This window comes from Actinocorallia populi (assembly GCF_002995495.1).
GTDB classification, from domain to species: Bacteria; Actinomycetota; Actinomycetes; order Streptosporangiales; family Streptosporangiaceae; genus Actinocorallia; species Actinocorallia populi.
Genome location: NZ_PVZV01000004.1, coordinates 611,778 through 668,834, shown reverse-complemented (window position 1 = coordinate 668,834; position 57,057 = coordinate 611,778). Strand labels below are relative to the sequence as shown.

Sequence of the window (57,057 nt, the reverse complement as noted above, 5' to 3'; positions counted from 1 at the left end):
CGGGGCACGATCTGGGCGTCGATGCCCAAAGTGGCAGCATGGTCGAGGAAGTAGGGGCGGTAGCCGCCGTCGACCCAGGCCTTGCGGACGGCGGGGTGGCCGGTGGCGAGCTGGTCGAGCAGGCGGGTGCCGGCGGCCGAGTCCTGCACGCTGGCGGCGGTGACCAGGACGGTCAGGAGCAGGCCGAGGGTGTCGGTAGCGATGTGGCGTTTGCGGCCGATGATCTTCTTGGCCGCGTCCACGCCCTGGCTGGTCAGGGGCACGTTGGCGGAGGTCTTGACGCTCTGGGCGTCGATCGCGCACGCCGAGGCCTCGGGGCTGCGGCCTTCGGCCTTTCTGGCCAGGCGGCGCAGCAGGCCGTTCAGCTCGGTGAAGATGCCTTCGTCGCGCCAGGCGGCGAAGTACCAGTAGACGCTCTGCCAGGGCGGGTAGTCGTGCGGCAGGTAGCGCCAGGCGATGCCGGTGCGGTCCACGTAGATGATCGCGTTCATGATGGCGCGCAGGTCGTGCTCGGGCCTGCGCCCGAAACCCAGAGCGGCTTCCTGGCGGCGGGTGCGCCAGGCGGTGAGGACAGGTTCGATCAGCTGCCAGCGGGCATCGGACAGATCACTCGGATAGGGGGAAGACGCCATGGCCCCGGCCTACCTCCGCCCGGTCGCTCCGCCCACGGCCCTGAAGGCCACGGCAGCGAACTACAGCGTCACCGCCACCCGCAAAGCACCATCGAGCAGGGCGTTTTGGAATCAGACAGGAGGAAAGCCGCCAAACACCGCCACGCCCGCCCCGAGCGCCACTCCAGGCGCCAACTTCCTCGAATATCCCGCCCTTTGCGTCCCCAGTCACCCACAGAAAAAGGCATAAAACACCCTATTCAGGACCCAAACGCTCACTAAGGGCGTGACCGAGAAGTCGCCGTGTCCGCGCTTGACGCTGAACGGACGGGGCTCTGTTGCGTGGGAGTCCCCGTCCGTCCAGGCAGACGATTTGACGTCACACCGATCTACGGACACAACACAGACTGCGAAGAGGCGGGTCAGAGCTGTGGGAGTCGTCTTGATCCATCCGAAGATCGCCGTTACGGAGTCGAATTCCCCGCGTCAGGACCGAAGGGCACCTCGTCATCACGATCATTGTCGGCCCAATTCGACGGGGGCGGTCCGAAGATGGCGCGTGCGGATTTGATCGTCAGTCGTCCGACGTTCTCGGGCTCGCATCCGCTGCAACTCGGACGTGCCCGTCGGAGGGGTGTTCAAGGGGTGTCTTCGTCTCCGGCTACGGGAGCCGGGTCGGGGATAGACCACCCGTATCGGCAGCGGCCTCACTTGCTTCGTCACCGGTCGCCATTCGACTCCAGCTTCTGCCGGTGACGTCGTGTGGCTATCTCCCGGAGCTGTTCGGCCACGGTGTGACGTCTGGTCCCTCGGGTTTTGACGGCATGGCAGTTCGGGCATAGCGCGATCATCTGCTCAGGGTGGTCCCGTCCTCCCTCAGCGAGGCCTTCGATGTGGTCGACCTCCAGAACGGGTATGCCCCGGTCGGTGACGTCGGGTGCGGGCGTGCCGCAGAACTCGCAGTTACCAGCGCTGCGCTCCAGGACCACCCGGCGTGCGGGGTCGAGTCTGACCGGCTCGTTTCTGAGCTTCGGTCTGCGTAGACCGCGCTGCTCTCTGGACTCCGCGAGTCGACACAGCCGCGCATAGGAGTCGTCGTCAACGGCAGGCCTCGGCCCGGTCTCATCATCGATTCCGGCGGCCGAGAGCAATGCCTCATACTCCTCCGGAGACAGCTCGAACTTCTCCTGCAACGCGTCGAGGACTTCGAGGCGGGCGGTGACGGACGTCCGGACGAGGTCGTGGCATGCGGTCGGCAGGCCTCCGGTGGGGTGCCGAGATGCGAACCAGTCTTCAGGGTGTCCGTGTGCGGTCGGCACCACGCCGTCGAATCCTTGAAGATCCCATAGTCCGGCTTGGTAGAGCGCCGCGATGGGGTGGGCGGGGTTCGGCCGTTTGCTCTCGCCGTCGCGTTTGAACTCCTTCAGCAGCGGGTGGAGTTCTTCTCGGCTCTCCGTCCAGGGTGCCAGCCGAGGCCGTCCATGGACGGCGCGGCCGATCGCCCACACCAGCACGACGGCTTGCTTGAGCATCGGGCGGCCCTTGACCAAGTTCGGTCTCAGGCTGTGGATCGGTGTGAAAGGCCCCAAGGGCGCGACGCCGGCGCTCCGATCGACCACGGTGAAATTCAGGGCTCGCAGCACGCCGACTATGTGGCTTCTCCGCCGGAGAACTCAGAAGCCCGGAGCGGAGCGGCACCGGGCAGATGGCCGTGCGCCGCACCGGCGATGGCCTTCGAGTCATACTCGCGCCCCTCATGGAGGATGAAGAACTTTCGGGCCCGGCGGAATCTGTACTTGGCGAGGAACGCTTCCCGTCCGAGCTCGTCGAACTCGCGGAGAGCCGCGTGCACTGCGGCGGCGGTCAAATCCATAGAGACACTTTGGCATTAAGAGCTGATAAATTACCCAATGTCTGCCTTTTTTCAGTAAGACACCGGAGCCTGGGAAACCGCCAGGCCGAGGGTGAAGCCGTGGTGAAGCCAGTGGCGGGGAAGCTCTTGCCGGACGCCGGGAGGTAGCTGGCAAGGGCCTTGTCGTAGCCAGTGACGATGCCTTGCCCGCCTTCAGCTTGTTGATCAGGCGCTCGACGATGTCCGCTCCTTGTACAGGTCGGTGTCGTGACCACGAGGCCGACCGCCTTGGTGGCCCTTCTTTTGGTCGGCGGCCTGCTCCATCTGGCACAAGTTCCGTTCGGTCGAGAGCGGTCGGTAGCGTTCCGTAGCGAGGCCAGCCTTCCGCTACCGAACATCAGCCGATAGGTCCGAAGCTCCAGCAACCCGACTCCGCCCAGCACGGGGCACATCATCTTTTAACGGAACCAGGGCGGTTCAGACGCGGACGGAGCGCGGAAAGGGCCAAACGCCCACTTGAAATAAGAATCCTCATAACAGTGTGTAGGAGAACCGCAGCGTGCCACCGACGTTGAGGTAACTGTCCCTTCCCTCCTTACTGAACGGATTAGGCAACATCAGGACCTTGAGCTGTTCCGGATCTAGAACGTCGGTGACCACCAGAAGCCGCCACCGGTCGCTTCCTGCAGACCGCTGCGCGGCCCGCACTTCGCTTTCACCAAGTTCGAACCGGCCGCCCGATCCCTGCGTCGCCTTCACCTCGAACATGATCGAACGTGCACCCCCAATCACCTCGAAGTCATACCCGAGGGAGTCGTCTCCCGGCATGCCGGGGAAGACCTTGCGGCGATTGACCGACACCCAGCACGACTCATCGACGCCCTTGTAGTGGCGCTGAAGCCATTGGAAGGCGAACCACTCGCCGATGAAGCCGATCGCGTCCCGCTGGGCGGAGGACATTCGGCGCCGCCCGGTGAATCCGCTCAGAGCGTCCGCCGTCTGGCTCTGGCGGCCGCGTTTTTGCGGCGCGGTCGGCGTGGACCAGCGGAGCGCCCCGCCGAGCAGGTCGGGACGGTCTTCGAGAACCGACTCCAGTGCGTCGACCACCTCGCTGAAATCACCGTCCCCGACGTCGAACGCGCGTCCGCCGAGTACAACGGTGCGCTGCGCGCGCACCTGCTCTTGCCGAAGACGTTCGGCCTCCCGCCGGCCCGGGTTGAGATCGCTCTCGGTCAGGCCGTGGTCGGCCGGATCCGCACTCGTGGCGACGCCGCCAGGCCAGAGCCCAATCACCTGCAACCAGGCGAGAATCTCCTGCTCGGAAAGAACCCTGAAATCCAACGCCCCCACGGCGTCCAACCGGTCCAAAGAGACCGACACTGCATCCGGCCCCGTGAACGCGTCGGGAACCGGATGGCCAAGCGCGCTCAGCAGCGGTCCCAACCGGGGAGCCAATTGGGTGAACCCGCGCGTGTTGGCAACCCTCGTGTCCTCCCACGCAGGAAGCCGTTCGCCGGAGGCGGGAAGAGCCGAGCCGAACCGCTCGGAGAACGCAGCCTCCACCCGCTCCCCCAGCACGGCACCGTCAAGGCTGTCGATCTCGAACTCCCAGGAGCCGGGCACGGTGATCCAGTCGAGCGAGCAGAGCTCACGCCAGCCGTCGATCGGCTCCCCGGCATCGAACCGGGCGATGTTCGCCCACCTCAACCGATCGATGATCGAGATCCGGTGCAGCGCGAGGTATCGCTGGAGCGCCTCGGTGTGAGCGGCAGCACGGCTGGTCGGCCGGTAGTCCGGAGCGAGAGAGGACAGCGTCTTGTTGAACCCGGCGAAATCGAGATCGACGGCGGCGCGCAAATCATCGACGTCCCTGGCTGAGCGGGCGGCGGCGATCAGCTGGTCCGGCGGGGCAGGCAGCGGTCGGGCCGACTCCAGCCTGTCACGCAACTCCTGAACGCTCTCCGGTACGGGATCGAGAACGTCCGAAGCGGCGTCCACGCCGAGGACGTGGACGATCACCGGCCGCAGACGCCGGACGACGGATCCCACAGATCCGTCGAGCCGGTTGCGAGTCTCCTCGACCTGAGCGACCGTCCGGTCGAAGTGCTCGGCGATCTCCTCATCGGTGAGAGCCCGCGGGTCCGCGTGGAGGGCGCCGAGCCTGCTCGCAGCGAGCTTGAGATGCACTCCTGCGTGATCCTGGTCAACCGCATGACAGATCGCCTCGGCCAAGATCTCCACCGAGGGCCACCCGAGACCCTCCACGCAGTCCGCCTCGGCGAGCACCACCGTGCGGCCGTCGACCGACAGCGGCAGCACTCCCTTCTGCCGGTCCGGCAGTGGGACCGGCTCACCGTCCAGCGTGATCTCCAACCGGGAATAAGGGTGCAGGAAGACACCGCGCACTTGGGCGGCGAAGCCGAGCAGCACGGACTCCGAGGGCCGCGGTCCACGCCGAGGATGATCGACGAGCAGACTGAGGGCAAGGGGCAGCCACGGCAGCCGCTCAGCGAGCGGGACACTCCTGTGCGGGTCCATGACCGCGCCGTCCACTCTGACTTCCACGGCGGCCTCGTCGACCGGCCGGACCCCCTGGCCGCAGAGCCACTCGAGCATTGCTGTAACGCGCTGCGCGTCACCGGGAACGACGAGGAGAGGCTGTCCTGACTCTTTGATCAACCGCGCCGCGACGCTGTCCCTGTCGCCACTCACATACAGCGTCCGGCTGCCCGCGCCGAAGTCCGCGAGCCCCACCGCTGACAGCGCCCCCGACGTCTCGACGACGATGGAGGCACTGCGCAACCGAGAGAGCATGTCGCCGACGAGCACGCTCGGCGTGGAGGAGAACTTCTCCGCCAGATCCCTCCAAGCACGCTCATTGGCTCGTCTCAGCACCAGCAGGTCGGCGTCGGCCACTGTGCCCAATGCGACGAGATCCCCCAGAAAGGCGAGGAGCCGGTCGGCGTCGGCCGGTGCGCCCCAGACGGGAAGGCCTTCATTCCGTAGGCGTGTGAGGGCCTCCCCGCGGAGCAGCGGGCGGAGCTGCGGCAGCAGGATCGGGGCGAATCCCGGTTCTTCCTCGACCGTAGAAGGGCAGTGCCAGGCGTCGGTCGGCCGAACGAAGGACTGCGACCGGTCGGGAGCCCGCACAGGAAGCCAGGGCTGTCCCCGGACGAACGCCGCCAGAGGAGTGAGCACCCCGACCTGGTCGGGATCCCTGGGCCTATCCTTTTTCCACACCGACTTCAGATGACTGTCCTGCCACTGCACCAGACCTGACAAAACCAGACGGGCATAGGCGAGTCGAGCTGGATCGGTCAGATCACAGGCGACATCCTGCCCGGGAAGTCGAGACGCCCCGCCTGCAACATATGGAGTGTTCGGGTTGGCGGCACGCGACCTCGCCAGCCCTATAAATGGTCTCCACTGCTCGGCGACAGCCGGCGGCACCTTGGCCATGGAGACGATCCGATCGGTCGTGAGCTTCCAACCGTCGGCTCGGGTCACCGCATTCGGAGTGACACAAGGGAGGAGGCCATCCTGGACTCCTGCGGCGGTGAGGAAGTCCCGCCATTCCGCCTGGGTGTCGCCGCGGCCCAGGAACTCTTGTGGCGGCGCCAGAAGAAGCCCCTCCATCCAACGCAACCCAGATGAGGCATCCCGCCCTTCAGCGATCACCATCGCCAGGTCATCGCCGAGCGTGTCCTGCCAGCCCGGTCCAAAGACAGCCGTGGACGCCTCGACCAGACGGCCCGACGCCGACGGTACCCACAGCCCCACATCCCGTACGGACAGGCTGCCCGAACTGCGGCGTGAACGGTGAAGACGAAAGACGAACTTCAGCGCCTGCCACCTCAGCTCCCGTGACGTGCTGTCCTTCAGAGCGGCTTTGACATGGTCGAGCAGCCCTGCGGCGTCGAAACGGCGGACGAGGCCGTTGTTTTCGAGGAAGATCCGCGCCTGGCTCAGCGAGCGTCCATCGGCGCTCCGCCACACCAGACCCGGATGCAACAGGAACATCCTCTTCCTCAGCTGTTGCGGCAGGTTCAGACCGTCCTCGACGTTGTCCTCTCCCCGGATCGGCGCGAAGAACCCGTCCCGGCCAGCGGCCTTCCCGCGGGCGCCAGCCTCGTTACACGGGCGCAGGCTCCCGTCGTCGGCCAGCAGCAGGCGGCGACCCTGCAGAACCGTCCCGTCCTTGCCGAACAACCCGGCGATATCGGTGTAGACCTCGTTCCAGGACCCCACATCCTCTCTTTGTCCGGGACGGGGGAGGTCGGAGACGATCTTCTCGACGTGGCTGGCCAGCACCTCCAGCCCAGGCTCGACCGGGTGTCTGAGCCAGGAGCACAACTTCGTGAGCCTCGCGAGCCTGGCCGGGCCGATCGCCGGATCGATGACGTTCAAGCCCGCCCGCCGTGCAGCCTCGGCGGTCAGGACCGTGGTGTGCTTCGGTGGCCAGTGCACGGCCTGCCGGATGGACTCCCACCCTCCCCGACCGCCGTCCAGGACCGGCAGGACAGGAAGATCCACGAATTGCTCATCGAATACCCGACTGGCGGCGGACACGAACAGGCCAGCGGTCTCATCGCCGGGATCCCAACCGATCATGTCGACGGCGGCGTGCCGGAATTCCGGCCGAGGATCGTCGCGGAGGTACGCGGCGGCGATCAGGGAAGTCTCCGCGAGAGCGTCGAAAAGCACGGCGTTGAGTGGGTGCTCGCGATCCAACGCGGTGCGGTCGACCTTGGTGAAGAACGGCGCATTGAGATGTCCGAACAGCGGAGCCCGGGCTCCTTCTCCCAACGGCAGGAAGGTGTAGATCCTCCCCTGCTCCTCCGCGGGTCGACCGAGCGGGATCGCGACCTCGACCTGCGCGGGCTCCGACCAGTTCTGCCAGGACTCGTCAAGCCTTCCCTCAGCCGTCGCCTCGGCCACCGTCCCGCGAAGCCGCTCCTCTGCCAGAAGACCCCGGGCCACCAGGTACTCACCGGCTGATCCGAGACCGACGCGGACCGCCGACACGAGCGGCACCACCGTTCCTGGGGCCGGCTCCCCGGCAAAGACAGGCGCCTCATCCCGTGTCAGCTCGGTCCGGGCCGTACTTCCGTCGACCTCTCTGGTCTCCAGGACCAGCCGTTCCAGCCTCGGCAGAAACAGCATGATTGGAGCCGTGGCACCTGTCAGCTCGTCCCGCCGCCGAACCGCCTCGCCCGTCGCACGCTCGTTGCGCAGCGGCAGCCTGATCACGGTCACATGCCCGGCGGCACCCAGCTCGGCGCAGCGAGGGGGCACCTCATCGAGCGGGTAGGGCACTTGGAAAGGCGGCAGCTCATCCGCGGCTGTGCGGGCCAGCTCATCCCGGCCGTCCAGCAGGTCACGCAAATCGTCCGGAGTAGCGAACCGGAAGCGGAAGCCGTCGAGGGAACCGCCGCACGAGCCGTCCGGCCGGGCACTGTAGATCTCAGGAGCGTCGGTGATCGACAGAACACTGCGGAACCCCACCCCCTTGTTGCCGATGCCCTCGCCCACCGTCTTCGCACTTTGCGCGATTTTGCAGACGGACTCGACCTGCTCCCAGGAGAACGGCCTCCCCCCGTTGGCCACATACAGCGTCCCGAACGGCCCCTCCCCCAGGTCGAGGAACACATGGATGCTGCCGCCACCAGACTCCCTCGGATGGGCGTCATGACCGTTCTGGAGCAGCTCGATGAGGAACCGGCCCTCATAGTCACGAGCGTTGGAGAAGGTCAGCGCCCGAAGCTGCCTTCCAGGCCCCCACGTCGGCGAAGCCGACCACTCGTCGAGCACAGCCTTCGCGTAATCTCGGATGCGCCTTTCCTCATCAGACAGCCCCGCGAGCACAGACTCCGCCATCCACCCCTCCTAGCACCCAACCGATCCAATTCTCACCCATCTTTGAAGGCCCGTTGGCCTGTTTCCCCCAATGAGGTTTTCCCAGCGAGTTTTAGCTGATCATGCGGTGTTCGAAATGAGCGAGGGCGAGCGCGGATGCGACGAGGTCACCGATCCTGCCAGGGCTGAGGCTGGCGTGTTTTAGAGCTCTCCAGCGCTCGACAAGAAGAGCGAAACCGCGTTCTCCCAGACAGCGCAAGGAGCGCTGTAGCGCGTTGTGGGTTCAGTTCGTCTAGGACAGGACGTTGCCGTCGCTCGGCTGAGGAAGCAGGACGACGACACCATGGCCTGCGCCCTGATAGCCCGGACCGGCCAGGGTCGGCAAGGTGGCGGCGAACGGGTAGAGCGCCGGCAGAACGTGGCGGCGGACGGCTTCAATGTCGGCCACTCCGCCGGGCTCGACCACAGACGTCCAGATGAGCAGCCCGTCCGGGCGTGTCGGTCCTGGAGCGTTGCCGCCGAAGCCGCCGGTCTTTCCCAAGTACCGCTCATCGATGCTCCGGCCTTTTACGAAAACGGTCTCCATACGGCACCGGTCGGCCTCGAAGACCTTACTGATCTGCCCTGCTGATTCCGGACAGCTCTTCTTACGGTTAATTCACGCTGCGAGCTGCAGACTCAGGTACTCGGCGTGGACCTGGTCGGGGCTCTTGTAGCCGAGCCTGCCCTCAACCGGTCGTAAGTAGCCCCGAGGCAACGCCAAGTGATGACGGCAGTGAAGGGGTGCGTAAAGCAGTCCGTAGAGCGATCGATAGCATTCCTGCAGCGAGACCGGCCTTTAGCCACCAACCGATGGACCCGAGGTCCTATCGTGCTGACTAATTGGATCCAAATCCGCTGGCATCAAACGTAACTCTTTAGCACTTCGCCTACACAATCGAGACAGCAGGACAATTTTCGATTTCCACCATCACCTATCGACTCAGCTCCGCCGGGTGCAAGATGATGCCTTTGTGGCTACAAATGTAAGGACCGAGCGCGGTCCTTACATTTGTCTTCGGGGGGCGGGTGCGGACCGGGCGCGGTCCACACGGCGAACTGGAGGTGGGGTGTCGGACAGCGGGCAGGGCGAAGACAGGTGGCCACGTCAACGGGGGTATCGGCGGCGCGGGGAGGATGCGCGGCGGCGGTGTTTGTGCCTGCGGCTCAGCGAGAACGAGCACGAGGCGATCAGGGCAGCAGCGGAGCGGAATGGCATGACCCGTACGTTCTTTGCCGCTGAGGCGGTTCTCTTGGCGGCGCGTGAGGAAATGCCGCTGGCGAGGTCTGCTGATCGGGCATTGCTGCGCGAGGTCATGGAGAGCAATCGGCAGATCCGACGGGTGGGCTTGAACCTCAACCAGATCACCATGCGGTTTCACACGTCCGGGGAGTGCCCACCGGAGCTGGGACGGTGCCTGGAGCGGGTGGCGGAGGGCCTGGCCCAACTGGAGGCATTGGCGGTGCGGTTGGACGAGGTGATCGACCACCGATGATCGGGAAGATCACCCGTGGGTCGAACGTCGGGAACCTGATCGTCTACCTGTACGGGCCTGGCCGCAGCAGCGTGCACGAAGACCCGCATGTGGTGGCCGGCTTCCGGACGCCTACGGAGTTGGAGCCGAGCATCAGCGAGGGGAAACGAGATCTTCGACCGCTGATCAGCTTGTTGCGTCAGCCCATCACGGCCCTCCAGGAGTCGGGCTATGAGCAGCCCGTCTGGCAGTGCTCGTTGCGGGCCGCGCCGGAAGACCCGTATCTGAGTGACGAGCAGTGGGCCGAGATCGCCGAGGAGACCCTCCATAAGATCGGTCTCATCCGGGCCGAGGATGAAGCCGGATGCCGGTGGATCGCGATCCGGCACGCGGATGAACACATCCACCTCGTCGTCACGCTCGCCCGGGAAGACGGGCGCATACCGCGGCTGTGGAACGACAAGCTCAAGGTCAGGAGCGCCTGCCTCGCCGCTGAAGAGCGGTACGGATTGAGGCGGACGGCACCCGCCGATCGCACCGCCACACCGCGGCCCACCCGAGCCGAGCTGGAGAAAGCCGTACGCCAGGGACGCGAAGAGACTCCCCGGCAGACGTTGCGGAAGGCGGTGGCGACCGCTGCGGCCGGGGCTGGCGGCATGGAGGAGTTCTTCGGCAAGCTCGACGAGGCAGGGCTGCTGGGCGCCAAGCGGTACAGCAAGCTGGATGCATCCGAGGTGACCGGATACAAGGTCGGACTGCCCGGTGACCTCACCGGGGACGGGCAGCAGGTCTGGTTCTCCGGCGGCAAGCTCGCCCCGGAACTCAGTCTCCCGAAGCTGCTCCGGCGGTGGGCCGATCCGGCGCTCTCCGCCGACCTCTTCTCCCGTCCGCGAGCCGGACGGAACGCAGCCGAACGGGAGATGCTCTACCGGGCTTCCGCGCAGGCGGTCACCCGGGCGTCCCAGCAGTTCCGGTGGAGCAGCAGCCCGCGGGTGCGCGCCGACATCGCGGCGGCCGCCACCGGCGTGCTGTACACAGCCGCGCAGGCGACGGGGAGTGCGCGCCTGGTCGACGTCGCGGATATCTACGCCAGAGCAGGGCGGGAACCCTGCGGACGGGTGGCGCCGTTGGGCGGCTACTCGCGAGGGCTGAGGGCGGCAAGTCGGCTGCTCGCTCACGCGATGGGGCCCGAAAGCCGAAAAACCTACGAGATGACGGTCGCGCTGATCGAGCTGATCTCATGCCTGGCCGACCTCGCCGAGGCGGTGGCCGAACACCGCGCACGCCAGGGAAGGAGTGCCCAGGCCGAAGCCGCACACCTGGCCTCGGAGGAGCTGAAGGACATGACCAGACCTCGTGCGCATACGTTGGCACGATCGGGGCCGCTCTTGCCTGAAGCACTCGCCGCCGTGTCCTTCCCGGCACCGCCGACGAGCGGGGTCGTCTGGAACAGCACTCCTCCGGCGCCGCCAGGGCCGTCCACGGGCCGTGGGCGAGGCCGTGGAAGATGACGTCACCGCCCCAGTGGCTATGAAGGTGAGAACGGAGCCAGATGTAGGCCACCTCCAAAGCCGCCGGACGTCGTGGATGCTGTCGTGGATCTCCCGATGGTGAAGGGCGTGTGGCCGGTCAGTCCGACGGGGACTGGGTGATGGCGGCTGGGAGCCCAGACGGTGAGATCAGGGGGCAGAACCGGGTCTCGGAGTTGTCGGCGGCTCCTCAGCGGGACGCGCGCAGGGAAGCGTCCAGGGCGCTCATGAGTTGCCCAACGCGATTCTTGGCGGTCGGCGCGAGGGGATAACGGCGGAGAACAGCGATCAGGGTCGGTGTGGCGCATCGCCGGGCCTGCTCGATCAGCAGGTCTCCGGCCGCAGGGTCACCGCCTGCGTTCAGCTCGGCGATGCGCGCGGCACTCGCGGCGGCGCGCAGAATGTGGCCTACCTGGGTGGCTCGCGATATCGGATGCAGGTACGCCGCGGACGCGGCATCGCCAGCGGAGCGTGCGGCAAGACGTGCGGTTTCGGTGCCCGCTTCCTTCGCGGCTCGGTGCGCGTCCAGCGAGGTGACGCGCTGCAGCCTGGTCCTCTTCGCTCCGTTGACGAACTCCCATGCGGCATCAACGGCCGCACGCGGACGAGAATCACCGGGAACGGCCTCCTCGAACACCGGGAGGACTTCCTGCGCGCTCTCCACCACGTAGCGCGCCACGACCCGCAACTCGTCCATGGTCAACTCGAAATCATCGGACACAGCCGCCATGGGCCCGATCCTTCCACGGTCCCACCCGGCCGGAGCGCTCCGGATCAGGATGAGACGTAGCCGTAGGTCTCCAGGACGACGCCCTCGGGCAACGACGGCCGTTCGACGACGATCTCGAAGGGGGAATCCTCGTCATCGATCTCGGAGACCTGACGGCCGTCGCGCAGCAGGGCCAGAACGGGGAGCCCGTCGGCGACGACCTCGTCGTCGGAGACGAGACGGGCGCGGGTGCCAGCGCGCACCGGCCCGGTGAAGAGAGGACCCGACACCGCGACAGCGCCATGCCCGGCGGGGCGCACCTGATCGATGCCGAGCTCACCGAGTCGCTGCTCCCGGTATCGGGGTTCGGGCACCCGGTAGGCGACGATCAAATCGCCCGCCTCCAGCTCGTCGAACGCGACGTAGAGCAGGCCAGGCCCCTGGAGCGAGGGAACTTCGGCGCCTGACGCCTCGTGAAGGAGAACGATCCGCAGTACGTCCGCGACGATCTGCCCACCGCGTACCACCCGCACGCGGTCGCCCGACGAAAGCACGCCGCCCGCCGACTGCACGACGCCGCCGCGCCCGTCGATCCGCTCGAAGAGGTACGGGCGTTCCACCCAGGCCCGGCCCAGCTCCACCTCGGTGCGGTAGTCGTGTGTGATCGGCGTCGTCGCGGGCTCACCCGGTCGGAACTCGCGCAGGTCGCGCTCGTAGCACTCGACGACGTCCCGTGGCCGCAGTCCCGAGAAGCCGAGTCCGAAGTGGAAGGATTCTCCCTTAACCGCCCGCGACAGGGCCTTGCTGCCCGGACCTTCCGGCACGATGTAGCCGACGCGCAGATCGTCCGCGACGATCACACCATCGCGCAGCACCCGCGCCAGATCACCGAACCGCGGCTCTCCACCGAAGACGTAGCCCAGGCACCCGCCCCGGCCATCGACCTCGTTGACACCGAATCTCCCATGCCGGACTTCCCGCAACGGCAGAGCTTCAAGATCCATACGAGGGAAGATAAGGCATGGTGACCACCGTAAACAGCCCGTATGGCGTCCTTCGGTCACGCCTTCACGGCCTCTGGGCCAGATCCCGTTCTCGTCGACAAAGCCACCCCGGCAACATCGCTACGAGTAATCATTCGTCGCTTTGGGTAAAGTGCGTGTCAGTGCTCGATCAACGAGCACACCGTGCAGTGCATCGCGGAGACGTCGAAGAGAAAGGGAGCGCCTATGGCTGAGTCGAGGAAACGGGAACCCGACAAGCGAGCACCGAGAGGGCTCGCGCGGTAGCCGAACCGCGTTGTGCTGCGCCGACCCCGACCACTTCGTGGAGGTGCGCAGCAAGTGACGAACAACAGGCAGCAAGCAGCAGACGACCACACCGAGCAGATCGCCCGCGACCTGTATGAGGGCGTGCGGCAACTCAACCACGCGACAGCCGGACCACCGGGGCTGACCTATCCCGGGACCGTCTACACCGTTTTGGGCAACCTCGCCGTCGCCGTGTACGGGCTGGAGCAGAGCCTCCGGCAGCTTCACCGTTTCCTCGGCGAGGAACTCGACGCCGGTCGGCTCGGGCACGACCTGGGGCACAGCCCAGACTCAGATGTCCACCGGGCGCAGGAAGCACTATTCGCCGCCGGGGCCATGACGAGGAAGCTCGCGACCACGCTCGGACGTGCGCAGAACGCGATCCGCGCCATCAACGCGGAGCCCGAACTCAACCCCGTGAGGCTGGCGAGCCAGGCCTTCCCGATGACCGTCGAGGAGGCGGTGCGGATGCCCTTCCCCGGTGACACCGACAAAGGACGGAAGCCGCAGGCTCGGGACGTCCAGGCCAGGAAGGAGGCCTGAGACATGGGGCACGCGACCCTGGACGACCTGGGCTCGCTGCCGCCGTTCATCAACCTGATGACGGCGGCGGGCATCCTGGGGATCGGGCGGACCAAAGCCTACGAGCTGGCACGGAAAGGCAAGTTCCCCTGCCACGTGATCGTGGTCGGGGCAAGCTACAAGGTCAGTCTCAAAGAGCTGATCAAGCTCATGAGCCCGCCAGAAGAGGCGCGGAAAGCTCCATGAGAACGGGCCGCAGCTGTTCGGCTGCGTTCGCCTTTCACGGTTGAGTGACCGCCAGGTACCAAGAGGCCGGTTCCCGGTGATTCGGGAACCGGCCTCTGTGCTCACGTCCGGCAGCGGGAGTCTTCGCTCGGTGGCTACACCGAGCTCATTCCGGTTTCCGAGCCGAAGTGCTGCTCGATGAGCTGCCGGGCGATGACCGCGCGAAGCTTGTCGATCTCGGCGTTGGCGGCTTCAAGCTCGGCTTTCAGCGCGGTGGTCGCGTCTTCGGGGACTTCGATGTTCCTGATCTTCTTGAGCGCTGTGAGGGCGGTTTCGTCGGCGGTCGGCAGCGTGTGGAGGTAGCGCTCCGTCGTCGTGATCTTCGCGTGGCCAAGGCGTTCCTTCACGACCTGGAGGTCGGCTCCGCCCGCGAGGAGCCAGGACGCGTGAGCGTGGCGCAGGTCCTGGAAGCGGGGGTTGAAGCCGAGGTCGGCGGCTTCGCAGGCCGGTCGCCAGGTGCCGTTGCGGAACCAGGTGGCGTTCATGTGGGGATCGAGGTCGACGACGCGAGGCTTGCGGGGGCTGTCCTTGCCTGCGGCGCGGCGCTTGGCCCGGTAGGCGGCAACGGCGGCTCGGCAGTGCCGGCAGCGACACTTGCCCAACCCGTAGGCGGTAGTCGTACCGTGCCGGTAGACCCGGCCGTTCTCGTTGGGCTCGGTGTAGCCGAGAGACTCAGGATCCTGGACGGGTTCGTAGGCTGGCTTGTAGTCGAGACGGCGAGAGAAGAAGAGGTCGTCCCGCTTGAGGTTCTCGGCTTTGACGTGGGCCTGCAGCTTGGCAGCGATCTGGCCACTGAGCTTGAGCTTCCGCCACTTCCGCCCCTTGGGATACTCCTTGACCAGGTTCCGCTTGCCTTCAGGATGAATCTCCGAGGACAGGTAGAGGACCACGCGGCTGACGGTCAGGATGTTCGTCCCGAAGTCGAGGTCCTTGACCCGGAGCTCAGCCAGCTCGCCCCAACGCAGGCCACTCTCGATGGCCGTCTCGACGAGGAGCCGTGAGGTCTCGTCAGGGAGCGCCGCATAGATCTGGTCGAACTCGTCCGCTGTAATGATCCGGCGCGGCTTCTCCGGGATCGGATCGGTGGGCACTCCCCTACTCGGGTGCAGCAGGATGACGCCGTCGTTGACCGCGGTTGTGAAGATGGCGTTCAGGACCGCGCCCTTGCAGTAGGCGATCCGGTGCCTGCCGACCTCCTTCGTCTTGAGCCCCGTGATCCAGGAACGGACGTCCTGGGAGCTGATGTCACACATCCGCATGTTCTCGAAGTACGGCAGGATGTGCGTCCGCAGAGCCCCCAGGTAGTCCTGCTTGGTGCTGAGCTCGATCCGGTGGTTCGGCAGCCACGTCTCCATGACGTACGTGCCGAACTTCTGTCTACTTCGTCGCGGATCCCATGTTCGCCCTTCGGCGATCTTCGCCTCGGCCGCCTGCCACGCCCGCTCGGATTCCTTCAACGTCCCGAAGGTCCCGGCGGTCTGCCGAACCCCGGACGCGTCGTCGTACAGAGCCTGGTAGCTGATCTTGCCGTTCTTACCGATCCGCTGCCGAGTGAATCCCACGGAGAACCTCCTCGCACCTTGATCATTTGTCACTCATTTGTCACTGGATCATGCTGATACGCAGTGAAACGATCTTGCACCGGCCGACACGAAAACCGGCTCTGACCAGCAGGTTAATCAATCCCTACCCAGGTCACGACTTGGCAAAGCGGACGCCCGAGCTCGCTTCCAAACTAGCTACGCGGGTTCGATTCCCGTCATCCGCTCTCTACCGCTAAGGCCTAGGTCAGGATCATGATCCCGACTTGGGACCTTCGCATTTCACCGGCCCTTCTTGGCCGTCTGTGCCCGATCGCTTTCGTGTCCTTGCCGTTGCCGCCCTGGGCCGCTTTGAAGGCGCTCCCGAGAGTTTGGGCGATCGCCTTGTCCCGCTCGGTCGTGGCGTGTTGGTAGATCGGTGCCGCACGGGTGGAGGCGTGGCCTATGCGGGACATCAACTCTTTCAGGCTCGCTCTGGTGGAGGCCGCCAGGGTGTTGCCGACATGCCGGAGAGCATGGAAGTACAGAACGGGAAGGTCCACGTCGACCCGCGCCTTGTTCCAGATCCGGCGGAGGCCAGAGCGCCGCAGCGGCCCGCCCCGAAGCCCGACGAACGCCCGGCCGTCGGCTTCCGGTTCGGCGAGCTCCTCCAGGTGGAGCCGCAGCGTCAGGATCTCTCTTTCGGGTGAGCGACCACTCGCCGACCCGCCTTGATCTTGGGCGTGGACCCAAGAGCCGGCCGCCGTTCAGCTCCAGGACCGCGCCGACGACGTGGGCCGGGCCCGCCTCAAGACAGAAGGCGACGGCGCGCTGGAGAAGGAATCGTTCGGGGTCATGTCTTGACAGTGGAGGGCACGAAAGGGTCTTCTAGTCACATAGTGCGAAACCGTGTTTCCTCTAACGAAACACCGGGAGCGTGCTCGATCGTATGCGGACCGATGGTGCGATCGAGAGCCTGCGGCGTGCTTCCGTGCACGTCATCGTGACCTGCACGCGACAGAAGGAGCGGTTCATGTCGACCAGCCCGATGAAGACGAAGCGGTACGGGGCGCTGCGCGGTCTGGGCCTCGGTGCCGGCGCGGTCATGTTGGCGACCGTGGGGCTCGGCGGTGCCCCTGCCTCGGCCGGCACCGGGACCGTGGCCTATGACTGCGTCATCTTCTCCACTCACTTCGACTACAACGCCCGGGTCACCATGAAGGGGTCGACCAAGCGTTCCGTGGGTGACACGGTGAAGATCACTGCGGATCTCTCGGCGTTGCCCGGGGTGTCGCCGGTCGCCGTCGACTCGTGGAAGACCACCGGCAAGTTCATGGCTTCGGGTGCGCAGAAGACCTCCATCAATGCGTCGGGGGCGAAGAAGACCGGTCCGGTCAAGGCCAAGCGCAAGATCCCGATCGGGAAGCTGACCGGCAAGGTGAAGTTGAAGAAGGCGGGGAAGGTCACGCTGACCATGGGCAAGATCAAGGTCACCGCGGTGGCGCTCGGCTCGTCCGTGCCGATGACCTGCACGCCCAAGAAGAACAAGCCTCTGCCCAAGCTGCTGAAGCTGACCGTCAAGCGTTAGCCCTGCAGTAACGTCCACGCATCTCCGGCCGTGAGGTCGAAGGACCTGCCGGTGGCGCGGGGTGCTGCTGAGGCTCCCGCGCCGCTGGACGCCGAAGGTGGGCTTCCTGGCCCTGCCTGAGCCGGCCGGAGAGGCTCGGCGGCTACAACGGCAGGCGATGCCGTGGGGAGCGGGTCAGCATCGGCGGCACCCCTGAGCAGCATCCGAGTCCGCCGGCGTCTGCATGCAACCGACCTTCTTCCAAAGCCTGTTCCATGGGACGATCTCCCAGAGCGGCAGACGTGTCGGCGCCTCGCTCGGACCGGTCGTCAAGGACAAGGCCGCGACGTCGGCAGGGAGTTCGCCACCTCCCTCGGCTGCACCGATTTGCGGACGATGACGTGGTGCCTGCTCGACAGGCCCGCCGCCGACCCCGACGGTGACTTCGGCGCCCTGTTCGGGTCGACGCCCCTCGGCTGGGTGCCGGTAATCAACGGAGACGTCATCCGGGATGACACGCACCGCATGGCCGCTACCGCCAGATCCCGCTCGTCATCGGGAGTACCCGGACGAAAGTCGGTTGTTCACCACGTTCCAGCATCACATCAACCAGCGACGACACGCGATGAAGGCCAAGACCGAATTCCGTGCAGAGGCCTCCCGAACCCCTACCCGCCGACCTCCGCGCGCATCGCCGATCTGACCGTCTCAGACGGCTCCTTCACCCGCCCCACGCGAGCCGCGGCCTCGAAACGCGGAAGCACATGTACCAGTACGGGTCCGCCGACACCGAGCCTCCGCTGTCGAACATCGGCCGCTGATCCTCGGCCTGAACACCGACCAGGCCCGGCGGCAGATACCGAGCTCTCAAACAACGTTCACGAAGCTCAAAGCCCCCAACACCCCGGACTGACCACCGCGAACCCGACTGCGCACCTCCTGGAGGACCAGCCGGTTCACGCCACCCGCACCACTGACGCCCAAGCCAATGAAACCGCCAAAGCAAGGATGAAACCGACCTGAAGCCACGACGAATCCCATAAAGCAGAAGCTCTCCTCAAGCGCCAGGAGGTACCCGGCGCCTGAGAGGGGGCATGTCGTGGCAGATCTCAACGCCGTCCAAGCCGACGGTTTGGTCAAGAGCTTCGGCGATTTCCGAGCCGTGGACGGAGTCGATCTCCAGGTACGGCAGGGAGAGATCTTCGGAGTCCTCGGTCCCAACGGCGCAGGAAAGACCACCATGCTCCGGATGCTGGCCACCCTGCTGCCGATCGACGGAGGACGTGCGGAGATCTTCGGCGTCGACGTCCGACGAGAACCCCACCGCATTCGGCAACTGGTAGGTGTCACAGGCCAGTACGCCTCGGTGGACGAGGACCTGACCGCGCGGGAGAACCTGTGGCTGTTCGCCCGTCTACAAGGCCTGACCAGTGCTCGAGCCAAGAGCATCGCCAAAGACCTGCTCGAACGGTTCGGACTCCAGGAGGCGGCCGACCGTCCTCTGTCCCAGTTCAGCGGGGGTATGCGCCGACGGCTCGACCTGGCGTCGAGCCTGATCACCCGGCCGCCGCTGATCTTTCTGGACGAGCCCACGACCGGTCTCGATCCGAGGACCCGGGGGCAGATGTGGGACACGATCCGGGAGCTGGTCACCGAGGGTTCCACGATCCTCCTCACCACCCAGTATCTGGACGAGGCCGATCAGCTGGCCGACCGGGTGGCCGTGATCGACCGGGGGCGGAAGGTCGCCGAGGACACTCCCGACGCGTTGAAGTCGCAGGTCGGGGACTCGGCTCTGCAGCTCGGTCTGGTGGACGGCTCCGACATCGCGCTGGCCGCGGCCGTCGTCCGCCGGCTGCTGGGCGAGGAGCCGGTCCTCACTCCGGAGTCCGGACGCATGAACGTTCCCCTGCCCGATCCCGACCGGGCCGCGGACGTGCTGATCGGTCTGCGTGAGGCGGGCCTCGGCATCTCCTCGGTGAGCGTCGCCAAGCCGACGCTGGACGAGGTCTTCCTGGCGCTGACCGGCCACGGCGCCGACGACGAAACCGCAATGGAGGCGGCCCGATGACCACGATGACCACTCTCGGCTCCCGGCGCGTCGACGCGTCCGTCCTGGTCGCCCGCACCAAGCCCCGCAGTTCGTTCCGGGACACCTGGGTCCAGACCATGGCGATGGCGTGGCGGGCTCTGAAGAAGATGGTCCGCAAGCCGGAGCAGTTCGTCGACGTCATCATCCAGCCGCTGCTGTTCACGGCGATGTTCGCGTTCATCTTCGGTGGTGCGGTCTCCGGGAGCGTGTCGGACTACCTGCCGGTACTGATTCCCGGCATCCTCGCCCAGACGGCCCTGACCGTCTGCATGGCGACGGGCGTGCAGTTGCGGGAGGACATGGACAAGGGGGTCTTCGACCGGTTCAAGTCGCTGCCGATCGCGCGGATCGCGCCGCTGGCCGGGCCGATGATCGCCGACCTGATCCGTTACGGCATCGCGTCGGTGCTGACGCTCGTCACCGGTCTGCTCATCGGGTACCGGCCGGGCGGCGGTGTGCTCGGCTGCGTCGGCGGGGTCCTGCTCACCGTGGTCGCGGGCTGGTCGCTGGCGTGGATCTTCACCTGGCTGGGCACGAGGGCGCGGTCGGCGCAGAGCGTCCAGGGCATCTCGATGATGATCATGTTCCCGCTCACCTTCCTGTCCAACGCCTTCGTCCCGGCCGAGACGCTGCCCGGGTGGCTGCAGGCGTTCGTGAAGGTCAACCCGGTGTCGCACGTCGTCTCCGCGGTGCGGGACCTGTTCAACGACGGGACGGTGACGGCCGAGGTCGGCTGGGCGGTCGCCGGCTGCGCGGTCGTCGTCGCGGTGTTCGCGCCGCTGGCGGTCCGCTCGTACTCCCGCAAGATGTAGGCGGCCTCAGACCAGGTGTTCCAGGACGGCGCGTGTCTCGGCCAGCAGGTCGGGGCCGCGCCGTTCACCGTATTCGGCCTTGATCCGGGAGACGGCGCCGGGGGCGACGCGTTCGGCGTGCGCGGACAGCACCGACCACTGCAGCGACGGGGTGAACTGGTTGTAGGCGAAGCGGTCGGCGAGGACGAGCAGCCGGACCGCCTCCTCGGCGGGGAGCGCTCCCTTCAGCAGGCTCCAGATGCCCAGCCCGGCGAGCACCATCCCCATCAGGGGGAAGTCCCGGAAAGTGTGGTCCGGGTCGAACAGGACCATGGCCTTGGCCCGCAGTGAGCCGAAGAGGTCCGAGCCGTCGTCGCCCTCGCTGCGCTGAGCGAACGCCGAGAGCGCGACGGCTTCGCCCAGGACGGCCCAGGGTGTGCCCGGGACGTGGAGGTTCCGGAGCGCCTCGGCGGCCTCGCGGTGCCGTCGCAGCCCCTCGGCGATGTCGCCGTCGGCGAGTGCCAGCTCGGCTCTGCTGGAGGAGACCGCGAGGACTTCGCTGTAGGTGCTCTGGGTGGCGAGCGCCTCCAGGTCGTCGATCATCCGCGCGGCCTCGTCGCGGCGGCCTTCGACGAGCGCCGCCGTGACGAGGACGGCGCGGATCTGGACGGCGTCGTCGACCGCTCCGAGGCGGTCGAGCGCCGGGAGCGCCTCGGCGGCGTGCGCGGCGGCCGCCGCGGAGTCGCCGAGATGCGCGTACAGGCCGGTCAGCTGGGTGTGCAGCACCGCTCGGTGCCAGGGGCCGTTGTCATCGCCGATGAGTGCGAGGGCGGCCTGGACCGCTTCGATCGCGGCTACGGGGTCTCCGGCGTTCTCCCGGTCATGGCTCAACCAGGACAGCGCGATCACGCGGATCATGGGGTCGGGATCGGCGGTCAGCTCGTCGACGCCGTTCTCGGGGTCGGTCACCGTGGCGAGCAGCGCCGTCACCAGCGCCCGGACCGCCGGATTCGCCGAGTCGGCGCCCAGCCGGGACAGCAGCAGGGCCAGCGTCTCGGCCTCTTCGGAGGAGACGATGGTGGCGTTGAGCAGCGCGGTGCTCAACGCCATCCGGGTCCGGTCGAGGAGCCGGGGCGGCGGCGTCCAGCCGGTCAGGGCCGCGGCGACGGCCGGGGTGAGGGCGATGCTGCGCGGATGGTCTCCGCAGATCGACCAGTAGCCGCCCAGCGCGGAGAACAGCACCACCACTGCTTCGGGATCGGGTTCGGCGAGCGCCTCGCGCAGGATGTCGGCGAGGTTCGTCTCCTCCGAACGCAGCCCGTCCATCGCGTCGACCTGCTCCGGCGAGTACAGCCGGACGCCGTGCCGGTCGGCGTGGCCGACGGCCCACGCGCGTACGGCGGCCCGCGCGGCGGCGGTCTCGCCGGCCGTTTCCAGCTGCTTCCGGCCGAACTCGCGCACCGTCTCGAGCATGCGGAACCGCACGCCGTCGGCCGTCTCCACGACGGTGAGCAGGGACTGCTCCACGAGTTCCGCGACGCCGTCGAGGGCGTCGTCGCCGAGGACCTCCTCCGCCGCGGCGAGGGTGAAGCCGTCGGGGAAGGCCGAGAGGCGGCGCAGGGACCGGCGCTCCCCCTCGCCGAGGAGGTTCCAGGACCAGTCGATCACCGCCAGCAGCGTCCGGTGCCGGGAGGGGGCGCTCCGGTCGCCGCCGCGCAGCAGCGCGAACCTGTCCTCCAGCCGGCGGGCGATCTCGGCCGGTGACATCACCCTCACCTTCGCGGCGGCCAGTTCTATCGCGAGCGGCAGGCCGTCCAGGCGGGCCACGACGGCGCGCACGTCCTCCTCGTCGAGGCGCACGCCGGGGCGGGCCGCGGTCGCGCGGTCGCGGAACAGCTCGACGGCGTCGCGGGGCACCAGCTGGGGCAGCGGGTAGACGTGTTCGGCGGCGATCGCCAGCGGCGAGCGGGTCGTGGTGAGGACGCGCAGCTCCCGGGTGGTCGCGCCCAGATAGGCGACCAGGTCGGCGACCGCCTCCACCAGGTGTTCGCAGTTGTCGAGCACCAGCAGCGTCGGGGCCAGGTCGAGCTGCTGGGCGATCCGGGCGCGGACGTCGGCGCGCTGCCGGGGGGTGAGCGTGCGGCGTCCGGTCACCGAGTCGCGGACGCCGAGCGCCGACCCGACCTCGCCGACCAGGTCCTCGGGCGCGGTCACGCCGACCAGTTCGACGAAGCGCACCACCGGCTGCGGGGCCTCGCGGGCGACGGCGTGGGCGAGCCGGGTCTTGCCGAGCCCGCCCGGACCGAGGATCGAGACCACCCGGGACGTGGTGAGCAGCGCCCGCACGCGCCGGAGGTCGTCGTCGCGGCCGAGCATCGGCGTGGCGTCGAACCGCACTCCGGCGCGCACGGGGTTGTCGAGTGCGAGCAGTTCCCGGTGGACGCGCCGCAGCTCCGGGCCGACGTCGGCGCCGATCCGGTCGCGCAGGTCCGTCCGGTGGCGTTCGAAGCGGTCCAGCGCGGCGCCCGTCCCGCGTACCGCCGCCTCGCTGCGCAGGAGGTCGGCGAGTGTGCCTTCGTCCTCGGGGTGGACGCGCACTGCCTCCTCCAGCTCGGGCAGGGCGGGGCCGTGGTCGCCGCTGCGGCTCCTGGCACGGGCGAGCACGACCCGCGCGGACGCCATGTCGCGTTCCGCGCGCCGCCGTATCTCGGCCAGCGGGCCGCCGTCTTCGGGAGGCGGCGTTCCGCCGCCCAGGGTGAGCGCCTCTTGCGCCGTCGCGGCCGCCTCGACCGGGTCCTCGGCGAGCAGCGCCCGCGCGCGGGCCGCCAGATCGTGCAGCCGGCAGGCGTCGATCCGGTCGGGCGGGACCTCGAGCCGGTAGCCGCCCCCTTCCGTGGCCAGCGCCTGCGCTCCCACGGCCGTCCTGGTCCGGGACACCAGGACCTGCAGCGCCTTCGCCGGGTTGGCCGGTTCGTCGTCTCCCCACACCTCGGCGACGAGCCGTTCCGCGTTCACGGCCCGGCCGGCGAGCGCGAGCGCGGCGAGCAGCGCCTGAGCCCTCTCGCCGACCACCGGCCGCCCCCGCCACCGCACACCGTCGAGCAGGCTCAGGACGATCGGCATGGCCCAAGTCTAGGGTCCGCCGAACCGTCCATCCCGTTCCCTCCTTTAAGCCGATCTTCTGGCCTATGTCGGGTATGCCGTGGCGGGTCGCCGAGACCCTCCCGGCCGAGCCGAATCGCCCGGCCTGCGCGGGACTCCGCTCACCTCCCGGACGGACATCGGGTCCCTACCGTGGGACGGCATGGAGATCGGTTTCGAAGAGCTGCACGAAGCGTGCGGCACGATGATCAGCGGCGACCACGAGCAGGCCCGCCGGGACCTCGGGAGGCTGCTGCCCGCCGTGGAAGAACGCGGCCCCCGCTGGATGGAGGGGCTGCTGCGGGCCCTGCTCGCCGACATCGGCGGGCGGCTCGGGGACGTCGCGGACGGGATCGGGCACTTCCGGGCGGCGGTCGCGCTCGGGTGGAACGACTGCGTCGCGGCCGTCGCGGAACCGGGCCTGGCCGCGCTGGCGGCGTCGCCCGAACACCGGCGGATCTACGAGCGGATCACGGTGTCCCCGGCCGATCTGGAGGAGCTGCGGTGGATCCACGCCGAACGCGCGAGCATCGACCACGACACCAGCGTGATGATCGCTGAGAACATCGGCCGGAAGGACGGCTCCCCGACCGAGGTCCCGCAGGTCCTCCTGCCGACCCGCACCCCCGGCGGCCTGGGCGTCCCCGCCGCCCGAGCGCTGCTGCGGCTGCGCCAGCGCGGCCAGCTGTACGCCGTGCAGGTCTCCGACACCCTGCGCAGCTCCCACGTCTCCTCGATGGCGGTGATCAACAACATGGGCTCGTCGCCGTTCGGCGGCTCCGGCTTCGGCTCCCCGGCGATGGAGGCCGCCTCCTCCCAGGCCCTCGCGAACTCCCGCGCCACGACCCGCCGGGAGGCCGTCCGCGCCCGCGCCTTCTGCCCCACGATCGGACTGTCGACGGCCCCCGCCCCGGCCCCCGGCCTCACCTGAGCCGGTCTTCGCCGGCTCAGGCGTCCTCATCACCTCGAAGGACGCTCTGCCCCGGCGGGACGCCCAGGGCATGGGCCCTGGGTATCCGCATGGTCGTGAACGGCACGACCGCGCCCTTCCGCGCCTCATGAGATTTCCTCTGATCCGCCCGGTCCGCATGCGGAACCGGGCTTTCGCCATGCCTGCCCTTTCAGGCCGCTCCACCTCGCACCGGGACAAGGAGCGCCGGAATTCCCGGGCTCGACGGCGGTCGGGAACCGGCGGCGGTGGCCGTCGCGGTTAGGCGAATTTGACGCAGGGGATCAATGATCTTACGCAGAGTGGTGATCCTGGAGGCGTGATGCGGCCGTTGAGACCCGATTTCTCACTGGTGGCCGTCGCCGTGGGGTTGCTGCTGGCGGTGCTGTTGTGGGGCGTCGCCTTCACCGAGTCGCTCACCAGGACCGGGGACGTCGCGCTCGGATGGGTGGTGGAGAGCTTCGGGTGGCTGTTCGTGGTGGCGGCCGACTTCTTCCTGGTCCTGGCCTTGCTGCTGGCTTTCAGCCGGTTCGGTCGGATTCGTCTTGGCCGGGACGACGACGTCCCGGAGTTCAACAATCTCGCCTGGACGGCGATGATGTTCAGTTCCGGGATGGGCATCGGGCTGATGTTCTACGGTGTCGCCGAACCCATGACGCACCTGCTGGATCCGCCGCCCGACCTGGGCATCGCGGCGGGTTCGCCTCAGGCGGCGCGGACCGCGATGGAGTACTCGCTGTTCCACTGGACCCTGAGTCCGTGGGCCATCTACGCGGTCACCGGCATGGCCCTGGCCTACTCCACCTTCCGGATGGGGCGGGGCAACCGGTTCAGCGAGGCGTTCACCCCGCTGTTCGGCGGGCGGCCCAGACCCGTCGTGGGACGGGCGCTGGACCTGCTGGCCATCCTCGCCACGGCCTTCGGCACCGCGACCAGCCTGGGGCTGGGGGCCCTCCAGGTGGAGTACGCCCTCAACGAGCTGTTCGGCCTCAGCGGGCGGCGGCTGGAGGTCATCGTCATCGTCGTGTTGACGGCGGCGTTCGTCCTCTCCGCCGTCTCCGGGGTGAGCCGCGGCGTGCGGATCCTCAGCACCCTCAACATCTACCTGGCCGTCCTGCTGGCCGTGTTCATCTTCGTCTTCGGCCCGACGGTGGCGATCCTCGACCTGATCCCCGCCTCGCTGGGCGGGTACCTGAACGACCTGCTCCCGATGGCCTCGCGGACGGGTGCGTTCATCGACAAGGAGTGGCTCAGCAAGTGGACGCTCTTCTACTGGGCGTGGTGGATGTCCTGGGCCCCGTTCGTGGGCGCCTTCATCGCCCGGATCTCCCGGGGCCGCACGATCCGCGAGTTCGTCATCGGCGTGCTGCTCATCCCTTCCGGCGCCAGCCTGCTCTGGTTCTCCATCAGCGGCGGCAGCGCCGTGTGGCTGCAGTTGTCGGGTGCGGCGGACTTCTCCGGAAAGCTCGCCGAAGGCACGGAGGCGGCGATGTTCGCGCTCCTCGACGACCTGCCGCTCAGCATGCTCACCACCGCGGTCGCCGCGCTCCTGGTGGCGCTCTACTTCGTCACCGGCGCTGACTCGGCCTCCCTGGTGCTCGGTTCGCTCTCCAGCCGGGGCTCGCTCCATCCCCCTCGGCCCCTGGTGGTGATGTGGGGCGTGCTGATCGGCCTGGTCGCGCTGGTGCTGCTGCTGGTCGGCGGGCTGGAGTCGCTGCAGCAGGCGACGATCCTGGTCGCGCTGCCGTTCGTGGTCGTCATGCTCCTGCTCTGTGCGGCGCTGGTGAAGGAGCTGCGCCAGGACCCCGGTGCGGGACCTCACCCCCGTCCTCATCCGCACGGTCTGCCGGACGCCATCCGCCGCGTCAGCGGTGAAAACGGCGGCGCTTGAACCGGAAGCCCCGAACCCGGGCCGGCGGGAGGCCGCCCCCGCTCCCGCCCGACCGTCAGCAGGCCGTACGTGCCGCGCTTACGGCATCCGTCACAGGCGGCGGCACTGGTCTTCCTTGTTCCCGTCGACGCGGTTGTCACCGCCGCGGACCTTCACCCGGTTGCTCTTGCACTGGAGGTTGCCGTCGACGACGTTGCGCTGCACGGTCTGGCGGGCGCTGTTGCCGAAGAGCTGGATGTCGCCGTTCACCACCGTGCGCAGGATGTACGCCTGCTTTCCGCGCTCGAGCTGGATGTTGCCGTCGACGAACGAGCGGGCGCTGCCGCGCGGGCGGACGTCGACGCGCTTGTGCTTGGCAGCCTGGATGTTCCCCTTGACGCGGACGCCCCGCGCTATGAGCGTCGCGTTCTTGTTGACCTTCACGTCCCCGTCGACGCGGGTTCCGAGGAGGCGGCAGGTCGCGCCGCGGGGGACCTGCACGTTGCCGTCGATGGAGCGCGCGGTGATGGTGCCGCGGCAGGTGACGTCGTCGTCGGCCGCCGCGGGGGCCGCGGTGACGAGCGGGGCGGCGAGCGCCAGGGGGATCAAAGCCAGGAACTTTCTCATACCTCGACCTTCTTCGGCGCGGGTGAGCCGTGGATGAGGCGCTCATGAGGGAGTTCTCATGAAGCCGGAGCCACGACGACGGCTCCTTGCGTCGGCTACGGTCGGTGGTCATGGAGCGGGTCGCGGTCATCGGGTGCGGGGGCAGCGGCAAGACCACCGTCGGCCGACGGCTCGCGGCCGTGATCGGAACCACGGTCACCCACCTCGACGCCGTCTACTACGACGAGCACTGGAACGGCCTTCCCCAGGAGGAGTTCGCCGCCGTCCAGGAGGGGCTCGTCGCCGCTCCGGCCTGGGTGATCGACGGCAACTACGCCTCCACCCTGCCGATCAGGCTCAGGCGCGCCACTCATGTGGTCTTCCTCGATCCGCCCGTCCTCACCTGCCTGTGGGGCGTCCTTCAGCGAAGGCTCCGCCACCGCGGCGGCCAGCACGACGAGACCGGCGTCTACGACCGGATCACCTGGGGTTTCGTCAAGTACGTCTGGAACTACCGCAAGGAGATGAGGCCGCGCGTCCTGCTGCTGCTCGCCGAGCACGCCCGGCACGCCGAGGTCCGCATCGTGCGGTCGCGCCGGGCCGCGAACGCACTCGTCTCCGAGGCCGCACGCGGAGCGTGAAGGCGTCGAGCCGAAGCTCCCGGGCAGACGTCCCGCCCGGGAGCTTCGTGTTCTTCTCCTGCTCATCGGCTCACGGCCGGAGGGAGGCTCGCGGCCTCGTCATTCGTCGTAGTAGTACTCGATCAGGTACTCGCACAACGCCTGTACGGTCTTGGAGGTCTGGTACCCCCGCACGTCGGCTCCGCCTCCGTAAAGGCTGATCAGGGCGTCCGCGACGAGGGCGGGCGTCACCTGCTCGGGCTTGTCTGGGAGTTGCGCCAGCAGTTTGGTGACCGACACCGCGACGACCGAGCTGATCTCCCCGCCGTACGGGATCTCCCCGGTCGTGTAGCTGGGATCGGTGCAGCGGAAGAAGAAGAGCGTCGCCGGCGACGGCTCCGTCACGAGGTACTTCCTGAACCGGTGGACGTCGTCGGCCGGGCACAGGACCCGGCCGACGCTCTCCTCGGACAGCTCCCGCAGAAACCCCTCCTTGCCCGTCTCCCCTTCTTCCACGCGCCCTCCGAAGAAGACGAGGAAGCCGGACAGGTAGTCGGAGTTCTTCACTCCCATCACCAGCACGTCTTTTTCGGTATCGTCGATGATCCCGTATGCACGAAAAACCATGATGCACCCACTTCTTCAGTATCAAAAAAATCAATTTCTCCGACAGTTTTCCTACCCGGACATCAGGCCCCCTTTTCCGGTGCTGTCACGGAGAGATGGCCAGCAGGGTGGCGCAGTGGTCGGACATCCCGTTCCCCAGGGTCTCCGCCCGCGCTTCGGCGACGGGCGGGTCGAGGAAATCGTCCGAGACCGCCGCGTCCCCGACGTTGGAGTACCAGTAGTCATGTTTATGACCGTTGTACGTGGTCCCTTTTTCCGCGCCGAGACCCCGGTAGTGCACGTTGTAGGCGCCGCGCCTGCGGGGATCCACGTTGAAGTTGCCGCCTATGTACACCGGGATCCGGCGGTTCCCGCACCTTGCCAGCCGCTCCCCGACATCGGGGATCTGCTGCGCGGTGAGATGCCTTTCGTCTCCCGCCCCGTACCGGTTGTGCACGAATCCGATTCCCACCCCGTCCACGACCGCGTAGACGATTCCGTGGTAGTCCGCCGTCGCGAACTCGGGCAGTTCCGTGCACCACTCGTCGAACAGGGCTCCGTCCTCGGGAGCGGCATCGTCATGCAGCAGGACGGATCCGCCCCGGGTGTCGATGAAGATCCGGCCCATGCGCGTCGGCGCCGCCACGGACGCCACGGTGGTGCATTCGTAGTGGTACGGAAGTGCGGTCCTCCCGTAGGCCACGGTGCGGACGTGGGAAAGGGACAGCGCGTCCGCGATCTCCTTCATCGCCTCCACCGAACGGCCGCGGCCGGTGATCTCGGTGAATCCCGCGACCGTGACCGCGTCTCCGGTCTCCGCCAGCTCCTCCCGAATTTCCGCGAAAGCCGACGCGTACGCCCTCCCGCGGTCTCCTTCTCCGTCGAAATTGTTCATGTTCTGATGCAGGATGAGCCGCATCGGGTCCTCCCGGGAATTCGGCGGACGTTCCGTGTGCGGCCGTCCGGCCCGCCGGCCGCCGGGGAAGCGGCGGCCGGAGGGGCCGGGCGGCACGCCGCCCGGGAGGACGTCACTCGTAGCTCAGCTCCCAGCCGGCGCCGGTGAACCTGCACTCGGCGTTGAACTTGCCGTCGGGGTACTTGAGCTCCTGCGGGAAGCTCAGGACGTCGGTGGTGATCACCTCGCCCTGCTCGTGGGAGCCGAACGCCACCCAGTACACGGGGTTGATCGTGAACTGGACGCCGCCTCCGCCGTCCGGGCTGGTCGGCTTCACGAACGTCCCGGCGCCCGACATGCCGATGCCCACGCTGCCCTGGTTGGGGTCGCTGTAGCCGGGCACGTCCGACCCCTGGCTGATGAACAGCGAGCCCCGAACGGGGTTGCGGGAGGTCGGGCCGAACTTGAAACCGCCGTCCTCGTAGGTCAGGGAGATCTGGTTGTTGGCGACGAGGTCGGCGGGGACCACCTGCCCCGCCTTGAACTGGGCGCCCACCTTGAGGTCGCCCGACTGGCCCCAGACGAAGTTGTAGTCCACCGTCCAGTCGAACTCCACCCAGGTGTCGGCGTGGCACGCCTTGGACAACCAGGCAAGCGAGTAGACGTCCGCCGGCTTCTCCGGGTGCTTCTGGAAGACGATCGCGTTCTCCGAATCGAGCTGAGAGTCGTTCACGATCCTGATCGAATATGCCTGTCCCGCCATTGTTTCCTCCTATTTTCCAGCGCGCCCCGCAATTTTCTGGGCGCTTATTTTTTGTGCAACGTGATGATCCCCGGAGCGCCGCCGGCCGAACTCGTCAAAATTGATGAACTTCCCGTGCCCGCTCGGCCAGGGCGGGCTCCCGGCACGACCGGTGCGCCATCGCCACCGCGGCCAGCTGGGAGGTGACGCGCAACTTCGTCAGGACCGCTCGCAGGTGGCTGCGGACCGTGGGCATGGACAGGTGCTCCGCCGCCGCGATCTCGGCCGCGGACCTGCCTTCCAGCAGCGCGGCCATGACCTCTCGCTCGCGCCGGGTCAGCCGGGCGAACCGCCGCGCCTCCTCCTCGCGCTCGCGCAGCACGGTGGCCGCGTGCGCCGCGCACCGGCCGGGCGGTTGCAGCAGCAGGACGCCCAGGGCCGCGACGAGGCCGGCGAAGGGGGCGTCGGCGGCCAGCACCGCGCTGACGGCGCGGTCCGCCACCAGGTCGGCCAGCGCCGCGAACGCGGAGCGGCCGGCGATCGCGATGACCGGGAGGCCGGGGTGGTCGACCAGGACGGGGCGGGGGTCCGGCAGCCCGCCGTCGGAGTCGGCCACGATGACCAGCCGGCCGGCGCCTCCGGCCGCGCGCACGGCGGGGGCCAGCGCCTCCTCGTCGTGGCAGGTGGCGGGGAAGCCGCCCCTGGCCAGTACCGCGCACAGCGCCACGGAGAGCACCGCGTCATCCGGGACGAGCCAGACCCACCCGCGACCTGGGGCATCCGCTCCGGAAACCACCTGGCCGGCCGTCAGCAGCCGGAGGAACCCGGGGCGACCGGCCTGGAGCGGCTCGCCACGGCCCCGCTCCGCGCGCCGTTCACTGTCATCCTCGGGCTCCGCCCGTCCCCGGAGAATAAGCCGACCTACGGAGGAAACGCCCTCCGGAGCGGGGGGAAGGGCCGGTCGCAGGACCGGCCCGCCCCAGTTCTACAACACTTTCGGGGGGAGGCCACCGACCGGCGCAACAAGATCGTGGTGTCCCCGGCCGCCCCGGCGCGGGCGGGCGGCCGCGCAGAGGATCGGAACCCGCCTCTGGATAATCACCGCGGAAAGGGGCACGATAGCCGATCTGGAAACGATGTCCTTCCTAGGGAAACGGAGTGCCTGTGTTCTCGTGGGTGATGGCGGGGATGGGCGTGTGCATGCTGGCGCTGGCCGGCGTCGCGCTGGCCCGGGGAAGGGCCGCGGGCGCCGCGGCGCTGGTGGTGGTGCTGATCTGCCTGGGGCTGGCCTATGACAACTTCGCCATCGCGGCGGGCCGGCCGCTGGGCTTCGGCGGGACGCTGGAGGCGGTGAGCGCACCCCGGTTCTGGATCCACGCACTGCTCACCCCCCTGCTCATCGTCGCGGGCGGGCTGATGGCGGCGCGGCTGGGCGTCCGGTGGGCGGCTTCGCGGCCCGTCGCCATCGCCGGCGGGGTGCTGGTGGTGGTGCTGATCGCGATCGGCGTCTTCGAGGACGTCCTCGAACTGGAGCTGGCCCCCGAGACGCACGAGGACCTGCTGCGCTACACCAACGAGGGCACCGCCGGGCCGCCGATCCCCGCCATCGTCACGATCCTCGTGCTGCTCGCCCTCGGCGTCGCGATCTGGCGGACGGCCGGGAGCCCCTGGTTGTGCCTCGGCTCGATCGCGATGTTCGCGGCCGCCGCTCTCGGCGGCTCGCGCCCGTGGCTGGGCAACCTGGGGGAACTGGCCCTCCAGGTGTCGGTCGTGGCGACGCTGGTGGCGGCCCGGACGGAGGTCAGCCCTCCCCGAGTTCGGGAGAGCGGTGGTAGGACGTGATCCCGGCGGCGTCCCAGCGCAGGGTGTGGGCGCGCAGCCGGGGAACGTAGGAGGACCAGTCCTTGGGGGCGGGGGACCAGGCGACCTCGGCCAGGCCGGGGAGGCGGGGGTAGAGCATGTGGTCGATGTCGTCGGAGGTGGTGAGGGTCTCGGACCACAGCGGGGCCTCGACACCGGCGACCCGCGCGCCGGGGACGACGGCCTCGGGATCCCACTCGTAGCTCTGGCGGACGCCGAGGGCGCCCGCCCAGATGAGGCCGAGCTCGCTGGTCTCGTCGTACTTCATGTCCAGATAGGCGCGGTTCGCGGGGGACATGATGAGCGGGACGCCGCGGGACGCGGCGTCCGCCAGGGGCGCGGGGACGGGTTCGTGGGTGGGCCGCCAGTACTGCAGGTGGGTGCCCTCGGGAAGGGCGGGGGCCGCGGCAGCCTCCTGCCAGGCGACGACGGTCTTGCCCTGGCGGGTGGCCAGGGGGAGGGTGCGCGTCATGAAGGCGGCGTAGTCCTCGGCGGTGGTCTGCAGTGCCTCGTCGCCGCCCACGTGCAGGTAGGGGCCGGGGGCGAGGGAGGCCACCTCGGTGAAGACCTCGTCCAGGAAGTCGTAGGTGGTGGGCTTGTGGACGGCCAGCTGGCTGAAGCCCACGTCTATCCCCCGGTACAGCTCGGGCGTGACGCCTTCGGGGGCCAGGTGGGGGTAGCTGGCCATGGCCGCCTGGGTGTGGCCGGGGAGGTCGATCTCGGGGACGACCGTCATGTGGTGCGCGGCGGCGTAGGCGACGATCTCGGCGAAGTCGGCGCGGGAGAAGTGCCCGCCCGGCCCCTCCCCCACCTGCGAGGTGCCGCCGTGCCCGGTGAGGCGGGGGTGCGACGCGATCTCCAGGCGCCAGCCCTGGTCGTCCGTCAGGTGCAGGTGCAGGACGTTGAACTTGTAGGGGACGGCGCGGTCGACGAAGCGTTTGACCGCCGCGACGTCGAAGAAGTGGCGGGCGACGTCGAGCATCACCCCCCGCCAGCGGAAGCGCGGCTTGTCGGTGATGGAGACGCACGGGACGGGCCAGGGGCCGGGGACCGGGACCGGGGACTCGATCCCGGCGGGCAGGAGCTGGCGCAGGGTCTGCACGCCCCGGAAGAGGCCTTCCTCGGTGCGGGCGCGCAGCCGGACGGCCCCAGCGGAGACGTCCAGCCGGTAGCCCTCCTCCCCCAGGTCGGCCGGCCCGTCCAGGGACAGGACGATCGCGCCCTCGGGGGACGGGGGCGGCGCGTAGCCGGTGGCGCGGCGCAGGAGCGCGGTCAGGAATCGGGTGGCGTGGCACTCCGGGCCGGACACCGCGGTGTCGGCGGTGAGCTCGAAGGAGCCGTCGTGGACGGTCAGGGCATGCGGGGCCGGAATCAGCGCGGGGATCACACACCCATAATAGGCAAGTTTCTTAACAGTTCCAGTGCTTCAGGGAAGCGGGGTCCCCGTCACCTGGACCGGTGCCCGGGAGGACGGCGGCGCGTCCTCCGACAGCGCCACCACCAGCCCCAGCGCCAGCGCCGCGACCGCCACCATCAGCGCGACGGCCGGCCCGACCCGCGCCGGACGGCCCTGAGCGGGGGCGGGCGGGATCTCCTTCACCCGGTCCGCGACGGTCTCCGGAACCTCCTCCGGGACCGGCGCCGGAGCCGCCTCCGGGTCCGCTGCCGCCTCCGAGACCGGAGCCGTCTCCGGGACTGGAGCCGCCGCGGAGACGGGCTGCTCTTCCGGCGGGACGGCGACCGGCGCGGGGACGGGCAGCGGCTCCTCCGGGTCGCGCCCGACCAGCCGCAGCATCAGCTCCGGCGCCGAGGGCCGCTCCCCGGGCGACTTGCTCAGCGCGGCGCGGACGAGTTGCCGGAGCACCCCCTCCTCCAGCCCGTCGAGGTCGGGTTCGTCCTGCACCACCCGGCGCGCCACGTCCAGCGCCTGCCCCTCGCCGAAGACCGAGCGCCCGGTGCCCGCGTAGGCCATGAGCAGCCCCCACGCGAACACGTCGGCGGGGGGCGTCGCGCTCCCGCCCACCAGCACCTCGGGCGCCATCCAGCCGGGCGTCCCCAGCACCGTGCCGGTCGTCGTCCAGGAGGTGTTGGCGTCCAGGGCGCGTGCGATGCCGAAGTCGATGACCCGCGGCCCCGAGAGGGTCAGCACCACGTTGGACGGCTTGAGGTCGCGGTGGACCAGCCCCGCCTCGTGGATGGCCGCCAGCGCCGTGGCCACCCCCAGCGCCACGCCGTGCAGGTCCGAGGCGGGCAGCGGCCCGCTCTCGTGCACGCGCCGCGCCAGGGACACCCCGCCGATGTACTCGCTCACCATGTACGGCAGGCCCGCCGGGTGGAGCGCCTCGTCCTCGCCGTGCCCGATGATCCGCGCCGTGCAGAAGGAGGCGACCCGCCCGGCCAGCGCCACCTCGTCGGCGAACCTGGCGCGGAAGACCTTGTCCTCGGCCAGCCGGGGGTGGATGGTCTTCACCGCCACCCGCCCGCCCTCGGCGTCCTCGGCGAGGTAGACGGTCCCCATCCCGCCCGAGCCGATACGGCCCAGCAGCGACAGGCCGCCGACCACGGCGGGGTCCTCCATCGTCAGCGGATGTATGCCACCTGGCAGCGTCTTCTGCACCTGCACCCGTTCCGTCGGCCGAGATCATGCGAGGCCAAGGGTGCCCTATCTCCCCGTTCGGGGAGGTACGTGCAACCGAATCGTCATCCCGCTGTGGCCGTCCGGTGCGCCCGTACGCGTTCCGCGAGTTGGAACGCAGGAAACAAACACGTCACCGGGACGTAGCCTTCCGTGCGATCTCGTTCCTTAGTCTTGAGACATCTCCGCTCAGCGGGGTCGCACGGAGAACCACCGCCGATCGTCGTCGGCTCCTCCTCGACGGACGACGGCCGGCGCCGGGAACCGTGCGGCGGATCGGCGGTCCGCGTGTGAGAGCCCCAGGGGTGGGAGGTCCTGTCACGCGGACCCCGGCGACACGTCGAAGGCCCGGGTCAACGTTGACCCGGGCCTTCGGCGTCTCACTTGACGTAGACCTGCCAGCCGATCGGCACCATCCGGAACATCTTCATGTCCGTGCCGAACGGCAGCCGGGCGCAGCCGTGCGAGTCGGGGTAGAGCGGGACGTTCGGCGAGCCGTGCAGCGCGTAGCCCCGGTAGAAGTAGATGGGGTTGTATAGCGTGCCCAGCGGCGCCACCCGCACGCCCCTGATCTTCCGCTCGACGCGGAAGTTGCCGCGCGGCGTGCGCGAGACCGCCCCGTCCTCGTACCGGCCGCTGCCGGTGGAGGTGTGGCTGATGAGGGCGATCCTGCCCTTCTTGTAGACCACGACGAGCTGCCGCCCGATGAGGATCTCGACGCGGTTCGCCTCCCGCAGCCGCTTGGGCGTGACGGGCTTGGGCGTCCTCGGGTCCTCCAAAGCCGCCCAGGTCTTCTTGCCGACGAGGCCCGAGGCCTTCACCGGCAGCCTGTTCACCTTCTGGAACGCCCAGACCGCGGCCCTGGTCGACGAGCCGTAACGCCCGTCGGCCTTGCCCGGGTCGTAGTGCAGCTCCCTCAGGCGGAGCTGCAGCCGCTCGACCGCCGCCCCCTTGCTGCCCGTCTTCAGGTTCGGCGTGTCAGCGGCCCGCGCGGCCGTGGCCGCGGGCGCGGAGGCCGGTGCGGCGGAGGCGCTCTCGGCCAGCGGCACCAGGACGAGCGAACCGGCGAGCAGCGTCGCCCCCAGCGTGACTTTCTTCACTTGTGCACCCCATGGATGATCGGTCCGATCTAGGAAACACGACCACATCGTGGCGAAGAGTGTCAACGGTCGTGCCCACCCCGTGATTTGACAACTCTCCGTTACCGCCCGGATATATTGCTTTTGACTGTGACTAAGCGACCATAGAAGTATGTTCGGCAACAATATCTACCAGGGCGACAATGACGCCTTGGTGGGCAACTCCCCCCAACAGGTCCACGAACGGCTGTGGCTGGAGGGAAGGCGACAGCGGTGGAAGGCACGGGCGCGCAACGCGGTCATCCTCGCGGCCCTGGCCTGGTGGCTCACCGATCCCGTCATCGCCGTCGTCGCCGGACTCGTCTACATCGCCGGCGACCTGCTGTTCGAGGCGCAGCGGCGGCTGACCACGCGGGTGTGGCGGCGGGGCGAGAGCGGCGCCGCCCACACCGCGCGCATCCTGAAGACGCTGGAGCTGCGGGGCTACAGCGTGCTGCACCGGCGGGTGGTCCCCGGCTACGGGCCCTTCCCCCACCTCGTGGTCGGGGACAGCCGGGTCTGGCTGGTGGAGAACCAGGTGTACTCGCCCGAGGACACCCTGCTGTCGGTGAAGGGGCGGCTGTTCGTCGGCAAGGAGTCCCGCGCCCACGTGATCGCCAGGCTGGAGAAGCTCGCGCAGAGCGTCTCCGAGACGCTCTCGGGCGAACTCGGGCTGCCGGTCAAGGCGTCCATCATCGTCGCGATACACGGCGGCCAGCCCAAGGACACCCGGATGACGGCGGGCGGCGTCGTCCTGATGCGGCCCTGGCGCATCCCCAGCTGGATCCACCGCCGCTCAGGCGGATCCGGCGCGGTGAGCGTCCAGGAGCTCACCGCCCGCGTCCTGCGCCTGTACGGACCCAGCCTCCAGGGCCTGCGCGGCGAACTGGACTGATACGGCGAAGGCCGCCCGGGAACTCCCGGACGGCCCTTCCGAACGAACGACTCAGCCCGCGGCCGCGTCCTTGGCCCGCGCCCGCAGCGCCCGCGCCACCCCGTCACGGCCCTCCGACAGCAGCCGGACGAGCGCCGACGGCGGCTTCTCCGCCTCGATGTAGGCGTCGGTGCGGTCGATCGTCGCCTGCGTGATGTTGAGGAACGGGTAGGCGACCTCCGCGAACGTCTGCGACATGTCGCTGCTCCACTCGCGCCACACCCGGCCGACCTCGGAGAAGTACTCCTCGGTGTAGGGCTCCAGCAGCTCGGCCTGGTCGGGCTCCACGAACCCGCCCAGCGTCGCGCGGAACACCGCGTTCGGCAGGTCGCCGCCGATGACGCGGTCCCACGCCGCCCGCTTGGCCTCGGGCGTGGGGATCGCGGCCCGGCACGCGGCGGCGTGCCGCTCGCCCGCGGCCGTGGCGTCCCGCCGGTGCTCGGCCTCGATCTCGGCCTCGCCGGCCCTGCCGCGCACGACCAGCCGCCGCAGCAGCGTCCAGCGCAGGTCGGTGTCGACCTTCAGCCCCTCCAGCTCCGTCGTGCCCTCGAGCAGGCCCTTGACGAAGTCCAGGTGCGGACCCGCGACGGCGGCGCCGGTGAAGGCCTGCACGTAGTTGAGCTGGAAGTCCGAACCCGGCTCGGCGGCCCGCGCCAGCTCGAACAGCCCGTCGGCCATCAGCCGCAGGCCCTCGTCCCGCCACGCGGGGTCGGCGTACTGGCCGATGGCCGTGCGTGCCTGGCGCAGCAGCGTCTGGGCGACCGTGATGTCGCTGACGCCGCCGATGCCCGACAGCACCAGCTTCACGTAGTCGCGGGTGGCCATCTCCGCGTCGCGGCACATGTCCCAGGCCGCCGACCAGCACAGCGCCCGCGGCAGGCTCTCCTTGATCTGGCCGATCGAGGAGACCAGGGTGTTCAGCGAGTGCTCGTCCAGCCGGACCTTGGCGTAGGTGAGGTCGTCGTCGTTGACCAGCACCAGGTCGGGACGCCGCTCGCCGACCAGCTCGGGCACCTCGGTGCGCGCGCCGACGACGTCGAGCTCGACGCGCCTGCGGCGCACCAGGCCCTCGGACGTGCGGTCGTACAGGCCGATCGCCAGCCGGTGCGAGCGCAGCGTCGGGTACTGGGCCACGGCCTCCTGCAGCACCGCGAAGCTCGTGAACGCGCCCGCCTCGTCCACCTCGTACGACGGGCGGAGCGTGTTGACCTGGGAGGTCTCCAGCCATTCCTTGGACCAGGACGTCAGCTCGCGGCCGGAGGTCTCCTCCAGCGCGTCCAGCAGGTCCGCCAGGACGGTGTTGCCCCACGCGTGCCGCTGGAAGTAGCGGCGCACGCCCTCGAGGAAGTTCTCCAGCCCGACGTAGGCGACGAGTTGCTTGAGGACGGACGCGCCCTTGGCGTAGGTGATGCCGTCGAAGTTGACCTCCACCGCCCGGATGTCGGGGATGTCGGCGGCGATCGGGTGCGTGGAGGGCAGCTGGTCCTGCCGGTACGCCCAGGCCTTCTCCATGTTGGCGAAGGTCGTCCAGGCGGTCTTCCAGCGGGTGGCCTCGGCCTGGCACAACACCGACATGTAGGTGGCGAACGACTCGTTCAGCCACAGGTCGTCCCACCAGCGCATGGTGACGAGGTCGCCGAACCACATGTGCGCCATCTCGTGCAGGATCGTCTCGGCGCGGCGCTCGTAGGCGGCGTCCGTCACGCGCGACCGGAAGACGTAGTCCTCCAGGAACGTCACGCAGCCCGCGTTCTCCATGGCGCCGGCGTTGAACTCCGGCACGAACAGCTGGTCGTACTTGCCGAAGGGGTACGGATAGTCGAAGACCCGCTCGAAGTACTCGAAGCCCTGCTTGGTGACCTCGAAGATGGCGTCGGCGTCCAGGAACTCCGCCAGGGACGCGCGGCAGTAGATGCCCAGCGGGATGCGCCCGCCGTCGTAGGAGTCGCGCACCACGTGGTACGGGCCCGCGACGAGCGCGGTGATGTAGGTGGAGATCTTCTCGGTCGCCGGGAAACGCCAGACGCCGCCGTCCTGCTCGGGGGCGGTGTTGGAGATGACCTGCCACTCCCGCGGAGCCGTCACGGTGAACGTGTGGGCGGCCTTCAGGTCGGGCTGGTCGAAGCACGCGAACATGCGGTGCGCGTCGGCCGTCTCGAACTGGGTGTAGAGGTAGACCCCGCCGTCGACCGGGTCGACCATCCGGTGCAGGCCCTCGCCCGTGCGCGAGTAGAGGATCTCGGCCCTGACGACGAGCTCGTTGGACTCCGCCAGGGAGGGCAGCGCGAGCCTGCCCTTCTCGGCGTCGTAGGTGGAGGGGTCGAGCGGGGTCCCGTTCAGCACGGCCTCCGTGACGACCGCGTCGTGCAGGTCGATGAAGGTGGTCGCGCCGGCCTCGGCGCCGAACCGCACGGTGGTGACCGAGCCGAAGCGCTCGGTCCCGGTGGAGACCGCACCCTCGCCGTTGCCGGCGGTGATGTCCAGCTCCACCTCATACGACTCGACGGTCAGCAGCCGGGCCCTTTCCCGCGCTTCGTCGCGCGTGAGGTTGCCTGCCACGTGCCCTCCCGAAATCTGTCTGATAGCTCTCTGGATCTTTTCACGTCTACCCGGTTCGCGGGAATTCACCGCTCGCCGTCCCGCGTTGTGCGCAGGGAGAACACCTTCCGCTAGGAGCCTGGCTTGTCCGAAAACGAGAAAGTCCCGGTCGATTTCTGGTTTGACCCGATGTGTCCGTGGGCCTGGATCACGTCCCGGTGGATCCACGAGGTCGCGAAGCTGCGCCCGATCGAGCCGCGCTGGCACGTGATGTCCCTCGCGGTCCTCAACGAGGGGCGCGAGCTGCCCGCCCAGTACGTCGAGATGATGCAGAAGGCCTGGGGCCCGGTACGGGTGGCGATCGCCGCCGAGCAGAAGTACGGCGCGCAGGTCCTGGGCGCCCTCTACACCGAGCTCGGCACCCGGATCCACGACCAGGGCCGCGGGGTGGGCGACGAGGTCGTCGCCGAGGCGCTGGAGGCCGCGGGCCTCGACGCGGAGCTGATCGGCGCCGCCAAGGACGAGCAGTACGACGGCGCGCTGCGCGCCTCCCACCGGGTCGGCATCGACAAGGTCGGCCAGGACGTCGGCACCCCGGTCATCGAGGTCGAGGGCGTCGCCTTCTTCGGCCCGGTGGTCACCCCGATCCCCCGCGGCGAGGACGCCGTCCGACTCTGGGACGGAGTGCGCCTTGTGGCCGGTACGCCCGGTTTCTTTGAACTCAAGCGCTCTCGAGACGTTTCGCCCAGTTTCGAGTAGTCATCCGGCGGGTACCGCCGAGTCCATGGCCCAGCAGCTGCGGATCACCCTCGGGGTGGCGATGCGGGTCCGGGACGTCTCCCGTCCCGGACCCGGCGGGCCCCCCGCCGACGGACCCGCCGAGAGCGCCGGACCCGCGCCCGCCGTGCCCGTACCGGAGGCCGCGACGCCTGCCGGAGAGGCCGCGACGCCGAAGACGCCGCCGAAGTCCAGCAAGGGAGAACGGCAGCGTCTTCGCAGGCTCCGCAAACGCGGCGAGCAGGGTTAGGGCAGCGGCGGAAGCTCGCCGGTGGTCTCGTACGCGCTGAGCATCTCGATCCGGCGGGTGTGCCGGGACTCGTCGGAGTACGGCGTGGCCAGGAACAGCTCCACGAACCGGGTGGCCTCCGCCAGCGAGTGCTGGCGCGCCCCGATGCTGATGACGTTGGCGTCGTTGTGCTCGCGCGCCAGCGTCGCGGTGGCCTCGCTCCACGCCAGCGCGGCGCGCACGCCCTTGACCTTGTTGGCGGCGATGGCCTCGCCGTTGCCCGAGCCGCCCAGCACGATGCCCAGCGAACCGGGGTCGGCCGCGACGGCCTCGGCGGCGCGCAGCACGAACGGCGGGTAGTCGTCGAGGGCGTCGTAGACCGACGGTCCGGCGTCGACGGGCTCGTGGCCGGCCGCCTTGAGCCACCCGACCAGGTGCTCCTTCAACTCGTAGCCGGCGTGGTCGGATCCCAGGTGAACTCGCATGCGCCAAGTCTCCCAAGCTCAGCCGGGGAAGGCGAATCCGGGGTCGATCTGCGCCTCCAGGTCCTCGCCGACCGCCCGGTTGGCCCAGCTGCGGGCGTTCCTGCGGTGGAACTCCGCGGCCTGCTCCAGGTATTTCGGCCAGTCCTTGACCCGTTCGTCGACGGCCTTGCGCAGCACGTCCAGGGCCGCGACGCCGGCGTCCTCCAGGGCGGCGCCGGGCCGCCCCTGCTCGATCGCCCGCACCGCCGGGGAGTGCCCGAACCAGGTCAGCAGGTCCTCCCCCACGTGCTCGCGCAGGTAGGCGACGTCCTCCTCGTCGTGGACCTTGTTGCCGACGACCTTGATCGCGACGTCGTAGTCCCGGGCGTACTCGGTGTACTGCCGGTAGACGCTCACCCCCTTGCGGGTCGGCTCGGCCACCAGGAACATCACGTCGAACCGGGTGAACAGCCCCGACGCGAAGGTGTCGGCCCCGGCGGTCATGTCGACCACGACGTACTCGCCCGGACCGTCGACCAGGTGGTTGAGGTACAGCTCCACCGCGCCGGTCTTGGAGTGGTAGCACGCCACGCCCAGGTCGTCGTCGGTGAACGGGCCGGTGGCCAGGAGGGACAGGCCCGGCTGCAGGGCGAGCGCGTATTCGGTGTGGAACGGGTCGGGGCCGTGCAGGCGCAGCAGCCGGGAGCCCGCGCCGGGCGGCGTCGTCTTGACCATCGCGGCGGCCGAGGAGATCCGCGGGTTGTCCCCGCGCAGGTACTCCTTGAGCGCCGGCAGGTGGTCGCCCAGCGCCGGGGCCGCGAGCCCCTCCGGCAGCCCGAGCGCGGTGCCCATGTGCTGGTTGATGTCGGCGTCCACGGCCACGACGGGCAGCCCGACCCCGGCCAGGTGGCGGACGAACAACGACGAGAGCGTCGTCTTCCCGCTACCGCCCTTGCCCACGAAAGCGACCTTCACGCTTCCCCCCTGATGTTCGGTGCCCGGCACGGCACGACGATGAGACATAACAATGAAAACCGTTGTCATGGTCAGTCTGGTGGATCACCGGGGGTGGCGCAACCGGAACGCACCGTCAGAGGACGGGGACTTCGTCAGGAGCGCTGCGGGACGACGAACCCGTAGGGCAGCTCCAGCCGGTGCTCGGCCATGAGCCGCTCGTCGGCCAGCAGCTCGTGCGTCGGCCCGTCCGCCACGACCACCCCGCCGGACAGGACGAGCGAGCGCGGGCACAGCTGCGCCGCGTACGGCAGGTCGTGGGTGACCATCAGCACCGTGACGTCCAGCGACGACAGGATCTCGGCGAGCTCCCGGCGCGAGGCAGGGTCGAGGTTGGACGACGGCTCGTCCAGCACCAGGATCTCCGGCTCCATCGCCAGGACCGTCGCCACGGCCACGCGCCGGCGCTGCCCGAAGCTCAGGTGCTGGGGCGCCCGGTCGGCCACGTGCGCCATGCCGACCCGCTCCAGCGCCGCGGCGACCCTGCGCTCCAGCTCCGCGCCGCGCACGCCCAGGTTCGCCGGGCCGAACGCCACGTCCTCGCGGACGGTCGGCATGAACAGCTGGTCGTCGGGGTCCTGGAAGACCAGGCCGACCCGGCGGCGGATCTCCCTGAGCGCCTTCTTGTCGCGGGGGTCGACCTCCATGCCGCCGACGCGCACCGTCCCGGCCCCGCCGTGCAGGATCCCGTTCAGGTGCAGCACGAACGTCGTCTTGCCCGCCCCGTTGGGCCCCAGGAGCGCGACCCGCTCGCCCCTGCCGATGGTGACGTCCACGCCGAACAGGGCCTGCGTGCCGTCCGGGTAGGCGTAGGCCAGCCCGCTGACCTTCAGAGAAGCGTCCACTGCGCCATCCAAGCAGCCAGCGAGACCGCCGCGGCGGTGGCGGGCAGGACCGCGCTGGCCGCCCACTGGCCGCCGGAGGCGTCGGTCCTCAGCAGAACGGGCATCCGACCGTCGTAGCCGCGGCTGAGCATGGCCAGGTGGACCCGCTCGCCCCGCTCGAAGCAGCGCAGGAACAGCGCGCCGAGGGAGCGTCCCAGGATCCGGGCGTCGCGCAGGTCGCGGGCCTCGAAGCCGCGGGCCGCGCGGGCCGTCCTCATCCGGCGCATCTCCGCCACCACCACGTCGCCGTAGCGGAACATGAAAGTGGCGATCTGGGTGAGCAGCGGCGGGACGCGCAGCCGCTCGACGCCCAGCAGCAGCACCCTGGGCTCGGTGGTGGTGGCCAGCAGGATCGAGGCGACCACGCCGAGCGTCCCCTTGGCCAGGATGTTCCAGGCCCCCCACAGGCCGTTCTGGCTCACCTCCAGGCCGAGCACCTCCACCCGGGGGCCGGTGGCCAGGAACGGCAGCAGGAAGGCGAACCCCACGAACGGGACCTCGATCAGCACCCGCCGGGCGACGTGCCCGTACGGGACCCCGGCGAACGCGGCCGCTCCCGCGAGCAGCAGCGCGTAGACCGCGAAGGCCCACATCTGCTCGCGCGGGGTGGCGACCACGGCCAGCACGAAGCCGAGCACGGCGAGGATCTTGCAGTGCGGGGGCAGCCGGTGCACCGGCGAGTCCCCCGGCCGGTACATCGGGTGAGCGTGCCCCGCGCCCATCTCAGGCGCGCGTCTTCCCTGCCGGTTCGGCCGGTTCGCCCCCGCCGTCCGGACGGCCGCGCAGCATCCAGAAGAGCCCCGTCCCCGCGACGAGGACCACGCCCACGCCGATGATCCCGGACAGGCCCACGGAGGCGCGCTCGTCCGCCACGCCCTTCACCCCGTAGTCGGCCAGCGGGGAGTCCCCCAGCGCGTGGTCCTTCTCCTCGGCGTTGAAGCCCTTGTCCTCGGCGACCCGTTCCAGGCCGTCGGGGTGGGAACTGGCGTAGTAGCTGACGATCCCGGCCAGGACGGCGGCGACGAGGACGCCCAGGGCCAGCAGTCTCCTCAGGCTCATCAGCTCGCCGCCTCCTCGGGCCTGCGCGGTTCGTTCACGACCAGCCTCAGCGGTTCGGACAGGCCGCGGGCCCCGTGGACCAGGTCGGGCCGGACGGCCAGCACGCTGGAGACCGTCAGCGCGGTGATCAGCGCCTCGCCCAGGCCGATGAGGACGTGCACGCCCAGCATCGCCGGGACGACCGTGGACAGGGGGACGTCGGTGGTTCCGCCCACGGCGTAGAAGGCGACGAAGGACAGGGCGGAGGCGGGCACCGAGACCAGCGCCGCGACGAACGCCGCGGCCGTCGCGCTCGGCCGGGAGCGCGGCAGCACCCTCACCAGGAGGCGGAACACCCCGTACCCGACGGCGGCCGTCACCACCGCCATGATCGTGATGTTCACCCCGAGGGCGGTCAGGCCGCCGTCGGCGAAGATCAGCGCCTGGACGGCCAGCACCACCGAGACCACCAGGACCCCGGTGAACGGCCCGACCAGGATGGCGGCGAGCGCCCCGCCCAGCAGGTGGCCGCTGGTGCCGCCGGCGACGGGGAAGTTGAGCATCTGGGCGGCGAAGACGAAGGCGGCGGTGAGCCCGGCCAGCGGGGCGGTGAGGTCGTCCAGCTCGCGGCGTGAGCCGCGCAGCGACACCGCGATCCCGGCTGCGGCGATCACTCCCGCGACCGCCGACACCGGAGCGTCGATGAACCCGTCGGGAACATGCACAGCGGCATTCCTCCCTCATCAGGGGGTCTTGTTCCGGTGGGAACCCGTCCAGATTAATTGCAAGTAAGTCGCAACAGCAAGGGTCAAGCGATGCCATGAAGGTAAGGGTGCGGTGGATTACCGCCCTCCGCGCGTTTCGCTCGGTACAGTGGCGGGCGACATGCTTCAGCGCCTGGTTCACCTGCTCCCGCCGAAGGTACGTGCCCAGCTGAGGCGCGTGCCCTTCCTGGTGACCCTCTACCGCTGGCTGCGGCGCGGCCGGGTCCGCGAGCGCTACCTCTTCGCCGCCCTGGCCCTGGCCTCGGCGCTCATGTGCCTGGGAACGCTCCTGGTCTCCCAGCGCTGGTTCCCGCCCAGCGCCCTGGTGCTCATCGTCCTGGCCGGCGGGCTGGTGCTGCGGGTGCGCGCCTTCAGCGCGCTGCTCGTCGTGGTCGCCGTGGTGCTGAGCATCGACTCCTTCGCCCTGGAGCGCAGCTTCTCCCCCGGCATCGTCATCACCCTCGCGCTGACCACCCTGCTCGGCCTGTCGCTCTCGCGCACCCGCCAGCAGCTGGGCGTCCAGGGCCTGCGCGGCGAGTCGATGCTGCTGGAGCTGCGCGACCGGCTCAACCGCCAGGGCCAGATCCCGGCGCTGCCGCAGGGCTGGGACAGCAAGGTCGAGCTGGCGCAGGCGGGCGGCTCCTCCTTCGGCGGCGACTTCGTGGTCTCCTGCCGGCACCTCTCCGACGACGGCCGCGACCTCCTGGAGGTCGCGCTGGTGGACGTCTCGGGCAAGGGCATCGAGGCCGGCACCCGGGCGCTCATGCTCTCCGGGGCGTTCGGCGGGCTGCTCGGCTCGGTCCGCGCCGAGACGTTCCTGTCGGCCTGCAACACCTACCTCCACCGGCAGCGCTGGGACGAGGGCTTCGTCACCGCCGTCCACGTGGTGGTCGACCTGGAGAGCGGTGAGTACACCGTGGAGTCCGCCGGGCACCCCCCGGCCGTCAAGTTCGTCGCCTCCAGCGGCACCTGGCAGGTCGGCACCGCCAAGGGCGTGGTGCTGGGCGTGGTGCCCGACCTCAAGTGCGAGCCGGAGAGCGGCCGCCTCCGGCCGGGCGACGCGCTCATGCTCTACACCGACGGCCTGGTGGAGATCCCCGGCCGGGACCTGGACGCCGGCATCGACGCTCTGCTGGGCGAGGCCGAGCGGCTGATCCCCCAGGGCTTCCGCCGGGGCGCGCGGGAGATCGTCCAGTCGATGTCGGACGCGCACGACGACGACTGCGCGCTGGTCGTGATCTGGCGGCAGTAAGTGCCGGGCAGAAGAACTTACCCGCCGGTAAATGTTGTCAATCCGGTCGGGCAGGCAAGAAAACTGTTAACCGGACCCCCCTAGGCGGCCGCGGGCGCACGTGGTTACCCTGCGCGCAGAGGATCATGTCCCCGAGGCCGGCTGATCACGAAGCGTCCGTTTCCCGAAGAGGGGTTGAGCTATGGCCATGACCGACCGTGGCGAGACCGGCGACGCCCGAGGGCAGCCGCCGGAGGGCGGCGGGAACCTCGACTTCCGCGAGATCCTGGCCCGTCCCGACGTGCGCCGGTGGATCCTGCGGGTGGCGTTCGCCGCCGTCGTCGGCCTGTTGTTCGCGATCGTCTTCGACCCCCGCATCGGCCTGACGGCCGCGGTGGTCGCGGTGGTCGCGGACACGATCCGCAAGGCCAGGGCGGGGGACGGCGGGCCCCGCGCGTCGCCGGCCGAGCGCAAGACCGCCAAGCAGCTGAGCGGCCTGAGCAAGAAGGGCTGGCGGGTGCTGCACGCCCGGTCCATCCCCCGCGACGACGACGGCGTCAGCGACGGGCAGATCGACCACCTGGTGATCGGCCCGACGGGGGTCTTCGCGATCGACTCCGAGTCCTGGGACAAGCGGCTCCCGGTGCGCACCCTGTCGCACACGAGGCTGTTCCACGGGCCGTTCGAGAAGAAGGACCGGCTGGACGAGGCGCGCTGGGAGGCCAACCAGGCCAGCCGGCTGCTCAGCCTGACGCTGGGCCAGGAGATCCCGGTCCAGCCGTCGGTGGCGATCTACGGCCCGTCCGTGCCGTGGCGGGTGATGACCGTGCGCAACGTGGACGTCTACTCGGGTGGAAAAGCCAGGAATTACCTGCGAAAACGCCCCAAGGTCCTGACGGACGAGGAGGTCGCCAGGATCGCCGACGCCGCCGCCAAGATCCTGCCGTCCAAGTTCGACTGACCGCCGATCTCCGGCATGGAGGCGAGCGCACCCCGCCGGGAGCGGGCGGGGTGCCGTCGTTCGGTAGGCTGGGGTGCACCGACTTCCTTCGTGACGCCCCCACCCGGGGCCGCCCACCTTCAGATCCACGGTTGGGAGAGTCCCTTCATGCCTCCGCTCAGGTCTCGTACGGTCACCCACGGCCGCAACATGGCGGGCGCGCGCGCCCTGCTGCGCGCCACCGGCGTCGCCCGCGAGGACTTCGGCAAGCCGATCATCGCGATCGCCAACAGCTTCACCCAGTTCGTGCCGGGCCACGTCCACCTGCGCGAGGTCGCCCAGGTCGTGGCCGAGGCCGTCCGCGAGGCGGGCGGAATCCCGCGGGAGTTCAACACCATCGCGGTCGACGACGGCATCGCCATGGGCCACCACGGCATGCTCTACTCGCTGCCCTCGCGCGAGCTGATCGCCGACGCCGTCGAGTACATGGTCGAGGCGCACTGCGCCGACGCGCTGATCTGCCTATCGAACTGCGACAAGATCACCCCGGGCATGCTCATCGCCGCGCTGCGGCTGAACATCCCCACCGTCTTCGTCTCCGGCGGCCCGATGGAGGCCGGCAAGGTCACCGTCGTCGACGGCACCGCCAAGACCGTGCGCAAGCTCGACCTCATCGACCCGATGATCGCCGCGGCCGACGAGTCCGTCTCCCAGGAGGAGCTGGACGAGCTGGAGGAGAACGCCTGCCCGACCTGCGGCTCCTGCTCGGGCATGTTCACCGCCAACTCGATGAACTGCCTCACCGAGGCCCTCGGCCTGGCGCTGCCGGGCAACGGCACCACGCTGGCCACCCACGCCGCCCGCAAGGCCCTCTTCCAGGAGGCCGGGCGCGTCATCATGGACATCTCCCGGCGCTACTACGAGCAGGACGACGCCTCCGTCCTGCCGCTGTCGATCGCCACCCGCGACGCCTTCGAGAACGCGATGGCCCTGGACGTGGCCATGGGCGGCTCGACCAACACGATCCTGCACCTGCTGGCCGCGGCCCGCGAGGCGAACGTCGACTTCGGCCTCAAGGAGATCGACGAGCTCTCCCGCCGGGTGCCCTGCATCTGCAAGGTCGCGCCCGCCACCGCCAAGTACCACGTCGAGGACGTGCACCGCGCCGGCGGCATCCCCGCCCTGCTGGGCGAACTGGACCGCGCCGGGCTGCTGCACCGCGACGTGCACACCATCCACGGCTCGTCGCTGGGCGAGTTCCTGGACGCCTGGGACCCGCGCTCGGAGCAGGTCAGGCCCGACGCGCTGGAGCTGTACCACGCCGCGCCCGGCGGGGTGCGCACCACCGAGGCCTACAGCCAGGACACCCGCTGGGACGCCCTGGACCTGGACCGGGAGAACGGCTGCGTCCGCTCGGTCGAGCACGCCTACACCAAGGACGGCGGCCTGGCGGTGCTGTACGGCAACATCGCCCCCGACGGCGCGATCGTGAAGACCGCGGGCGTCGAGGAGGAGCTGTGGACGTTCTCCGGCCCCGCGGTGGTCTTCGAGTCCCAGGAGGACGCGGTCGAGGGCATCCTCGGCAAGAAGGTCAAGGCCGGTGACGTCGTGGTGATCCGCTACGAGGGTCCGCGGGGCGGTCCCGGCATGCAGGAGATGCTCTACCCCACGTCCTTCCTCAAGGGCCGGGGCCTGGGCAAGGCCTGCGCGCTGATCACCGACGGCCGCTTCTCCGGCGGCACCAGCGGCCTGTCCATCGGCCACGCCTCCCCCGAGGCCGCGGCCGGCGGCAAGATCGCCCTGGTGGAGGACGGCGACCGCGTCGTCATCGACATCCCGCGCCGCGTCCTGGAACTGGACGTCCCCGAGGAGGAGCTGGCCGCCCGCCGCGAGAAGCTCCTGGCCGACCTCGGCGGCCACCGCCCCAAGGACCGCCAGCGCCCGGTCAGCGCCGCCCTGCAGGCCTACGCCGCCATGGCCACCTCGGCCTCCACCGGCGCCGCCCGCGACGTCTCCCAGCTCGGCGGCATCGGCTAGACCGGCCCGACGCCGCCCGCCGGACCCCAACGCAGAGGCCCCCGCTTCCAGCCGGAAGCGGGGGCCTCGACGCGTACGGCCCGCGGTGCGGGCCCGCCCTGACGGCCGGGAGCGCCGAACCCGCCGCCGGGACGGGACGTGCGGGATCACGGCATGATCAGTGTCGGCGGCTCCGCGTTCGTCGCGGCCCGGATCGGGCGTGCGGAGTCGCGGCGGGGCGTTCTGGGGCGGGTCAGCCGCAGCAGCCTCCGCCGCAGCAGCCGCCTCCGCCGCCGGAGGGGCGCTGGACCGGAGCGGCGGCGCCGCCGGTCACCGCGACGGTGGACAGCAGTTTGACGGTGTCGTCGTGGCCCTCGGGGCAGACCGCGGGGTCGCCCGAGGCCGACATGGGGCGGGACAGCTCGAAGGTGGAGCCGCAGGAGCGGCAGCGGTAGTCGTAGCGGGGCATGTCCGTAGTCTATGCGGCGGGTTCGGTGACGTAGGCGGCCCACTGGGGGTCGCCGTCGGAGCCGATCAGCCCGATCAGGCGCCAGTGGGCGCCGCGCGGGACGGCCGGGGGGATGTCCAGGGACCAGCCGAGCTCCTCCAGGAGCCGGTCGGCCTTGCGGTGGTTGCAGGGGGTGCAGGAGGCCACGCAGTTCTCCCACGTGTGCTTGCCGCCCTTGCTGCGCGGGAGCACGTGGTCGATGGTCTCGGCCTTCTTGCCGCAGTAGACGCACCGGTAGTTGTCGCGCCGCATGAGCGCGGCCCGGGTCAGCGGGATCCTGGTCCGGAAGGGGATGCGGACGTAGCGCCGCAGCCTGATGACCGAGGGCACCTGCATGGAGGAGCTCGCGGACCGCAGGTGAGCGCCCGAGGAGTCGTGGTGCACGACCTCCGCCTTCTCCCGCAGCACGAGGCATACCGCCCGTCGCAGGGGCAGCGTCGTGAGTGGTTCATACGTCGCGTTCAGGAGAAGGACCTGGCGCATCAGCCCGCCTCCACCCGGAGGTGCGGGACGGCCGGTATCCGCCTTCGTCGTCGTCTGCGGCCTGGTCGCGAACGCGACAGACCGCACAGAGCATCCCGAGGCCGGGCACCTGGCTCGGCCGAATCCGATACATCCGCCACGAGGACCTCCTCCAGGCGAGTGAGTCGACGACCCCACGCTGTCCAACAGTGTGACCAATGAGAAGCGGTTCGCGCTACCCCTTTATGCCCTGTTCGGGGCGACCGCAGTCACGTCCGGGGGGTGAGGCTTCCGTTGGAGCCGCCCCCGGACGCGCGCGGCCGGCGGCGCGCCGCCGGCCGCCGGACGATCCACAGGGGAGCGGATCACCCCGCCTTTCGCTGAGTAGGCTGACCCCCATGGACTACCCGGCAGCGCATCGTCAGGACATCGTCGAAGAGCTCCACGGACATCGGGTCGCCGACCCGTACCGCTGGCTGGAGGACGCGCAGAGCGCCGAGACCAAGGAGTGGCTGCGGGCGGAGGACGAGCTGTTCCACGCGCAGGTGGACGGCCTGCCGGGCCGGGAGCGGCTCCGGGCCCGCATCACCGAGCTGCTCGGCTCGGGCAACGTCTCGGCCCCCGTCTGGCGCGGCGAGCGGCGCTTCTTCATGCGCCGCACCGCCGAGCAGGAGCTGTCGGTCCTCTACACCGTCGACCCGGACGGCACCGAGCGCGCGCTGATCGACCCGATCGCGCTGAACGCCGCGGGCACCACCACCCTGGACGCCTGGCAGCCCGACAAGGAGGGCCGGCTGCTGGCCTACCAGCTGTCGGTCGGCGGCGACGAGGAGTCCAAGCTGTCGGTCATGGACGTGGCCACCGGGGACACCGTCGAGGGCCCCATCGACCGCTGCCGCTACACCAACGTCGCCTGGCTGCCGGGCGGCGAGGCGTTCTACTACGTGCGCCGGCTGCCCGCCGACCAGGTGCCCGAGGGCGAGGACCAGTACCACCGGCGGGTCTACCTGCACCGGCTGGGCACCGACCCGGACCGCGACGACGTCCTGGTCTTCGGCGAGGGCATGGAGAAGACCAACTACTACGGGGTCTCGGTCAGCCGCGACGGCCGCTGGCTGACGATCTCGGCCTCCCGCGGCACCGCGCCCCGCAACGACCTGTGGTACGCCGACCTGTCCGCGAGCCCGCTGGAGAACCCCGCGCTCCTGCCCGTCCAGCTCGACGTGGACGCCCAGACGGGCGTGCACTTCGGCCGTGACGGGCGCGCCTACGTCTTCACCGACCGCGACGCGCCGCGGGCCCGGCTGGCCGTCGCCGACCCGGCGGACCTGGCGTACGAGAACTGGACGGACCTCGTCCCCGAGGACGCCGAGGCGGTGCTGAGCGACTTCGCCATCCTCGACGACCTGGAGCGCCCGGTGCTGCTGGCGGGCTGGACGCGGCACGCCGTCAGCGAGATCACCGTCCACGACCTGGCCACCGGCGAGCGGCTGGGCGAGGTGCCGCTGCCGGGCCTCGGCTCCATCGGCGGCCTGGTCGAGCGGCCCGAGGGCGGCCACGAGGCATGGTTCGGCTACACCGACAGCGTCACCCCCGGCGGGGTGCAGCACTACGACGCCCGCACCGGCGAGACGACGCTGTGGGCGGCGCCTCCCGGCAGCGTCGAGGTCCCGGCCGTCCAGGCGCGGCAGATCGCCTACACCTCCAAGGACGGCACCACCGTGCGGATGCTGGTGCTCGGCAGCCTGGAAGGCGGCCCGAAGCCGACCATCCTGTACGGCTACGGCGGCTTCAACGTCTCGCTGACCCCGGCCTACTCGGCGGGCATCCTCGCCTGGGTGGAGGCGGGCGGCGTCTACGCCATCGCCAACCTGCGCGGCGGCTCCGAGGAGGGCGAGGAGTGGCACCGCGCCGGCATGCTCGGCAACAAGCAGAACGTCTTCGACGACTTCCACGCCGCGGCCGAACGCCTCATCGCCGACGGCTGGACGGCGCCCGACCGGCTGGCGATCTCCGGCGGCTCCAACGGCGGGCTGCTGGTGGGCGCGGCGCTCACCCAGCGGCCCGACCTGTACGCGGCGGTCGTCTGCTCCGCCCCGCTGCTGGACATGATCCGGTATGAGAAGTTCGGTCTGGGCCAGACGTGGAACGTGGAGTACGGCTCGGCCGAGGACCCCGAGCAGTTCGCGTGGCTGCTGGACTACTCCCCGTACCACCACGTGAAGGAGGGCGTGGCCTACCCGGCGACGCTGTTCACCGTGTTCGAGAGCGACAGCCGGGTCGACCCGCTGCACGCCCGCAAGATGTGCGCCGCGCTCCAGCACGCCGTCGCGTCGGGCGGCGGCGGCCCGGTCCTGCTGCGCAACGAGGCCGAGGTCGGGCACGGGGCGCGTTCGCTGAGCCGCAGTGTGGACCTGTCGGTCGACACCATGTCCTTCCTCGCCCGCCACACCGGGCTCGCCCTGGAGTGATGCCGGTACGGCGGAGCGCCCGTTCCCGGCCTCACGGCCGGGAACGGGCGCCCGAAAAGCAGGAACATTACTTCTCAGCGTTACAAGTACTTCTCTCCGTAGATGTTCAGGATCCCGTTGATGCTCCTGCGGCCGGTCTCCTTCCAGCCGAACTTGCGGTACAGCTGCAGCGCGGCCCCCTGGAACTCGGTGGTGTCACCGATGAGCCGACCGTAGCCCAGCTCCCTCGCCCGGTCCTCCAACGCCGACAGCATGGCCGCCCCGTACCCGTGGCGCTGCAACTCCGGGCGGACCCGCAACCGGACGAGCTCCCCCGTCCAGGAGTCCACCCGGCGCAGCCCTCCCATGGCGACGGGCGCCCCTTCCCGGAGGCCGACGAGGAACTCCCCCGTGCCGTCCTGGAGGTAGAGCTCTTCCAACCGGTGCAGATCGTGTTCGTAGTAGACGCCGTCGCCCGGCCGCAACCCGATCCGGGCCAGGCCCTCCCGGTGCAGGAGCAGCACTTCGGCATGGTCCTCCGGCAGGTAGCGCCGGACCAGCAGGTCGCCGAACCAGCGGACCTGCATCCTCTCCGGGCCCCGGAACCTCGTTCCGGCGCCTCTCTCAACCGTTCCCACGCGTTCAGGCCTGGTCCGCCGGCGAGGCGGGCCCGCCCGTGCCCTCACCGGGACCCAGCGGACTCTGGACGGTCGGCCCGGCCAGCGCCTCGCGCAGCTCCCTCAGCTCGGGCAGGTCGCCGTGCTGCTGCTGCACGGCGGCCGCGAGCTGGCGGGCCCGGTGCATCAGGATGTCGGAGCGGTGCTCGGGCTCGAGGTCCATGATGGCCTCCCGCGCCCGGGAGGCCGCCTGGTCGGGTGAGCCGGCGTACATGGAGCACGCGGCACGGTCGAGCTTGACCAGGGTGCGGTCGATGACCTCCGTCGGCGAGTAGAGCGTCAATGCGTACCGCAGCACTTCCTCACCCTTCTGGTGGTCACCGAGGTTGGTGTAGGTGTCCCCCTCGTAGAAGGACATCTGCCGGTCGGTGAAGCCGAACACCAGATCAGTGGTGTCGTTCTTGGAGAGCTGGTCGAACACCGCGCGCCCGCGCACGAGTGCGCGGCGGGCGGTCGGCGCCGCGTCGGCGCGGCCGCGCAGGGCCAGCTGGCCCAGGGCGCGGGCCTCGACGGCCGGAGCCATGGCCGCGGCGACGTTGGGGGTGCGCCCGGCCAGGTCCTGCGCCTTGCGGGCGAGGTGCAGGGCCTCACGGGGGTCGCCGTAGTACAGCGGGAGCAGGGACTCCCGCACGGTCACCCAGGCGCGCAGGCCGCGGTCGCCGGTCTCGTCCGCGGCGGTGCGCGCGGTGCGGAAGAACGAGCGGGCCAGCCGGTGGTCGCCGAGGTTGATCATGATCAGCCCCGAGATCCCCGACAGCTGGGCGGCTATCCGGCAGAGCCTCTCCTGGAGCTCGATCGGCTGGCGCTGGTCGCACAGGCGCCGGACCTCGCTGAAGTCCAGCAGGACATCACAGAGCATCCGCAGGGACGGAGTCGACTGGTACGACTGGCCGTACCCCAGGATCGTCTCCTCCCACTGGTCGAGCATCGTGGGCGACACCGTCGCGTTCACGAGCGTGTCGTCCATCTTCCTGCGGAGCTGGTCCACAGCTCCGAGGAACTGGCCGTCGAGCGCCACGCCCGCTCCGGCCAGCAACTGCAGTAGTGTCCGGCGAAGCACGACGTCCTCCTCTCCTAGGTCGATCGAGCCGGAGGCCTCGGCGCGGTGAAGCCCCCCCTCGATGTGCTGGTTGATCCAGCCGCGGTCGAGGACCGCGCCGATCAGGGTTTCCGGTTCGTCCCGCATCGCCGACAGCTGCGTGCCGGCGCCGAAACGTTGTTCGTGGCCCCTGCCGCAGACGCAGGGACCCTGGTAACCGAGATCGCCGGGTTCGACGCGATAGACCAGGCAGAGGTAGTGCAGGTACTCCGGACCTGGGCGTTTGTAGCCGCTCTCGTAGGCGGACAGCAGGGTCTCCCCGATCTTCGGGGGCGGCTTGCCGTCCATCTCGTAGAGCGCCCGCATCTGGGCCACCACGTCCGACAGAGCCACCCCGTTGGCCAGCCGGTGGGCTTTGATCCGGCTGGTGCTGAACAGCGGACCGCACTGTTCGGCGATCTCCGCCGCGATCTGCCCGCTGCTCAGTCCTCGGGCCAGGCCCTGCGCGCGCACCCATCGCGCCCGCTCTGCTTCCTTCGGGGGGGGTTCTGCCATCCGTGCCGGCCTCCTCACCACTCGCCGGATGTGTGCAACGTCACCACTCTGCACGCCCCCGAGCGTCGGTGACCGGGTTTCTCGGTCAGTCGCCGTAATTCCTTGCTACAGCGCCCACAACGTAACCCTGCGTATCGCCCCCGGCCAACCGTCTACCAAGAATCCGCACCGCAACGGGAGCAACAAACCCCCCTGCAGCCCAGGAATGTGGCACCCGGGAGGAAGAACGTTCCACGCAGGCGTAAGAAGCTCGTCCCGGGCCCGGAGACGCGGTCTTGACCCGTCTCCCGGAGCTTGCAATTCTCTGCTGGCAGCAGCCGATGACGAAACTTTCGCAACCGAGTTCCGAGGGGGTTACAGGTGGCCGGTAACGAGCGGATCGCCTACCTCGAGGAGCTGGTCCACGCCCTGGACGCACGCGGTCTGGTGGCACGGGTGGTGCAGGCCCGCTCAGGACCGGTCTTCCTCCGGGTGGTCAATCCCGACGCCGCCAGCCTGACCGAGAACGTCACCTGCGCGCCCGTCCCCGAATCCGCCGAACACTACTTCTGGTGGAGCTGGGGCGAGCGCCTGCACAAGGTCGACGACCCGGACGCGGCCGCCCGCAAGGTGGCCCGCGTCCTGGAGCCGAAGACCGTCTAGACCCGGGCGGGTTCCGCGGGAGCCCGGCACCAGGCGCGGAGGCCGACGCCTCCGCGGAACCCGCCCGAACACCCCTTCAGGTCCGCGGCCCCACACCACCCGACGGCCGGCGGACCCTCCCCGGCGCACACCCGTTCACACCGGAGGGGGCCGGGTGCGCGCCCAGGCCCTCCCCGGGCCGCCAGGTGGTTCTGCCGTGGCGACATGTACGACCCGATCGTGTCCGTCCCTTACGATCTGACCCGTACCAAGTCGCACGACCTCGGCGGACACCGCCGGCCGACCCGGGGAGGGTCTCTGCTGTTCTCCATCAGCCAACCCGTACCCGACGACCTCTGCGACCCCCGGCCCAGCGTGGCGTGCCGGACGGCCTGGAACCTCTCCCGCAGCGAGGACTTCACCCGCTTCTTCCACAACTGGCTGGACGGGCTGGTCACCGCGTTGATCTGGGCCGTCATGGCCTTCCTCGCCGCGATGGTGATCCGGTACTACCTCCACCGGCTGATCACCCGGATCACCGGGCGGATCGCCACGGGCACCATGCCCGGACGGGGCCGCGCCAGGGACGAGGGCGCCTCCACCGTGCTCATGCGCGAGCGGCGCAGGCAGCGCATGGAGACGCTGAGCTCGGTGCTGCGCAGCATCGCCTCCGTGGTGATCTACGGTGTGGCGCTGTTCACCGTGCTGGGCGAGGTCGGGCTGAACCTCACCCCCATCCTCACCGGTGCCACCGTGGTCGGCGCCGCGGTCGCCTTCGGCGCGCAGAACACGATCAAGGATCTGCTGGCCGGCCTGTTCATGCTGCTGGAGGACCAGTACGGGGTGGGCGACGTGGTCGACACCGGCTCGGCCAAGGGCACCGTCGAGGCGGTCACCCTGCGCATCACGCGGCTGCGGGACGTCAACGGGGTGGTCTGGTACGTGCGCAACGGCGAGATCACCCGGCTGGGCAACGAGTCCCAGAACTGGGGCCGCGCCCTGCTGGACGTGCCCGTCGCCGCCGACCAGGACGTCGACGAGATCCGCAGGCTGCTGCAGGAGACGGCGGACGGGCTGGTCGCCGACCCCGAGTGGGAGGAGATGATCCTGGAGGAGCCGTCCGTGTGGGGCGTTCAGGCGCTCACCAACGACGCGGTGGTCGTCCGGATCACGATCAAGACGGCGCCCAACCAGCAGCACAAGGTCACCAGGGAGCTGCGGGCCCGGGTGAAGCGGGCCTTCGACGAAGCGGGCGTGATGCTGGGCAGCCTGGCATAGGCTTGGTCCGATGAACCAAGAGGTGAGCTTTTACGAGGCTGTGGGCGGCGAGGAGACCTTCCGTCGGCTGGTCCACCGGTTCTACCAGGGCGTGGCCGACGACCCCGTCCTGCGCCCGATGTACCCCGAGGAGGACCTCGGCCCCGCGGAGGAACGGCTGCGCCTCTTCCTCATGCAGTACTGGGGCGGTCCCACCACCTACAACGACCGGCGCGGCCACCCCCGGCTGCGGATGCGGCACGTCCCGTTCACCATCGGAGAGCGCGAACGGGACGCGTGGTTGCGCCATATGCGCGACGCGGTGGACGAACTGGACATCCCGCCGCAGGCCGCCGCGATGCTCTGGGACTACCTCTTCCGCGCGGCGCACAGCCTGGTGAACTCCGAGGGCTGAGCGGGTAGATCGTCCTGCATGACGACTCCGACCCCCTGGTGGCGCGACGCCGTTGTCTACGAGGTCTACCCGCGCAGTTTCTCCGACGCCTCGGGCGACGGGGAAGGCGACCTCGAAGGGCTGCGCCACCGCCTCCCGTACCTGTCCGAGCTGGGCGTCGACGCCCTGTGGCTGACGCCCTTCTACACCTCGCCCCTGGCCGACGGCGGCTACGACGTGGCCGACTACCGCGACGTCGACCCCCGCTTCGGCACGCTGGCCGACTTCGACGACCTCGTCGCCGACGCCCACCGGCTCGGCCTGCGGATCATCATCGACATCGTCCCCAACCACACCTCCTCGGCCCACCCCTGGTTCTCCGAGGCCGTGCGCACCGGCAGGGGCCGCGGCCGCTACCACTTCCGGGACTGCGCGGACGTGCCCAACGACTGGCAGTCCAACTTCGGCGGCCCCGCCTGGAGCCGCACCCCCGACGGCTCCTGGTACCTGCACCTGTACACCCCCGAGCAGCCGGACCTCAACTGGCACGACCCCGAGGTCCGCGCGGAGTTCGAGGACGTCCTGCGGTTCTGGCTGGACCGCGGCGTCGACGGGTTCCGCATCGACGTGGCCGCCGGGCTGTTCAAGCACCCCGACCTGCCGGACCTGGGCGCGCTGGGCACCCACGCCCCGGGCAGCCCCATGTACGGGCGGCCCGAGGTGCACGAGATCTACCGGCAGTGGCGGTCCATCCTCGACTCCTACCCCGGCGAACACATGGCCGTCGGGGAGGTGTGGACGGAGTCGCCCGAGGCGCTGGCCCTGTACGTCCGGCCGGACGAGCTGCACCAGGCGTTCCAGTTCCACCTGCTGCTGGCGCCCTGGTCGGCCCGGGCGTTCCGGGAGATCATCGGGACCTGCCTGGACTCCCCCAACGGACAGGCCCCCACCTGGGTGCTGTCCAACCACGACGTGATCAGGCACCGCAGCCGGTACGGCACCGAGGAGCGCTCCCGCGCGGCGCTGATGCTCATCCTGGCGCTGCCCGGCTCGGCCTACCTCTAC

51 protein-coding genes (2 of these 51 running past the window's edge) are annotated in these 57,057 nt (G+C 69.6%); 22 read left to right on the top strand and 29 right to left on the bottom strand.

The features are described 5' to 3' along the window. The 5 genes from C2865_RS19850 to C2865_RS19830 form a co-directional block, all read right to left on the bottom strand. Positions 1–632: the 5' portion of an IS5 family transposase gene (locus C2865_RS19850; protein ID WP_106399958.1), read on the bottom strand. The gene continues 205 nt to the left of window position 1, outside the view; 632 of the gene's 837 nt are visible here — the first part of the coding sequence; the start codon lies at positions 630–632; its stop codon lies beyond the left edge, outside the window. Positions 633–1,330: 698 nt separating this feature from the next. Continuing rightward, on the bottom strand, positions 1,331–2,143 hold the full coding sequence (locus C2865_RS19845; protein WP_157963818.1) for an HNH endonuclease signature motif containing protein: 813 nt from the start codon (positions 2,141–2,143) through the stop codon (positions 1,331–1,333). 116 nt (positions 2,144–2,259) lie between these two features. Next, positions 2,260–2,484, bottom strand: coding sequence for a ScoMcrA-related endonuclease (locus tag C2865_RS19840; RefSeq protein WP_157963817.1), 225 nt, complete (start codon positions 2,482–2,484; stop codon positions 2,260–2,262). Between the two features lie 510 nt (positions 2,485–2,994). After that, positions 2,995–8,340 (bottom strand): sacsin N-terminal ATP-binding-like domain-containing protein, encoded by a 5,346-nt coding sequence (locus C2865_RS19835; RefSeq protein ID WP_106399955.1) that lies wholly within the window; start codon positions 8,338–8,340, stop codon positions 2,995–2,997. Positions 8,341–8,611: 271 nt separating this feature from the next. Further along, the gene (locus tag C2865_RS19830) at positions 8,612–8,860 is read right to left on the bottom strand and encodes a hypothetical protein (protein WP_106399954.1); all 249 of its coding nucleotides are present in this window, start codon (positions 8,858–8,860) and stop codon (positions 8,612–8,614) included. Positions 8,861–9,314: 454 nt separating this feature from the next. Here C2865_RS19830 and C2865_RS41840 point away from each other — a divergent pair, with 454 nt between their 5' ends. Continuing rightward, positions 9,315–9,854 carry a plasmid mobilization protein gene (locus C2865_RS41840; protein WP_408608323.1) on the top strand — a complete coding sequence of 180 codons (540 nt, stop codon included), beginning with the start codon at positions 9,315–9,317 and terminating at the stop codon, positions 9,852–9,854. Beyond that, positions 9,851–11,344: a relaxase/mobilization nuclease domain-containing protein gene (locus tag C2865_RS19820; RefSeq protein ID WP_106399952.1), complete on the top strand. Its 1,494-nt coding sequence runs from the start codon at positions 9,851–9,853 to the stop codon at positions 11,342–11,344. Before C2865_RS41840 ends, C2865_RS19820 begins: the two co-directional genes overlap by 4 nt. A 208-nt stretch (positions 11,345–11,552) precedes the next feature. Here C2865_RS19820 and C2865_RS19815 read toward each other — a convergent pair whose 3' ends face one another. Both C2865_RS19815 and C2865_RS19810 read right to left on the bottom strand, forming a co-directional pair. Continuing rightward, the gene (locus tag C2865_RS19815; RefSeq protein WP_106399951.1) at positions 11,553–12,092 is read right to left on the bottom strand and encodes a putative immunity protein; all 540 of its coding nucleotides are present in this window, start codon (positions 12,090–12,092) and stop codon (positions 11,553–11,555) included. Positions 12,093–12,136: 44 nt separating this feature from the next. Continuing rightward, on the bottom strand, positions 12,137–13,075 hold the full coding sequence (locus tag C2865_RS19810) for a hypothetical protein (RefSeq protein ID WP_157963814.1): 939 nt from the start codon (positions 13,073–13,075) through the stop codon (positions 12,137–12,139). A gap of 339 nt (positions 13,076–13,414) precedes the next feature. Between C2865_RS19810 and C2865_RS19805 the strand changes: the two genes are divergently transcribed. Both C2865_RS19805 and C2865_RS19800 read left to right on the top strand, forming a co-directional pair. Continuing rightward, positions 13,415–13,924, top strand: coding sequence for a hypothetical protein (locus C2865_RS19805; RefSeq protein ID WP_106399949.1), 510 nt, complete (start codon positions 13,415–13,417; stop codon positions 13,922–13,924). Positions 13,925–13,927: 3 nt separating this feature from the next. Beyond that, the gene (locus tag C2865_RS19800; protein ID WP_106399948.1) at positions 13,928–14,149 is read left to right on the top strand and encodes a helix-turn-helix domain-containing protein; all 222 of its coding nucleotides are present in this window, start codon (positions 13,928–13,930) and stop codon (positions 14,147–14,149) included. 134 nt (positions 14,150–14,283) lie between these two features. Here C2865_RS19800 and C2865_RS19795 read toward each other — a convergent pair whose 3' ends face one another. Next, on the bottom strand, positions 14,284–15,750 hold the full coding sequence (locus C2865_RS19795; protein ID WP_198653438.1) for a tyrosine-type recombinase/integrase: 1,467 nt from the start codon (positions 15,748–15,750) through the stop codon (positions 14,284–14,286). A gap of 221 nt (positions 15,751–15,971) precedes the next feature. Then, positions 15,972–16,382, bottom strand: a complete 411-nt coding sequence (locus C2865_RS40095) for a tyrosine-type recombinase/integrase (RefSeq protein WP_332873379.1) — start codon at positions 16,380–16,382, stop codon at positions 15,972–15,974. A gap of 263 nt (positions 16,383–16,645) precedes the next feature. On the opposite strand from C2865_RS40095, the gene C2865_RS19785 reads away from it, so the two are divergent. The 3 genes from C2865_RS19785 to C2865_RS19775 all read left to right on the top strand — a co-directional run bounded on the left by C2865_RS19785 (position 16,646) and on the right by C2865_RS19775 (position 20,179). Continuing rightward, positions 16,646–17,296 carry a hypothetical protein gene (locus C2865_RS19785; RefSeq protein WP_157963812.1) on the top strand — a complete coding sequence of 217 codons (651 nt, stop codon included), beginning with the start codon at positions 16,646–16,648 and terminating at the stop codon, positions 17,294–17,296. A gap of 1,078 nt (positions 17,297–18,374) precedes the next feature. Next, entirely contained in the window at positions 18,375–19,346 is a 972-nt protein-coding gene (locus tag C2865_RS19780) for an ATP-binding cassette domain-containing protein (RefSeq protein ID WP_106399946.1), read from the top strand. Next, positions 19,343–20,179, top strand: coding sequence for an ABC transporter permease (locus C2865_RS19775; protein ID WP_106399945.1), 837 nt, complete (start codon positions 19,343–19,345; stop codon positions 20,177–20,179). Before C2865_RS19780 ends, C2865_RS19775 begins: the two co-directional genes overlap by 4 nt. Before the next feature lie 6 nt (positions 20,180–20,185). Here the strand turns inward: C2865_RS19775 and C2865_RS19770 are convergent, their stop codons facing one another. Continuing rightward, positions 20,186–23,281 carry an AfsR/SARP family transcriptional regulator gene (locus C2865_RS19770; protein ID WP_106399944.1) on the bottom strand — a complete coding sequence of 1,032 codons (3,096 nt, stop codon included), beginning with the start codon at positions 23,279–23,281 and terminating at the stop codon, positions 20,186–20,188. A 181-nt stretch (positions 23,282–23,462) separates the two neighbouring features. Here C2865_RS19770 and C2865_RS19765 point away from each other — a divergent pair, with 181 nt between their 5' ends. Beyond that, positions 23,463–24,230, top strand: coding sequence for a hypothetical protein (locus C2865_RS19765; RefSeq protein ID WP_106399943.1), 768 nt, complete (start codon positions 23,463–23,465; stop codon positions 24,228–24,230). 340 nt (positions 24,231–24,570) lie between these two features. After that, positions 24,571–26,139, top strand: a complete 1,569-nt coding sequence (locus C2865_RS19760; RefSeq protein ID WP_106399942.1) for a BCCT family transporter — start codon at positions 24,571–24,573, stop codon at positions 26,137–26,139. A 90-nt stretch (positions 26,140–26,229) separates the two neighbouring features. On the opposite strand, the gene C2865_RS19755 is transcribed toward C2865_RS19760, so the two are convergent. Further along, positions 26,230–26,745, bottom strand: a complete 516-nt coding sequence (locus C2865_RS19755; RefSeq protein ID WP_106399941.1) for a hypothetical protein — start codon at positions 26,743–26,745, stop codon at positions 26,230–26,232. A gap of 110 nt (positions 26,746–26,855) precedes the next feature. On the opposite strand from C2865_RS19755, the gene C2865_RS19750 reads away from it, so the two are divergent. Beyond that, positions 26,856–27,365: a P-loop NTPase family protein gene (locus tag C2865_RS19750; protein ID WP_106400082.1), complete on the top strand. Its 510-nt coding sequence runs from the start codon at positions 26,856–26,858 to the stop codon at positions 27,363–27,365. A 99-nt stretch (positions 27,366–27,464) separates the two neighbouring features. On the opposite strand, the gene C2865_RS19745 is transcribed toward C2865_RS19750, so the two are convergent. The 4 genes from C2865_RS19745 to C2865_RS19730 form a co-directional block, all read right to left on the bottom strand. Then, entirely contained in the window at positions 27,465–27,971 is a 507-nt protein-coding gene (locus C2865_RS19745; protein WP_106399940.1) for an NUDIX hydrolase, read from the bottom strand. Between the two features lie 85 nt (positions 27,972–28,056). Next, complete coding sequence (locus tag C2865_RS19740; RefSeq protein ID WP_157963811.1) at positions 28,057–28,845, bottom strand: hypothetical protein; 789 nt, start codon at positions 28,843–28,845, stop codon at positions 28,057–28,059. A 133-nt stretch (positions 28,846–28,978) separates the two neighbouring features. Then, entirely contained in the window at positions 28,979–29,578 is a 600-nt protein-coding gene (locus tag C2865_RS19735) for a hypothetical protein (RefSeq protein WP_198653436.1), read from the bottom strand. A gap of 124 nt (positions 29,579–29,702) precedes the next feature. After that, the gene (locus C2865_RS19730) at positions 29,703–30,323 is read right to left on the bottom strand and encodes a helix-turn-helix transcriptional regulator (RefSeq protein WP_106399937.1); all 621 of its coding nucleotides are present in this window, start codon (positions 30,321–30,323) and stop codon (positions 29,703–29,705) included. A 428-nt stretch (positions 30,324–30,751) separates the two neighbouring features. Here C2865_RS19730 and C2865_RS19725 point away from each other — a divergent pair, with 428 nt between their 5' ends. Next, entirely contained in the window at positions 30,752–31,429 is a 678-nt protein-coding gene (locus tag C2865_RS19725; protein WP_106399936.1) for a hypothetical protein, read from the top strand. On the opposite strand, the gene C2865_RS19720 is transcribed toward C2865_RS19725, so the two are convergent. The 3 genes from C2865_RS19720 to C2865_RS19710 form a co-directional block, all read right to left on the bottom strand. Next, positions 31,389–32,834: a beta-N-acetylhexosaminidase gene (locus tag C2865_RS19720; RefSeq protein WP_106399935.1), complete on the bottom strand. Its 1,446-nt coding sequence runs from the start codon at positions 32,832–32,834 to the stop codon at positions 31,389–31,391. The genes C2865_RS19725 and C2865_RS19720 overlap by 41 nt on opposite strands. A gap of 39 nt (positions 32,835–32,873) precedes the next feature. Next, complete coding sequence (locus tag C2865_RS19715; protein ID WP_106399934.1) at positions 32,874–34,025, bottom strand: serine/threonine-protein kinase; 1,152 nt, start codon at positions 34,023–34,025, stop codon at positions 32,874–32,876. Between the two features lie 437 nt (positions 34,026–34,462). Continuing rightward, on the bottom strand, positions 34,463–35,182 hold the full coding sequence (locus C2865_RS19710) for a L,D-transpeptidase family protein (protein ID WP_232835709.1): 720 nt from the start codon (positions 35,180–35,182) through the stop codon (positions 34,463–34,465). A 151-nt stretch (positions 35,183–35,333) separates the two neighbouring features. On the opposite strand from C2865_RS19710, the gene C2865_RS19705 reads away from it, so the two are divergent. Beyond that, the gene (locus C2865_RS19705) at positions 35,334–36,095 is read left to right on the top strand and encodes a hypothetical protein (RefSeq protein ID WP_106399933.1); all 762 of its coding nucleotides are present in this window, start codon (positions 35,334–35,336) and stop codon (positions 36,093–36,095) included. 51 nt (positions 36,096–36,146) lie between these two features. Here C2865_RS19705 and pepN read toward each other — a convergent pair whose 3' ends face one another. Beyond that, positions 36,147–38,693, bottom strand: a complete 2,547-nt coding sequence (gene pepN, locus C2865_RS19700) for an aminopeptidase N (RefSeq protein ID WP_106399932.1) — start codon at positions 38,691–38,693, stop codon at positions 36,147–36,149. A 123-nt stretch (positions 38,694–38,816) separates the two neighbouring features. On the opposite strand from pepN, the gene C2865_RS19695 reads away from it, so the two are divergent. Further along, a complete protein-coding gene (locus tag C2865_RS19695; protein ID WP_106399931.1) occupies positions 38,817–39,431 on the top strand; it encodes a mycothiol-dependent nitroreductase Rv2466c family protein in 615 nt (204 codons plus the stop codon). A 25-nt stretch (positions 39,432–39,456) separates the two neighbouring features. Next, positions 39,457–39,699, top strand: a complete 243-nt coding sequence (locus C2865_RS39495; RefSeq protein WP_157963810.1) for a hypothetical protein — start codon at positions 39,457–39,459, stop codon at positions 39,697–39,699. Here the strand turns inward: C2865_RS39495 and C2865_RS19685 are convergent. The 6 genes from C2865_RS19685 to C2865_RS19665 form a co-directional block, all read right to left on the bottom strand. After that, positions 39,696–40,163 (bottom strand): ribose-5-phosphate isomerase, encoded by a 468-nt coding sequence (locus tag C2865_RS19685; protein WP_106399929.1) that lies wholly within the window; start codon positions 40,161–40,163, stop codon positions 39,696–39,698. The genes C2865_RS39495 and C2865_RS19685 overlap by 4 nt on opposite strands. 18 nt (positions 40,164–40,181) lie before the next feature. Continuing rightward, positions 40,182–41,117, bottom strand: a complete 936-nt coding sequence (locus tag C2865_RS19680; protein WP_198653435.1) for an ATP-binding protein — start codon at positions 41,115–41,117, stop codon at positions 40,182–40,184. A 134-nt stretch (positions 41,118–41,251) separates the two neighbouring features. Further along, the gene (locus C2865_RS19675; protein WP_106399928.1) at positions 41,252–42,001 is read right to left on the bottom strand and encodes an energy-coupling factor ABC transporter ATP-binding protein; all 750 of its coding nucleotides are present in this window, start codon (positions 41,999–42,001) and stop codon (positions 41,252–41,254) included. Then, positions 41,986–42,738 carry a cobalt ECF transporter T component CbiQ gene (cbiQ, locus tag C2865_RS19670; RefSeq protein ID WP_332873375.1) on the bottom strand — a complete coding sequence of 251 codons (753 nt, stop codon included), beginning with the start codon at positions 42,736–42,738 and terminating at the stop codon, positions 41,986–41,988. The genes C2865_RS19675 and cbiQ overlap by 16 nt, the downstream gene beginning before the upstream one ends. Positions 42,739–42,763: 25 nt before the next feature. After that, positions 42,764–43,099, bottom strand: a complete 336-nt coding sequence (locus C2865_RS40090; RefSeq protein ID WP_198653434.1) for a PDGLE domain-containing protein — start codon at positions 43,097–43,099, stop codon at positions 42,764–42,766. Next, entirely contained in the window at positions 43,099–43,803 is a 705-nt protein-coding gene (locus C2865_RS19665) for an energy-coupling factor ABC transporter permease (RefSeq protein ID WP_198653433.1), read from the bottom strand. The genes C2865_RS40090 and C2865_RS19665 overlap by 1 nt, the downstream gene beginning before the upstream one ends. Positions 43,804–43,963: 160 nt before the next feature. Between C2865_RS19665 and C2865_RS19660 the strand changes: the two genes are divergently transcribed. The 3 genes from C2865_RS19660 to ilvD all read left to right on the top strand — a co-directional run bounded on the left by C2865_RS19660 (position 43,964) and on the right by ilvD (position 48,050). Then, on the top strand, positions 43,964–45,094 hold the full coding sequence (locus tag C2865_RS19660; protein WP_106400079.1) for a PP2C family protein-serine/threonine phosphatase: 1,131 nt from the start codon (positions 43,964–43,966) through the stop codon (positions 45,092–45,094). A gap of 187 nt (positions 45,095–45,281) precedes the next feature. Continuing rightward, entirely contained in the window at positions 45,282–46,034 is a 753-nt protein-coding gene (locus tag C2865_RS19655; protein ID WP_232835708.1) for a nuclease-related domain-containing protein, read from the top strand. Between the two features lie 147 nt (positions 46,035–46,181). Next, the gene (gene ilvD / locus C2865_RS19650) at positions 46,182–48,050 is read left to right on the top strand and encodes a dihydroxy-acid dehydratase (RefSeq protein WP_106399925.1); all 1,869 of its coding nucleotides are present in this window, start codon (positions 46,182–46,184) and stop codon (positions 48,048–48,050) included. Between the two features lie 232 nt (positions 48,051–48,282). Here the strand turns inward: ilvD and C2865_RS19645 are convergent, their stop codons facing one another. Next, the gene (locus C2865_RS19645; RefSeq protein WP_106399924.1) at positions 48,283–48,498 is read right to left on the bottom strand and encodes an FmdB family zinc ribbon protein; all 216 of its coding nucleotides are present in this window, start codon (positions 48,496–48,498) and stop codon (positions 48,283–48,285) included. Positions 48,499–48,507: 9 nt separating this feature from the next. After that, positions 48,508–49,020: an HNH endonuclease gene (locus C2865_RS19640; RefSeq protein ID WP_106399923.1), complete on the bottom strand. Its 513-nt coding sequence runs from the start codon at positions 49,018–49,020 to the stop codon at positions 48,508–48,510. Positions 49,021–49,397: 377 nt separating this feature from the next. Here C2865_RS19640 and C2865_RS19635 point away from each other — a divergent pair, with 377 nt between their 5' ends. Then, positions 49,398–51,470 carry a prolyl oligopeptidase family serine peptidase gene (locus tag C2865_RS19635; protein ID WP_232835707.1) on the top strand — a complete coding sequence of 691 codons (2,073 nt, stop codon included), beginning with the start codon at positions 49,398–49,400 and terminating at the stop codon, positions 51,468–51,470. A gap of 80 nt (positions 51,471–51,550) precedes the next feature. Here the strand turns inward: C2865_RS19635 and C2865_RS19630 are convergent, their stop codons facing one another. Further along, positions 51,551–52,036, bottom strand: coding sequence for a GNAT family N-acetyltransferase (locus C2865_RS19630; RefSeq protein ID WP_106399922.1), 486 nt, complete (start codon positions 52,034–52,036; stop codon positions 51,551–51,553). 55 nt (positions 52,037–52,091) lie between these two features. Beyond that, entirely contained in the window at positions 52,092–53,720 is a 1,629-nt protein-coding gene (locus tag C2865_RS19625; RefSeq protein ID WP_232835706.1) for an NsdA family TPR-like regulatory protein, read from the bottom strand. 360 nt (positions 53,721–54,080) lie between these two features. Between C2865_RS19625 and C2865_RS19620 the strand changes: the two genes are divergently transcribed. From C2865_RS19620 to C2865_RS19605, 4 genes are all read left to right on the top strand, one after another. Beyond that, the gene (locus C2865_RS19620) at positions 54,081–54,362 is read left to right on the top strand and encodes a hypothetical protein (protein WP_106399921.1); all 282 of its coding nucleotides are present in this window, start codon (positions 54,081–54,083) and stop codon (positions 54,360–54,362) included. Between the two features lie 204 nt (positions 54,363–54,566). After that, positions 54,567–55,619, top strand: coding sequence for a mechanosensitive ion channel family protein (locus C2865_RS19615; RefSeq protein ID WP_106399920.1), 1,053 nt, complete (start codon positions 54,567–54,569; stop codon positions 55,617–55,619). A gap of 10 nt (positions 55,620–55,629) precedes the next feature. Then, positions 55,630–56,013, top strand: coding sequence for a globin (locus C2865_RS19610; protein ID WP_198653432.1), 384 nt, complete (start codon positions 55,630–55,632; stop codon positions 56,011–56,013). A gap of 18 nt (positions 56,014–56,031) precedes the next feature. Next, positions 56,032–57,057, top strand: the 5' portion of a protein-coding gene (locus C2865_RS19605) for a glycoside hydrolase family 13 protein (protein WP_106399918.1). Its footprint extends 471 nt past the window's final position; the window shows 1,026 of its 1,497 coding nt (coding positions 1–1,026); it begins with the start codon at positions 56,032–56,034; the stop codon falls past the right edge of the window.

Coding starts and splice junctions, on each gene's coding strand:
- cbiQ (WP_332873375.1), bottom strand. CDS start 42,738: ATGTACCGGCCGGGGGACTCGCCGGTGCACCGGCTGCCCCCGCACTGC.
- C2865_RS19630 (WP_106399922.1), bottom strand. CDS start 52,036: ATGCAGGTCCGCTGGTTCGGCGACCTGCTGGTCCGGCGCTACCTGCCG.
- C2865_RS19750 (WP_106400082.1), top strand. CDS start 26,856: ATGGAGCGGGTCGCGGTCATCGGGTGCGGGGGCAGCGGCAAGACCACC.
- C2865_RS19840 (WP_157963817.1), bottom strand. CDS start 2,484: ATGGATTTGACCGCCGCCGCAGTGCACGCGGCTCTCCGCGAGTTCGAC.
- C2865_RS19625 (WP_232835706.1), bottom strand. CDS start 53,720: ATGGCAGAACCCCCCCCGAAGGAAGCAGAGCGGGCGCGATGGGTGCGC.
- C2865_RS19845 (WP_157963818.1), bottom strand. CDS start 2,143: ATGCTCAAGCAAGCCGTCGTGCTGGTGTGGGCGATCGGCCGCGCCGTC.
- C2865_RS19820 (WP_106399952.1), top strand. CDS start 9,851: ATGATCGGGAAGATCACCCGTGGGTCGAACGTCGGGAACCTGATCGTC.
- C2865_RS19635 (WP_232835707.1), top strand. CDS start 49,398: ATGGACTACCCGGCAGCGCATCGTCAGGACATCGTCGAAGAGCTCCAC.
- C2865_RS19835 (WP_106399955.1), bottom strand. CDS start 8,340: ATGGCGGAGTCTGTGCTCGCGGGGCTGTCTGATGAGGAAAGGCGCATC.
- C2865_RS19640 (WP_106399923.1), bottom strand. CDS start 49,020: ATGCGCCAGGTCCTTCTCCTGAACGCGACGTATGAACCACTCACGACG.
- C2865_RS19685 (WP_106399929.1), bottom strand. CDS start 40,163: ATGCGAGTTCACCTGGGATCCGACCACGCCGGCTACGAGTTGAAGGAG.
- C2865_RS19660 (WP_106400079.1), top strand. CDS start 43,964: ATGCTTCAGCGCCTGGTTCACCTGCTCCCGCCGAAGGTACGTGCCCAG.
- C2865_RS19755 (WP_106399941.1), bottom strand. CDS start 26,745: ATGAGAAAGTTCCTGGCTTTGATCCCCCTGGCGCTCGCCGCCCCGCTC.
- C2865_RS19800 (WP_106399948.1), top strand. CDS start 13,928: ATGGGGCACGCGACCCTGGACGACCTGGGCTCGCTGCCGCCGTTCATC.
- C2865_RS40090 (WP_198653434.1), bottom strand. CDS start 43,099: ATGAGCCTGAGGAGACTGCTGGCCCTGGGCGTCCTCGTCGCCGCCGTC.
- C2865_RS19615 (WP_106399920.1), top strand. CDS start 54,567: ATGTACGACCCGATCGTGTCCGTCCCTTACGATCTGACCCGTACCAAG.
- C2865_RS19765 (WP_106399943.1), top strand. CDS start 23,463: ATGGAGATCGGTTTCGAAGAGCTGCACGAAGCGTGCGGCACGATGATC.
- C2865_RS19610 (WP_198653432.1), top strand. CDS start 55,630: ATGAACCAAGAGGTGAGCTTTTACGAGGCTGTGGGCGGCGAGGAGACC.
- C2865_RS19760 (WP_106399942.1), top strand. CDS start 24,571: ATGCGGCCGTTGAGACCCGATTTCTCACTGGTGGCCGTCGCCGTGGGG.
- C2865_RS19810 (WP_157963814.1), bottom strand. CDS start 13,075: ATGGATCTTGAAGCTCTGCCGTTGCGGGAAGTCCGGCATGGGAGATTC.
- C2865_RS19715 (WP_106399934.1), bottom strand. CDS start 34,025: ATGGAGGACCCCGCCGTGGTCGGCGGCCTGTCGCTGCTGGGCCGTATC.
- C2865_RS19815 (WP_106399951.1), bottom strand. CDS start 12,092: ATGGCGGCTGTGTCCGATGATTTCGAGTTGACCATGGACGAGTTGCGG.
- C2865_RS19655 (WP_232835708.1), top strand. CDS start 45,282: ATGACCGACCGTGGCGAGACCGGCGACGCCCGAGGGCAGCCGCCGGAG.
- ilvD (WP_106399925.1), top strand. CDS start 46,182: ATGCCTCCGCTCAGGTCTCGTACGGTCACCCACGGCCGCAACATGGCG.
- C2865_RS19645 (WP_106399924.1), bottom strand. CDS start 48,498: ATGCCCCGCTACGACTACCGCTGCCGCTCCTGCGGCTCCACCTTCGAG.
- C2865_RS19705 (WP_106399933.1), top strand. CDS start 35,334: ATGTTCGGCAACAATATCTACCAGGGCGACAATGACGCCTTGGTGGGC.
- C2865_RS19775 (WP_106399945.1), top strand. CDS start 19,343: ATGACCACGATGACCACTCTCGGCTCCCGGCGCGTCGACGCGTCCGTC.
- C2865_RS19740 (WP_157963811.1), bottom strand. CDS start 28,845: ATGAACAATTTCGACGGAGAAGGAGACCGCGGGAGGGCGTACGCGTCG.
- C2865_RS39495 (WP_157963810.1), top strand. CDS start 39,457: ATGGCCCAGCAGCTGCGGATCACCCTCGGGGTGGCGATGCGGGTCCGG.
- C2865_RS19770 (WP_106399944.1), bottom strand. CDS start 23,281: ATGCCGATCGTCCTGAGCCTGCTCGACGGTGTGCGGTGGCGGGGGCGG.
- C2865_RS19745 (WP_106399940.1), bottom strand. CDS start 27,971: ATGGTTTTTCGTGCATACGGGATCATCGACGATACCGAAAAAGACGTG.